The organism is Staphylococcus sp. GDY8P57P (assembly GCF_017892585.1).
GTDB lineage: Bacteria > Bacillota > Bacilli > Staphylococcales > Staphylococcaceae > Staphylococcus > Staphylococcus borealis.
This window is the reverse complement of sequence record NZ_JAESLK010000019.1, coordinates 115,344-173,014: the sequence shown is the minus strand read 5'-3', so window position 1 is coordinate 173,014 and position 57,671 is coordinate 115,344. Positions and strand designations below refer to the sequence as shown.

Annotated in this window: 54 protein-coding genes and 4 pseudogenes (1 of these 58 only partly in view); 20 read left to right on the top strand and 38 right to left on the bottom strand. The window is 34.7% G+C overall.

All coding sequences use genetic code 11. The features are described 5' to 3' along the window. Nucleotides 1–89 precede the first annotated feature (89 nt). Nucleotides 90–704 (top strand): undecaprenyl phosphate transporter UptA, encoded by a 615-nt coding sequence (gene uptA / locus KA878_RS07725; RefSeq protein ID WP_053028787.1) that lies wholly within the window; start codon nucleotides 90–92, stop codon nucleotides 702–704. Between the two features lie 184 nt (nucleotides 705–888). Beyond that, complete coding sequence (locus KA878_RS07720) at nucleotides 889–2,853, top strand: fructose-1,6-bisphosphatase (protein ID WP_075108143.1); 1,965 nt, start codon at nucleotides 889–891, stop codon at nucleotides 2,851–2,853. Nucleotides 2,854–2,962: 109 nt separating this feature from the next. Here the strand turns inward: KA878_RS07720 and KA878_RS07715 are convergent, their stop codons facing one another. Beyond that, nucleotides 2,963–4,744: a cation:proton antiporter gene (locus tag KA878_RS07715; protein WP_193838963.1), complete on the bottom strand. Its 1,782-nt coding sequence runs from the start codon at nucleotides 4,742–4,744 to the stop codon at nucleotides 2,963–2,965. A gap of 255 nt (nucleotides 4,745–4,999) precedes the next feature. Here KA878_RS07715 and KA878_RS07710 point away from each other — a divergent pair, with 255 nt between their 5' ends. Beyond that, nucleotides 5,000–6,034: a YkvI family membrane protein gene (locus KA878_RS07710; protein ID WP_228480673.1), complete on the top strand. Its 1,035-nt coding sequence runs from the start codon at nucleotides 5,000–5,002 to the stop codon at nucleotides 6,032–6,034. A gap of 60 nt (nucleotides 6,035–6,094) precedes the next feature. On the opposite strand, the gene mhqD is transcribed toward KA878_RS07710, so the two are convergent. From mhqD to mhqR, 4 genes and pseudogenes are all read right to left on the bottom strand, one after another. After that, nucleotides 6,095–6,688: a methylhydroquinone degradation carboxylesterase MhqD gene (gene mhqD, locus KA878_RS07705; RefSeq protein WP_193838961.1), complete on the bottom strand. Its 594-nt coding sequence runs from the start codon at nucleotides 6,686–6,688 to the stop codon at nucleotides 6,095–6,097. A 13-nt stretch (nucleotides 6,689–6,701) separates the two neighbouring features. Further along, nucleotides 6,702–7,610 (bottom strand): VOC family protein, encoded by a 909-nt coding sequence (locus tag KA878_RS07700; protein ID WP_193838960.1) that lies wholly within the window; start codon nucleotides 7,608–7,610, stop codon nucleotides 6,702–6,704. Between the two features lie 10 nt (nucleotides 7,611–7,620). Then, nucleotides 7,621–8,589, bottom strand: a pseudogene (gene mhqE / locus KA878_RS07695) (ring-cleaving dioxygenase MhqE). 63 nt (nucleotides 8,590–8,652) lie between these two features. After that, on the bottom strand, nucleotides 8,653–9,087 hold the full coding sequence (gene mhqR / locus KA878_RS07690; RefSeq protein ID WP_193838958.1) for a MarR family transcriptional regulator MhqR: 435 nt from the start codon (nucleotides 9,085–9,087) through the stop codon (nucleotides 8,653–8,655). Nucleotides 9,088–9,263: 176 nt separating this feature from the next. On the opposite strand from mhqR, the gene aldA reads away from it, so the two are divergent. After that, the gene (gene aldA, locus KA878_RS07685; protein ID WP_193838957.1) at nucleotides 9,264–10,691 is read left to right on the top strand and encodes an aldehyde dehydrogenase; all 1,428 of its coding nucleotides are present in this window, start codon (nucleotides 9,264–9,266) and stop codon (nucleotides 10,689–10,691) included. A gap of 45 nt (nucleotides 10,692–10,736) precedes the next feature. Here the strand turns inward: aldA and KA878_RS07680 are convergent, their stop codons facing one another. Beyond that, complete coding sequence (locus tag KA878_RS07680) at nucleotides 10,737–11,699, bottom strand: metal ABC transporter solute-binding protein, Zn/Mn family (RefSeq protein ID WP_193838956.1); 963 nt, start codon at nucleotides 11,697–11,699, stop codon at nucleotides 10,737–10,739. Between the two features lie 173 nt (nucleotides 11,700–11,872). Here KA878_RS07680 and KA878_RS07675 point away from each other — a divergent pair, with 173 nt between their 5' ends. Then, entirely contained in the window at nucleotides 11,873–12,154 is a 282-nt protein-coding gene (locus KA878_RS07675) for a GNAT family N-acetyltransferase (protein WP_193838955.1), read from the top strand. A 365-nt stretch (nucleotides 12,155–12,519) separates the two neighbouring features. Beyond that, on the top strand, nucleotides 12,520–13,326 hold the full coding sequence (locus KA878_RS07670) for a VOC family protein (RefSeq protein ID WP_193838954.1): 807 nt from the start codon (nucleotides 12,520–12,522) through the stop codon (nucleotides 13,324–13,326). 101 nt (nucleotides 13,327–13,427) lie between these two features. On the opposite strand, the gene KA878_RS07665 is transcribed toward KA878_RS07670, so the two are convergent. The 4 genes from KA878_RS07665 to KA878_RS07650 all read right to left on the bottom strand — a co-directional run bounded on the left by KA878_RS07665 (nucleotide 13,428) and on the right by KA878_RS07650 (nucleotide 17,285). After that, nucleotides 13,428–13,730 carry a TM2 domain-containing protein gene (locus tag KA878_RS07665; RefSeq protein ID WP_070854732.1) on the bottom strand — a complete coding sequence of 101 codons (303 nt, stop codon included), beginning with the start codon at nucleotides 13,728–13,730 and terminating at the stop codon, nucleotides 13,428–13,430. Nucleotides 13,731–13,846: 116 nt separating this feature from the next. Further along, nucleotides 13,847–14,755 (bottom strand): phosphate/phosphite/phosphonate ABC transporter substrate-binding protein, encoded by a 909-nt coding sequence (locus KA878_RS07660; protein WP_193838953.1) that lies wholly within the window; start codon nucleotides 14,753–14,755, stop codon nucleotides 13,847–13,849. 157 nt (nucleotides 14,756–14,912) lie between these two features. After that, nucleotides 14,913–16,406, bottom strand: coding sequence for an aldehyde dehydrogenase family protein (locus KA878_RS07655; protein ID WP_193838952.1), 1,494 nt, complete (start codon nucleotides 16,404–16,406; stop codon nucleotides 14,913–14,915). Nucleotides 16,407–16,628: 222 nt separating this feature from the next. Next, nucleotides 16,629–17,285 carry an NAD(P)H-dependent oxidoreductase gene (locus tag KA878_RS07650; RefSeq protein ID WP_107629114.1) on the bottom strand — a complete coding sequence of 219 codons (657 nt, stop codon included), beginning with the start codon at nucleotides 17,283–17,285 and terminating at the stop codon, nucleotides 16,629–16,631. A 318-nt stretch (nucleotides 17,286–17,603) separates the two neighbouring features. On the opposite strand from KA878_RS07650, the gene KA878_RS07645 reads away from it, so the two are divergent. After that, nucleotides 17,604–18,596 (top strand): D-lactate dehydrogenase, encoded by a 993-nt coding sequence (locus tag KA878_RS07645; RefSeq protein WP_075108156.1) that lies wholly within the window; start codon nucleotides 17,604–17,606, stop codon nucleotides 18,594–18,596. A 66-nt stretch (nucleotides 18,597–18,662) separates the two neighbouring features. Here the strand turns inward: KA878_RS07645 and KA878_RS07640 are convergent, their stop codons facing one another. Together KA878_RS07640 and srtA are read right to left on the bottom strand one after the other, a co-directional pair. Further along, nucleotides 18,663–19,460, bottom strand: coding sequence for a Cof-type HAD-IIB family hydrolase (locus tag KA878_RS07640; RefSeq protein WP_193838950.1), 798 nt, complete (start codon nucleotides 19,458–19,460; stop codon nucleotides 18,663–18,665). A 270-nt stretch (nucleotides 19,461–19,730) separates the two neighbouring features. Further along, nucleotides 19,731–20,333, bottom strand: a complete 603-nt coding sequence (srtA, locus tag KA878_RS07635) for a class A sortase SrtA (protein ID WP_193838949.1) — start codon at nucleotides 20,331–20,333, stop codon at nucleotides 19,731–19,733. 157 nt (nucleotides 20,334–20,490) lie between these two features. Here srtA and KA878_RS07630 point away from each other — a divergent pair, with 157 nt between their 5' ends. Then, nucleotides 20,491–20,985, top strand: a complete 495-nt coding sequence (locus KA878_RS07630; RefSeq protein ID WP_193838948.1) for a GNAT family N-acetyltransferase — start codon at nucleotides 20,491–20,493, stop codon at nucleotides 20,983–20,985. Between the two features lie 115 nt (nucleotides 20,986–21,100). Here KA878_RS07630 and KA878_RS14330 read toward each other — a convergent pair. From KA878_RS14330 to pgsB, 10 genes and pseudogenes are all read right to left on the bottom strand, one after another. Beyond that, a pseudogene (locus KA878_RS14330) lies at nucleotides 21,101–21,268 on the bottom strand (hypothetical protein); the annotation flags it as partial. A 180-nt stretch (nucleotides 21,269–21,448) separates the two neighbouring features. After that, nucleotides 21,449–22,345, bottom strand: a complete 897-nt coding sequence (gene sdaAA / locus KA878_RS07625) for an L-serine ammonia-lyase, iron-sulfur-dependent, subunit alpha (protein WP_053028816.1) — start codon at nucleotides 22,343–22,345, stop codon at nucleotides 21,449–21,451. Nucleotides 22,346–22,358: 13 nt separating this feature from the next. Then, the gene (locus KA878_RS07620) at nucleotides 22,359–23,045 is read right to left on the bottom strand and encodes a serine dehydratase beta chain (RefSeq protein ID WP_053028817.1); all 687 of its coding nucleotides are present in this window, start codon (nucleotides 23,043–23,045) and stop codon (nucleotides 22,359–22,361) included. Nucleotides 23,046–23,047: 2 nt separating this feature from the next. After that, a complete protein-coding gene (locus KA878_RS07615) occupies nucleotides 23,048–24,094 on the bottom strand; it encodes a PTS sugar transporter subunit IIC (RefSeq protein ID WP_075108161.1) in 1,047 nt (348 codons plus the stop codon). Between the two features lie 519 nt (nucleotides 24,095–24,613). Then, entirely contained in the window at nucleotides 24,614–26,107 is a 1,494-nt protein-coding gene (gene xylB / locus KA878_RS07610; RefSeq protein ID WP_193839950.1) for a xylulokinase, read from the bottom strand. A 362-nt stretch (nucleotides 26,108–26,469) separates the two neighbouring features. Continuing rightward, entirely contained in the window at nucleotides 26,470–28,065 is a 1,596-nt protein-coding gene (locus tag KA878_RS07605; RefSeq protein WP_193838947.1) for a gamma-glutamyltransferase, read from the bottom strand. Between the two features lies 1 nt (nucleotide 28,066). Further along, entirely contained in the window at nucleotides 28,067–28,228 is a 162-nt protein-coding gene (locus KA878_RS07600; RefSeq protein WP_174841346.1) for a hypothetical protein, read from the bottom strand. Further along, nucleotides 28,218–29,291, bottom strand: coding sequence for a CapA family protein (locus KA878_RS07595; protein WP_193838946.1), 1,074 nt, complete (start codon nucleotides 29,289–29,291; stop codon nucleotides 28,218–28,220). The genes KA878_RS07600 and KA878_RS07595 overlap by 11 nt, the downstream gene beginning before the upstream one ends. Before the next feature lie 23 nt (nucleotides 29,292–29,314). Continuing rightward, nucleotides 29,315–29,767, bottom strand: a complete 453-nt coding sequence (gene pgsC / locus KA878_RS07590) for a poly-gamma-glutamate biosynthesis protein PgsC (RefSeq protein ID WP_075108165.1) — start codon at nucleotides 29,765–29,767, stop codon at nucleotides 29,315–29,317. A 1-nt stretch (nucleotide 29,768) separates the two neighbouring features. Next, a complete protein-coding gene (gene pgsB, locus KA878_RS07585) occupies nucleotides 29,769–30,926 on the bottom strand; it encodes a poly-gamma-glutamate synthase PgsB (protein WP_053028827.1) in 1,158 nt (385 codons plus the stop codon). A gap of 427 nt (nucleotides 30,927–31,353) precedes the next feature. Between pgsB and KA878_RS07580 the strand changes: the two genes are divergently transcribed. Further along, a complete protein-coding gene (locus tag KA878_RS07580; RefSeq protein ID WP_070854740.1) occupies nucleotides 31,354–31,674 on the top strand; it encodes a hypothetical protein in 321 nt (106 codons plus the stop codon). 17 nt (nucleotides 31,675–31,691) lie between these two features. Here KA878_RS07580 and KA878_RS07575 read toward each other — a convergent pair whose 3' ends face one another. Continuing rightward, nucleotides 31,692–32,576: an AraC family transcriptional regulator gene (locus KA878_RS07575; RefSeq protein ID WP_228480675.1), complete on the bottom strand. Its 885-nt coding sequence runs from the start codon at nucleotides 32,574–32,576 to the stop codon at nucleotides 31,692–31,694. A 114-nt stretch (nucleotides 32,577–32,690) separates the two neighbouring features. Here KA878_RS07575 and KA878_RS07570 point away from each other — a divergent pair, with 114 nt between their 5' ends. Continuing rightward, nucleotides 32,691–33,605, top strand: coding sequence for an EamA family transporter (locus KA878_RS07570; protein ID WP_228480676.1), 915 nt, complete (start codon nucleotides 32,691–32,693; stop codon nucleotides 33,603–33,605). Between the two features lie 106 nt (nucleotides 33,606–33,711). Here the strand turns inward: KA878_RS07570 and KA878_RS07565 are convergent, their stop codons facing one another. Continuing rightward, complete coding sequence (locus KA878_RS07565; protein WP_193838944.1) at nucleotides 33,712–34,683, bottom strand: alpha/beta hydrolase fold domain-containing protein; 972 nt, start codon at nucleotides 34,681–34,683, stop codon at nucleotides 33,712–33,714. Between the two features lie 163 nt (nucleotides 34,684–34,846). Between KA878_RS07565 and KA878_RS07560 the strand changes: the two are divergent. Continuing rightward, nucleotides 34,847–35,808 (top strand): annotated as a pseudogene (locus KA878_RS07560) (L-lactate dehydrogenase). Nucleotides 35,809–35,836: 28 nt separating this feature from the next. Here the strand turns inward: KA878_RS07560 and KA878_RS07555 are convergent. Beyond that, complete coding sequence (locus KA878_RS07555) at nucleotides 35,837–36,193, bottom strand: thioredoxin family protein (protein WP_193838943.1); 357 nt, start codon at nucleotides 36,191–36,193, stop codon at nucleotides 35,837–35,839. A gap of 20 nt (nucleotides 36,194–36,213) precedes the next feature. Continuing rightward, nucleotides 36,214–36,618: an acyl-CoA thioesterase gene (locus KA878_RS07550; protein ID WP_193838942.1), complete on the bottom strand. Its 405-nt coding sequence runs from the start codon at nucleotides 36,616–36,618 to the stop codon at nucleotides 36,214–36,216. Nucleotides 36,619–36,821: 203 nt separating this feature from the next. On the opposite strand from KA878_RS07550, the gene KA878_RS07545 reads away from it, so the two are divergent. Next, nucleotides 36,822–37,874, top strand: a complete 1,053-nt coding sequence (locus KA878_RS07545; RefSeq protein ID WP_075108172.1) for a zinc-dependent alcohol dehydrogenase family protein — start codon at nucleotides 36,822–36,824, stop codon at nucleotides 37,872–37,874. A 205-nt stretch (nucleotides 37,875–38,079) separates the two neighbouring features. Continuing rightward, nucleotides 38,080–38,637 (top strand): LysE family translocator, encoded by a 558-nt coding sequence (locus KA878_RS07540; protein ID WP_228480677.1) that lies wholly within the window; start codon nucleotides 38,080–38,082, stop codon nucleotides 38,635–38,637. Nucleotides 38,638–38,699: 62 nt separating this feature from the next. Here KA878_RS07540 and ptsG read toward each other — a convergent pair whose 3' ends face one another. From ptsG to cidR, 5 genes are all read right to left on the bottom strand, one after another. Further along, the gene (ptsG, locus tag KA878_RS07535; protein WP_070854744.1) at nucleotides 38,700–40,766 is read right to left on the bottom strand and encodes a glucose-specific PTS transporter subunit IIBC; all 2,067 of its coding nucleotides are present in this window, start codon (nucleotides 40,764–40,766) and stop codon (nucleotides 38,700–38,702) included. 389 nt (nucleotides 40,767–41,155) lie between these two features. Beyond that, the gene (locus KA878_RS07530) at nucleotides 41,156–42,895 is read right to left on the bottom strand and encodes a pyruvate oxidase (protein ID WP_053028837.1); all 1,740 of its coding nucleotides are present in this window, start codon (nucleotides 42,893–42,895) and stop codon (nucleotides 41,156–41,158) included. Nucleotides 42,896–42,947: 52 nt separating this feature from the next. After that, nucleotides 42,948–43,634 (bottom strand): LrgB family protein, encoded by a 687-nt coding sequence (locus KA878_RS07525; protein ID WP_075108174.1) that lies wholly within the window; start codon nucleotides 43,632–43,634, stop codon nucleotides 42,948–42,950. Between the two features lies 1 nt (nucleotide 43,635). Beyond that, nucleotides 43,636–44,022, bottom strand: a complete 387-nt coding sequence (locus tag KA878_RS07520) for a CidA/LrgA family protein (RefSeq protein ID WP_053028839.1) — start codon at nucleotides 44,020–44,022, stop codon at nucleotides 43,636–43,638. A gap of 313 nt (nucleotides 44,023–44,335) precedes the next feature. After that, complete coding sequence (gene cidR, locus KA878_RS07515; protein ID WP_053028840.1) at nucleotides 44,336–45,220, bottom strand: cidABC operon transcriptional activator CidR; 885 nt, start codon at nucleotides 45,218–45,220, stop codon at nucleotides 44,336–44,338. Nucleotides 45,221–45,412: 192 nt separating this feature from the next. Between cidR and KA878_RS07510 the strand changes: the two genes are divergently transcribed. Continuing rightward, nucleotides 45,413–45,628 carry a sterile alpha motif-like domain-containing protein gene (locus KA878_RS07510; RefSeq protein ID WP_011274838.1) on the top strand — a complete coding sequence of 72 codons (216 nt, stop codon included), beginning with the start codon at nucleotides 45,413–45,415 and terminating at the stop codon, nucleotides 45,626–45,628. Between the two features lie 329 nt (nucleotides 45,629–45,957). After that, entirely contained in the window at nucleotides 45,958–46,392 is a 435-nt protein-coding gene (locus KA878_RS07505) for a CHAP domain-containing protein (protein ID WP_053028842.1), read from the top strand. A 100-nt stretch (nucleotides 46,393–46,492) separates the two neighbouring features. Here KA878_RS07505 and KA878_RS07500 read toward each other — a convergent pair whose 3' ends face one another. Both KA878_RS07500 and KA878_RS07495 read right to left on the bottom strand, forming a co-directional pair. Beyond that, nucleotides 46,493–47,767: a hydroxymethylglutaryl-CoA reductase, degradative gene (locus tag KA878_RS07500; protein ID WP_075108176.1), complete on the bottom strand. Its 1,275-nt coding sequence runs from the start codon at nucleotides 47,765–47,767 to the stop codon at nucleotides 46,493–46,495. 4 nt (nucleotides 47,768–47,771) lie between these two features. Continuing rightward, a complete protein-coding gene (locus KA878_RS07495) occupies nucleotides 47,772–48,923 on the bottom strand; it encodes a thiolase family protein (protein ID WP_193838941.1) in 1,152 nt (383 codons plus the stop codon). Nucleotides 48,924–49,218: 295 nt separating this feature from the next. Between KA878_RS07495 and KA878_RS07490 the strand changes: the two genes are divergently transcribed. Further along, nucleotides 49,219–50,385 carry a hydroxymethylglutaryl-CoA synthase gene (locus tag KA878_RS07490; protein WP_075108178.1) on the top strand — a complete coding sequence of 389 codons (1,167 nt, stop codon included), beginning with the start codon at nucleotides 49,219–49,221 and terminating at the stop codon, nucleotides 50,383–50,385. An 84-nt stretch (nucleotides 50,386–50,469) separates the two neighbouring features. On the opposite strand, the gene KA878_RS07485 is transcribed toward KA878_RS07490, so the two are convergent. After that, nucleotides 50,470–50,991: a methylated-DNA--[protein]-cysteine S-methyltransferase gene (locus KA878_RS07485; protein WP_107629128.1), complete on the bottom strand. Its 522-nt coding sequence runs from the start codon at nucleotides 50,989–50,991 to the stop codon at nucleotides 50,470–50,472. Nucleotides 50,992–51,083: 92 nt separating this feature from the next. On the opposite strand from KA878_RS07485, the gene KA878_RS07480 reads away from it, so the two are divergent. Beyond that, on the top strand, nucleotides 51,084–51,404 hold the full coding sequence (locus KA878_RS07480; protein ID WP_053028847.1) for a YrhK family protein: 321 nt from the start codon (nucleotides 51,084–51,086) through the stop codon (nucleotides 51,402–51,404). A 51-nt stretch (nucleotides 51,405–51,455) separates the two neighbouring features. Here KA878_RS07480 and KA878_RS07475 read toward each other — a convergent pair whose 3' ends face one another. Together KA878_RS07475 and KA878_RS07470 are read right to left on the bottom strand one after the other, a co-directional pair. Further along, the gene (locus tag KA878_RS07475) at nucleotides 51,456–52,406 is read right to left on the bottom strand and encodes a CorA family divalent cation transporter (RefSeq protein ID WP_193838940.1); all 951 of its coding nucleotides are present in this window, start codon (nucleotides 52,404–52,406) and stop codon (nucleotides 51,456–51,458) included. Nucleotides 52,407–52,567: 161 nt separating this feature from the next. After that, on the bottom strand, nucleotides 52,568–53,038 hold the full coding sequence (locus KA878_RS07470; protein ID WP_053028849.1) for a hypothetical protein: 471 nt from the start codon (nucleotides 53,036–53,038) through the stop codon (nucleotides 52,568–52,570). Between the two features lie 273 nt (nucleotides 53,039–53,311). On the opposite strand from KA878_RS07470, the pseudogene KA878_RS07465 reads away from it, so the two are divergent. Then, a pseudogene (locus KA878_RS07465) lies at nucleotides 53,312–53,862 on the top strand (TetR/AcrR family transcriptional regulator). A gap of 134 nt (nucleotides 53,863–53,996) precedes the next feature. Next, nucleotides 53,997–54,446: a VOC family protein gene (locus tag KA878_RS07460; RefSeq protein WP_193838939.1), complete on the top strand. Its 450-nt coding sequence runs from the start codon at nucleotides 53,997–53,999 to the stop codon at nucleotides 54,444–54,446. A 133-nt stretch (nucleotides 54,447–54,579) separates the two neighbouring features. On the opposite strand, the gene pruA is transcribed toward KA878_RS07460, so the two are convergent. Further along, nucleotides 54,580–56,124 (bottom strand): L-glutamate gamma-semialdehyde dehydrogenase, encoded by a 1,545-nt coding sequence (gene pruA, locus KA878_RS07455; RefSeq protein WP_053028852.1) that lies wholly within the window; start codon nucleotides 56,122–56,124, stop codon nucleotides 54,580–54,582. Nucleotides 56,125–56,403: 279 nt separating this feature from the next. On the opposite strand from pruA, the gene KA878_RS07450 reads away from it, so the two are divergent. Continuing rightward, on the top strand, nucleotides 56,404–57,354 hold the full coding sequence (locus KA878_RS07450) for an NAD-dependent epimerase/dehydratase family protein (protein WP_193838938.1): 951 nt from the start codon (nucleotides 56,404–56,406) through the stop codon (nucleotides 57,352–57,354). 249 nt (nucleotides 57,355–57,603) lie between these two features. On the opposite strand, the gene KA878_RS07445 is transcribed toward KA878_RS07450, so the two are convergent. Beyond that, nucleotides 57,604–57,671: the 3' portion of a glycosyltransferase gene (locus KA878_RS07445; RefSeq protein ID WP_193839947.1), read on the bottom strand. The gene runs 2,437 nt beyond the window's last position; only the last 68 of its 2,505 coding nucleotides appear in the window; the start codon falls outside the window, past its right edge — the gene reads right to left on this strand; it ends in the stop codon at nucleotides 57,604–57,606.

Below are 57,671 nucleotides of genomic sequence, written 5' to 3'. Positions count from 1 at the left end.
GATCGAGATGATTTCGACGCCGTAGATGGCTTTCGCAGTTATTGCGTTGTGTTGTCTCGAACGCTTCTAAAAGGAGTTCTTATATATAAATGGAACAATTAATTACTGATTTTATTAGTAAATGGGGTTATACAGCCATATTCATTCTTATCTTATTGGAGAATGTATTACCTGTAGTCCCTTCTGAAATTATACTTACGTTTGCTGGTTTGATGTCGGTTAAATCTGGTTTATCTATACCATTCCTATTCTTAATTTCAACAATCGCATCATTTATCGGGTTACTCATCTTGTATTATCTTTGCCGTTTAATTAATGAAGACAGTATTTATCGTTTTGTAGACAAACATGGTAAATGGTTTAAGCTGAAAGGTAAAGATGTTAAGCGCGCTAATGATTGGTTTAAACGTTATGGCGCATGGGCTGTACTGCTATGTCGCTTTATCCCAGTATTACGTGTACTCATCACAATCCCAGCTGGTATTAATAAAATGAATGTCGTTACGTTCGTCGTCTTATCATTATTAGGTACGACAATTTGGAACTTTGCCTTAATCTTACTCGGTCGTATGTTAAGTGGTAGTTTCGACGCTTTAATGGCCGGTTTACACACATACTCATACATTATGTACGTGATTATTATTCTTGCAGTTCTTTACGTGCTTTATAGAATATTCTTTAAAAATAGAAACCGCGTTAAGTAATATGTGAAAGCCTCAGAATCCATTGGTGACTGAGGCTTTTTTATTAAACAGTCGTATTTTAAGAATTAATTCTGACATTTTAAGCATCACCATTGAAAAAGTGATGCGTTTTAAAGATAATTAATGTAAGCGGTTTTATAAACTATCTACAATGAATATCAATTCCAAACAGGAGTGAAATACGATGACACAAACGACTGAAAGTGAATTACGAGAGAAGTATTTAGATTTATTATCACAACAATTTGATAGCCCTGAAAAGCTGGCAACAGAAATCGTCAATTTAGAGTCGATTTTAGAATTACCAAAAGGCACAGAACATTTCGTCAGTGACCTTCACGGTGAATATGAATCGTTCCAACATGTATTGCGTAATGGCTCTGGTAACGTTCGTTCTAAAATTAATGACCTTTATGCTAAAAAGTTATCTCAAAAAGAAATTGATGACTTGGCTGCGCTTGTCTATTATCCTGAAGAAAAATTAAAACTCGTTAAAAATAATTTCGACTCAAAAGGTAAATTAAATGTTTGGTATATCACTACAATTGAACAATTAATTGATTTGATTACCTATTGTTCATCAAAATATACACGTTCAAAATTACGTAAAGCATTGCCTAAAGAATATACATATATTGTTGAAGAACTACTTTATAAAAATAACGAATTTAACAATAAGAAATCCTACTATGAAACATTGGTAAATCAAATTATCGAGTTAGAGCAATCAGATGATTTAATTATTGGATTATCCTATAGTATTCAACGTCTTGTCGTTGACCATTTACATGTGGTTGGAGATATTTATGACCGTGGTCCGCAACCTGATAAGATTATGGACACGTTAATCAACTATCACTCTGTTGATATTCAATGGGGGAACCATGATGTTTTATGGATTGGTGCCTATGCAGGTTCTAAAGTCTGTTTAGCTAACCTACTTCGTATATGTGCACGCTATGACAATTTAGACATCATTGAAGATGCTTATGGCATTAATTTACGTCCGCTATTAACACTTGCAGAAGAACATTATAGCGGCAATAATCCATCATTCAAACCGAAGAAACGTCCTGATAAACCAGTTGGATTATCTAAACTTGAAGAGAGTCAAATCACTAAAATCCATCAAGCGATTGCGATGATTCAATTCAAACTAGAAATGCCAATCATTAAACGTCGTCCTAGCTTTGAAATGGAAGATCGACTAGTCTTGGAACAGATTAACTATGATACAAATGAAATCACCATTTATGGGAAAACATATCCTTTAAAAGATACATGTTTCAGTACCGTAGACCCAGAAGATCCTGGTAAATTATTACCTGAAGAAGAAGAAGTAATGAATAAATTGTTGCTTTCATTCCAACAATCTGAGAAATTAAAACGTCACATGTCCTTCTTGATGAAGAAAGGCAAACTTTACCTTCCATATAACGGTAATTTACTCATCCATGGCTGTATACCTGTTGATGAACATGGAGAAATGGAGTCGTTTGAAATTGAAGGTGAACAACATAAAGGACGTGACCTATTAGATGTCTTTGAAAGACATGTACGTTACGCCTACGATTACAAAGATATAACAGATGATTTATCTACTGATTTAGTATGGTATCTATGGACTGGTAAATATAGTTCTTTATTTGGTAAAAGGGCCATGACAACATTCGAACGTTACTTTATCGAAGACAAAGCTTCGCATAAAGAGCCTAAAAATCCATATTACTATTTACGAGAAGATGTGGATATGATTCGTAAAATGTTAAAAGACTTTGGCCTTAATCCAGATGAAGGTAGAATCATCAATGGTCATACACCTGTAAAAGAAATAGATGGTGAAGACCCTATTAAAGCAGATGGCAAAATGTTAGTGATCGACGGTGGTTTCTCGAAAGCATATCAAAAAACAACTGGTATTGCTGGCTATACATTACTGTACAATTCATTCGGCATGCAATTAGTCGCTCATCAACATTTCGATTCAAGAGATAAAGTATTATCAGATGGCGCAGATGAATTATCTGTTCGTCGAGTGGTTGATGAAGAATTACAACGCAAAAAAATTAGAGATACCAACGATGGTAAAGTACTCCAAGAACAAATCCGCATCTTAAAATTATTAATGCACGATAGATATTTGAACTAACATTTGACTAGACTGATATACAAAATTATGGGAGTGGGACAGAATTTGTTTTAAATTCATTGTCTCACTCCCTTTTAAGCATTATTTAAAAACTCATCATAATCCTTTTCTAATATACATCTCTTAAGATGCCGTATACCCCATGTTCATATTGCGGTATCGGTTTAGTACTCTTATTAAATGACACCACGCTACTATCATCAATATGATAAATAATCATATCATTATCAGTAATGTTATCGTATGCTTCCGCAGATACTTCAACAATATTTTTATTGGCAATCGTATTATCAAACCATCTTGGACTATGTGATTCATCAAATAAAATGTGATTGCGCAGCGGTCCATTTAAATTATTACGTGCTTGTTCGTCAGTAAAGGACACAGGCATCATACTCACATGATTCAAGCCGAACTCCGGTACCAACTCATTAAAAGCTAAACTATTAAAAATAAATGACTTGGTCATTAATAAACATTTATTGTAACGAATTAAATCTGCATATATTCGATCACTACTTGATAATAGATTCCCTTTAAACACCTCAAAGCCAAGTTCTTCCGCTTTATCTGATGTATTCTCAAATAGATTAAATACCATAACCGGTATATCATGTTCACGCAGTTTTGTACCTAAGTGGAATGAGAATTCACTTTCACCAACAATGATGACACCTGGTGGTTCAGTACTTGCTAGGCCAAACAACTTACTTAAAGGAATAAAGCTAAATCCATATATAACTACCGTAATAAAAACAAGGCCAAAGGTTACAGGCGTAATATAACTCGCCATTCTAGCATGGTTATCTAGAAATAACCCACTAAAGAATTGCGCAACAGTTAAAACGACAATCCCTCGTGGTGCCATTAAAGCAACAATCGCACGTTCTCTCTTCGTGATTTCTGTACCTATCGTTGATACTAAGACTGATATCGGACGTACCAAGACAATCATTGCAATCGCAAAGACTACTAATTGCCATGATAAAACATCCATTAATACCGATGATGTTAATGAAGATGTAATTAAAATAAAGACAGTCGATACAAGAATAGAGGATGCATTTTCAATGAAATGATCTGACTCCTTGTAAATTAAATCATGTCTCTTATAACGCGCCATCATTAAACCAAAAATTGTTACGGCTAATAGGCCAGATTCTTGTAATATTTGATCACAAATACTGAATACTAACAGAATAAACACTAACTGAATCGAAGGCATTAAATTCTGCGGGATGAAATCACGTTGGATTAGCCAATTGAAAATGAATGATGCGCCAAAGCCGATAATGGCTGTTGCTATAATTTTCAAAATGAAAATTAAAATGACTTGAACACCGAAGCCCTGTTCAAATATTTGATAAATATAAAACGCAGTTAATGCGAGTATAGGACCAATAGGATCTAAGATAATGCTTTCCCATCTTAAAATAGAATCTACGCTCTTACGCACTTTCGCTTGCTTTAGCAATGGCTGAATCACAGTTGGGCCAGTAATTAAAAATAACCCGCCCATTACAACCGCTACAGCAATTGGGAAATCTAAAATTTTATGTAATGCAAGCGCACCGAGTACCCAAGCGATAGCTGCGCCGATGGTAATAATTCGAATAACCGCTTTAGAAATGCCTTTTAATTCACGAAAATCCAAATTACTACTGCCTTCGAATAGGATTACCGCTACAGCTAATGACACGATAGGACTAAAGACCTCAGCCCCCAATGTTTCTTGAGGGTTTGCCAGTCCCAAGATTGGCCCAATGAGTAAGCCGACAATCGACATCACTACAATGGATGGCCACTTAATTTGCGTCGCTAACCATTGGCTAAATATACCTAACGCTAAAAATAGCACAATGATTAACATAACAGGTAAATCTAATGACATACCTACACCTTCCTCAATAAGAATCAACTTTTTTCAATACTGTGTCATACTATCAAACTTTGGTTACACCTGCATTACCAATTTATAAACAAGTTGTTAATGCCTTTGTCGGACACACAATGTTCACTTCGGGTAAACTTTCCTATTTATTTCTAACCTCATTTCGTCTAAAATAGATAATTGCGTTTAAACTATATGAATTAAGTAATGATTTGAAAGGAAATTTTAATTGTGCAACTTTTTAGAGAGACTATAATGGTAGCTTTCGCATTTGTGGGTGTTGTCGTTGGGGCTGGCTTTGCGACTGGTCAAGAAATATTTCAGTTCTTCACGAGTCATGGTAGCTATAGTATTACTGGTATTATCGTTACGGGGTTAATCATTACGTTAGCAGGCGTCTTCGTCTTAAACACTGGCTTTACGATTCAATCTCATAACCATTCTGAGTCTATTCAATATTATTTACATCCAATGATTGCACGTATTTTTGATATTATTTTAACTTTATTTTTGTTCTCTTTAGCGATGATTATGACTGCAGGTGGGGCCTCAACCATACATGAAAGTTTCGGATTACCTTATTGGTTAAGTTCATTGCTATTAGTATTATTTATTCTAATGACACTGTTTCTTAAATTTGAACGTTTGATTACCGTCTTAGGTATGGTGACCCCCTTCCTAGTCATTGTTGTTTCTATTATCGCCATCTATTATTTTATAACAGGAGATGTTAATTTTAGTGCAGCGAACCGCTTCAATGAACAACACGGTTTATCACTCGGTTGGTGGTTTGATGGATTAAATTATGCGAGTCTACAAATCGCAGCCGCATTTAGTTTTTTAAGTGTAATGGGCGGTCGCATGCAACATCGTCAGTCGGCGTTATGGGGTGGCATCTTAGGGGGTATCATCATTACATTATTGCTATTAATGATTAATCTAGGGCTCATTACAGAATTTGAACACATTCAATCTGTTGCATTGCCAACGCTACTACTGGCTAATCATATTTCACCGTTATTAGGTACAATGATGTCGATTATAATGATTTTAGTTATCTATAATACAATTGTTGGTCTTATGTATGCTTTTGCATCGCGTTTTACAGAGCCATTCTCCAAAGGGTACTTTGTACTCATCATTGCAATGGCTATCGTTACATTTATATGTACATTTATCGGCTTTATTTCTTTAATCGGAAAAGTCTTCCCCATCATGGGATTATTGGGTTTCATACTCCTTATCCCAATTTTGTATCAAGGATTTAAACACTTCGTACTATCTAAATAATTGAAAATACATTAAACAAGACTCAAAGACGTTAGCCATACATCTTTGAGTCTTATTTAATTATGAATTCAGGATTTCTTGTCCTTGCATTAATCCTGCTTGTGTAATTTCATGACTGTTCACCCAAACTTCAGTAACATGTGCGCCCTGTTGTTTAAATAAATTCATCACGTGCGCACTCTGATCCATTGAAACAATTGGATCATGTTTGCCCATAGATAATAATACTTCTACGTCACTCATATCTTTCGATGTGGTTACTTCAATGGGATACAGTGGCGCAAATAACAAGGCTTTTTTGAATGGTGCTGTGTCTCGTAACATTAAGTTAATCGCAATATTAGCGCCATTAGAGAACCCAACTAAGACTGTTGTAGTCAAATCAAAACGATAACGTTCAGCAGCGTCATATATAAAATCTAACAACCGTTGACCACGATAGTCTAAATCTTCTTCATCGTAGACACCTTCTGCAAGGCGTTTGAAATAACGATTCATACCATTTTCATTAATTTCTCCGCGAATACCTAATAGATTATAATCAGGATTTAAAGCTGTGCCGAGTGGAATCAGATCTGTTTCATCCCCACCAGTTCCGTGTAACAGTATTAATGTCGGTGCATTATCTTTACCTGGTCTATAAATATGTTCCATCAATCCACACTCCTTATTTTTCATTTAGTCTTAACGGTGTTAATTGAGATTCAATGTCGTATCGTCTGTCCTCGTAAAATGGTGGTAGCTGTAGTTGTTTACCTAACTCATCTACATCTTCATCGATCATAAAGCCAGGACCAGCAGTCGCAAATTCAAAGATTAATTTGCCAGGCTCTTTCATGTAAATCGCATGGAAATAAAATCGTTCTTTCACATCCGTCACATGCATCCCTTTATTTAGAAGATAGTCACGCCATTGTACATGTACCTCGTCATTTGGGACTGACCACGCAATATGATGGAAGGTGCCACCACCCCAACGTACAGGTTGTGGGTTTATAAATTTCTGAATAATAATTTGATGATGCACACTACCCACAGTTTGATACTGAACATTGTCATCTGTTTCTTGAATGTATTCTAGCCCCAAATCATCACGTAGTAATGCTTCTGTTGCTTGTGGGTCAGCTGATAACATCGTGACACCGTGAAATCCTATGATGTCATTGTTCGCATGTGTTTCATGACTTTCAACCATTGCTAATGTCAATCCATGACGATCTTCAAATTCCAATGTGGCTTGATTAAAAGAAAACGTTTGACGGGTTTGGATACCATTCGCATGTAATTTCATTTCCCAATGCGCCATACTATCTTTCGGTATGCTAAACGCTAATCGTCCAACTTGACCTGAACCAATACGCCCTCTATAACGATTTGGCCAATTAAAGAAAGTAAGCACCATATCTTGTTGTGCTTTATGATTTGAGAAATACAAATGATACGTTGACGTATCATCAAAATTTACTGTCTGTTTAATTAAAGATAAGTTTAATACATTCGTATAGAAATCGTATGTCTCTTGCGCATCGCCAACAATCGCCGAAATATGATGAATATGTGTAATAGGTTCCATCATTGAATCCTCCTTAGTTATCACTTTTACCGGTAGTATCAAAAGGTCGTACTTGAGATTCGATTGTCTCTCTTTGTTCTTCTAAAAATGGCGGTAATGATAATTTTTCACCTAGCGTCTCATATGGTTCATCTTCCATAAATCCAGGACCATCAGTAGAAATTTCCAACAAGATGTGGCCTAGACGTGCGTATAAGGCTTCAAAATAAAAGCGATCTACTAAACCAGAATGAGGTATACCTATGTCATTGTATTTGTGCAATCATTGTTCAATCGCTTGATGATCTTTAACCCTAAATGATACATGATGTACTTCACCATATCCTTGAACAGCAACTGGCCCATCTTCATCTCTTCTTAGAATCACTTGACCACCATTACCACCGTCACCAACTTCGAGCAATGCTACATTGTCTTCATCTATGATTGTTCGCATGCCATAAACACGTTCTAACAAACGCTTGAAATCATCAAAGTAGCTCACCGTAATTTCGATTGGTCCTAAACCATAAATCGCTTTATCCTCAGGAACCGGGCCGTTCTTCCAAGGTTTGCCAGGTGACACGCCGCTATCGCCCTCATCAGATACTAATTGATAATCTTGTCCATCTGCTTCTTGAAAAGGCAATACCTTCTTACCTAATACGTCTTGGATTCCTTCATGCTTCACACCAAACGCATCAAAACGTTGCATATAATAGGTTAGTGCCTCATCATTTGGTACACGGAATGATGGTTTCGTAATCGAATTTGTCCCCTTACGTCCTTGTGGTATACCAGGAAAGTCAAAGAATGTCATATCAGTACCTGCTGACCCTTCATCATCTGCAAAAAAGGTGTGATACGTTTGAATATCATCTTGGTTTACCGTCTTCTTAACAAGTCTCATACCAAGTACTTCTGTAAAAAATTTATAGTTACGTTCAGCATCATCTGTAATCGCCGTTACGTGATGAATACCTAACAAATTAGTGTCTATCATAAGTCACCCTCCATTTATTTCGATTTCGAGATAATTTAAGTTAAAAAATTAAAGTGCACAGGTTTACACTTCTGCTGTTTGTGCACTTAATTTTTTGAATGCTTGTTGAATCGTTATCAATTCTTCTTCTGATAGAACAGAAAACGCCTGTTCTAACGTAGCAGCATGTTGGGGGAAAATGTCTGCCATAAATTGTTGCCCTTTGTCGGTAAGTGTTGCATTATATACGCGCTTATCTGATGGGTCTTTGTCACGCGTAATCCAACCCTTCTCTTCTAATTGACTCACTACGTATGAAATACTACTACTTGCGATGAGCACCCTATCTCTAATACGTTGAATCGGTTGTGGGCCTTTACTATAAAGTAATTCTAATACTGCGAATTCTGTGACATTCAGTCCATAGTTTTTCACATCTTGCTGTACGATTTTTTCTAATCTATCTAATGCTCTATTAAGACCAATAAATGCTTTCAATGAATGTTCCGTGCGATCCATTAACGCACCACCTTTAATTTATTTCGATTTCGAGATAAATTGTACACGTATTTCAACTTATCGTCAATATGTTAGTTCTATTATAAATTTATGTGCGTTTGATTACTATCTTTTTTAAAAAGAAATAAGCATGGAAATGGTAGTTACAGGGAATACTAACGTTGGAGGTGTCTCAAATGACCAATCAATTATTTATTAACAATGAATTTGTAGAGAGTAAGTCTAATAACACAATGGACGTTATCAACCCTGCAACAGGTGAAACATTTGATACAATTACTTTCGCAACTGAGGACGAAGTTAACGAGGCAATCGAAAAATCTAAACATGCACAACTTGAATGGGAAAACGTGCCCGCACCTACACGTGCAGAGCATGTAAAATTATTAATTCCTTTATTAGAGCAGAACAAAGACGCGTTAGCCCAATTGTATGTTCAAGAACAAGGTAAAACGTTGGCACAAGCTGAAGGTGAAATTGATAAAGCGATACAATTTATCGACTATATGACAAGTTTAAGCATGCGTAATAAAGGCGAAGTCCTACAAAATAGCGTAGTGAATGAAACCATTCAATTAATAAAGAAACCAGTGGGCGTGACTGCCGGTATTATTCCATGGAACGCACCCATTATGGTCTTAATGCGTAAAGTTATTCCTGCACTTGTAACGGGGTGCTCAATCGTCATCAAACCAAGTGAAGAGACGACATTACTCACTTTACGTTTGGCTGAATTATTCCGTGCTTCAACAATACCAGCCGGCCTAATTCAAATCGTACCAGGTACTGGAGAAACAGTTGGTACGCAACTCGCCACACATCAAGATGTTCAACTTATATCGTTAACAGGAAGTATGCGTGCAGGTAAAGCCGTTTATCAACATGCAGCTAATACTGTTAAAAAAGTAAATCTAGAATTGGGCGGTAATGCACCTGTCTTAGTGACGCCGCATGCAAACTTAGACAAAGCAGTAGATTATATTGTAACTGCGCGAATTAATAATGCAGGTCAAGTATGTACGTGTCCAGAACGTATCTTCGTTCATGAAGATGTGCACACAGACTTTGTCAATAAAGCCAAACAACGTATGAGTGAATTACAAGTGGGCGATCCGTTAGATGCTAATACGGATTTTGGTGCCATTATTAATCAAACACAGTTAGATAGTATTGATCGCAAAGTACAAGACGCTATTCAAAATGGTGCTGACTTAGTCTTAGGTGGTCATAAATTAAATCGTGCTGGTTTCTTCTATGCGCCTACCATTTTAGACAATGTTAAAAAAGAAGACAGTGCCTTTAAAGAAGAAATCTTTGGTCCTGTCCTAGCTATTACAACTTATAATGACTTTGATGAAGCAATTGATGCCGCAAATGATACAAATGCAGGGTTATCTTCTTATATCTTCTCAGAGAATTTAAAAGAAGTCATGAAAGCGACAGAACGCTTGAAGTTCGGTGAAGTTTATGCGAATTGCGAAGCAGAAGAAGTCGTTAATGGCTACCACGCTGGCTGGAGAGAATCTGGCTTAGGTGGTGCAGATGGTATTCACGGTTTCGAAGAATACTACAATACAACTGTAAGCTATATTAGATATGAATAATGAGATATAAATCCCCTAATTCCTGTAAAAAGGATTAGGGGGTTTTTAATGATTTAATGCTTTATCTAATGCTTTAATGTTCTGCTTCATGATTGATTGGAAAGTTAAATCTTTATCATTAGCTTGTTCTTTGGATAATACAGACAAATTATTAAAACTTAATGGTTCTGCATTGGTCTCGTCACGAATAACATCCGTTATCTTAGAAGTAATATTCTGTTCATAAAGTATATAGGGTTGTTGCGTATGATTAATTTGTTTAATAAGTGCAAGAATATCCTTTTGGCTTGGTTCTTCATTATTCATACCACTTACCCCCTCTTGTTGGAAGTGGTAACGTTCTGCTAAATAACCTAATGAATCATGCGAAATAATAACTTTATGCCTTTTAGGATGTTCAGTAATTACTTTTAATTTTTGATCTAAATCTGTTAAGTCTTGATTTAATTTTTTAAAATTATGCTCATAATATGCTTTGTGTTGAGGGTCTCTTTTGACTAAATCATTCTTAATTTTTTCTGCAAAATGCTTATCTAGTACTGGGTCTAGCCAAACATGTGGATCATGACTGCTCGCTTCATGATTATGTTGATGCTCGTGTTCATCATGGTCATGGTCTTCTTCAAGTAATGTATGATGGTTTAAATCAGACGCAACGGCTAATTTCATATCATTATTCGTCATTGATTCTGTAATCGTCTTAGCAACTGGATCTAGGTCGTCACTTGAATAGATAAACACATCACTTTTCGCAATATTAATCATATCTCTTTGTGTTGGTTCATATGTATGCGTGTCTGCACCCGGAGGATAAATCGTATCAACATTGACGTATTTGCCACCAATTTGTTTAGTGAAACTTTCAAATGCAAATACGGTAGTATAAATATTTAATTTATTATCCGTTGAAATATCTTTCTTTTTGGCACTCGAATATTGTTCTGTGCTACAAGCCGTTACAGTCATACAGAGACACAAAACAATAAAGAAATAGATTATCCTCTTCACACAGACCCCTCCAAGACGTAGCAAATTCGTTTACAACTATATCTTTAATAATGTAATAATGCAATATTTATATTTATTATCTATTTTGTATTTTAATATTTAGTTCATGCATGTTTCGGATTGCTTCAAAAGTGATACATATAAGTATGACATTATTAAAGGAGTGACGTTATATGGCACAAGATATTAAAAAAGGTAACCAACAATTCTATGTTGGAGAAGATGAACACAATGCGCAAGCAGTCATTACGTTTAAACAAGTAGATAATAATGAAATTGATATTGATCACACTGGTGTTGCAGATGAACTAGGTGGACAAGGTTTAGGCAAACAATTAGTTGAAGCTGTTGTCAATTATGCAAGAGAAAACAACTTAAAAATTATCGCATCTTGTCCATTTGCGAAAAATGTATTAGAAAAAAATGAAGATTATCAAGATGTTTATCTTGGATAATCCACTTCAAATATAACGACGCGCACATAAGCGTTCACGCACATTAAATCGATACAGAGCTTTTAGGCTATAATCAGGCTTGTATAGTGAGCCTGGGACATAAATAATAAGATGATGCTATTTTGCAAATTCGCAGTAGCTGACTGAACTGAGAAGGCGCTTAATTTAAGCTTTTCTCAGTTCTAGTCATCCTTGCGGGGGTGGGACAACGAATTTTAAAAGAATTCTGTCCCTCTCCCTTTTTTCATGCATTTAAAATTTAGAAAACAACTTCCTTGCTTAATTTAATGATTAGTAGTATATTTATTATACTTAATATAAATAATAAATGAAGATGATCCATTCATCTTAGGAGGCACTACATTATGAATGCATTTCACACTACTGAAGCAACACAAGTTACGAATATTACATTGAACGTTGAAGACTTAACTAAAATGACTAACTTTTATAAAAACATTCTTGGATTTTCAATTAAAGAACAAGACGACCAACACGTTATTTTCAATGTTGGCGCAAATGGACATACATTAACATTACACTATCTTGAAGATGGACGTCGTCCAGGATTTAGAGAAGCTGGTTTGTTCCATATTGCTTACTTACTCCCTACACGTGCAGATTTAGCAAACTTTTTATTCCACGCTAGTCGTTTAAACGTACCTGTAGGTGGTGGCGATCACCTTGTTAGTGAAGCATTATACTTTAATGATCCGGAAGGTAACGGCATTGAAGTATATCAAGATCGTCCATCTGAAGAATGGCAATGGGATGGTCATTTCGTAAAAATGGATACACTTGCTGTAGATGCAGATGATTTAATTGCACAACGTACAGAAGACGGTTGGGCTGGTTGGCCAGCTGATGGCAAAATCGGGCACTTGCATCTTAAAACACACGATTTAGGACAGGCACGTGACTTTTATATTGAACAAATTGGATTAGAACATATTTCTAATTTCCCACAAGCATTATTTATGTCTACACAAAACTATCATCATAATATCGCCGCTAATGTTTGGCAATCAAATCAAGTTAGAACAGATAATGACAATACTTACGGCTTAGTTCACTTTGATATCTATAAACCCAATGCTAAAGAAGAAAATATAACGTCACCTGAAGGTTTCGATATTACAGTTCATAGTGATACAAGCGTAGTTCCTGGATAGAATGATTCGTTTAATCACTACTTGCCATCGTTTAATAAACACACCATTTAAAAAGGATTGAGAGAAGATAAATGACTTTGTCTTCTCTCAATCCTTATTTTTTATGATTTCATATTATTTACTTCTCGCATTGCAAATTGACGGACTCGATTTTCATCCTCTTTAACCCATCCAGGTATTAAAAATGCATCAATAATCACCCAGATTAATGTCGGGATACCAAAGGTAAACCATGCTGTTAATATGGTAAGTACTAATAAACCTACTGCAGAACCCGTTTTACCATGATAAAAACGATGTCCACCAAATCCACCTAGGAAGAACCATAATACATAAGAGATAAGCGCTGTTTTTGAACGATTCGCTACTTGTTGCTCAATATACGTTTTTTCTTCTAAATTCATCACATTGTCCCCATTCCTAAATATTAAATTAGTTAATGATTAAACTATCAATTTAATTCTAATTCAAATCATATTATATTTATCAGGATGGTCACATATTGTCCTTAGCTTATTTTTTATTCTTCAACAAGTTTTCGATACTTTCTTACTGTGTCAAAATCGCTATCTTTCGCTTTCTCATAGCCTTGATGTCCATAAATATCTGTCAGTATTGTTTTACCTTTCTTTGTTTTACTCATCTCTAAAAATGCGTTACTGATTTTTGTTTTCCATTGCTGATCCATATCACTACGCACTGAAATCGTATCATTAGGTATTTTTTCTGTTCTATAAATCACTTTAGTATCTTTATAGATATTTGGGTAATCACGTTTTAAATCTGCGCGTGCATCCTGGTATATTGCTACGGCATCGACATCACCATTTAACAATGCTATCAATGCTTGATCATGACCTTTGATTTGAGCAATTTTAATGTCATTTTGATGGATATGTACCTTTTTTAAGCTAGCCATAGGATAAATATATCCAGATGTAGATTCTGGATCTTGTAACCCTACCTTCTTACCTTTTAAATCTTCTAACGTCTGTAAATGACTATTTTGACGTACTACAATTTGTGAACGATAGTAGTCGACTAATTTCGAAGTTGGATGTCCTTTATCATCTACCAAATAACCTTTAGATTTTAATAGTACATCTGCAGCACCTTGGTCATGCGCGATTGTATAAGACACAGGTGAAATAAAGGCCACATCTACTTTTTTTGATTTTAATGCTTCTACCATCGTATTATAGTTAGTCGCTATATGTACCTTCACAGGAATGCCTAATTCTTTTGATAACAGTTGTTGTAATGGTTTAACTTTAGCATCTAATGTCTTTGCATTTTGTGAAGGTACAAATTCAACATTTAGCGTTTCTGGTTTATAATCGTCTGAACGTTTGTCCTCTTTTGGTGAGCAACCACTGAGTGCGACGACGAGCACGATAAAGCTCATGAATAATACAATTATTTTTTTCATCATTTTTCCTTTTGTAAAATATAAATTTTAAAGACTTAAATTGTATTATAACGTATTTCTATTATAAAGAAGTGTAAATGTATAAAAAAAGCTATCCACAAAGTCTTTGACTTTGCAGATAGCCCTGATTCAGTTTGTAACAGATATACGTATTAACTTAGTATAAGCCTTTAGTTTCATTACTTGTATCGATAAAGATGTTTTTAACTTGTTGATAGTTTTTGATTGCATCTTTATAAATTTCTCGACCGATACCTGATTTTTTGTAACCGCCGAATGGTGCTCCAGCTGGGAATTGATTATACGTATTAATCCAAATACGACCTGTTCTTATCGCTTTAGCCACGTTTAGTGCACGATTAATATTTGTCGTGAAGATACCACCTGCTAAACCATATTCAGAATCGTTTGCAATTTGGATTGCTTCTGCTTCATCTTCGAATTTCTCAACAACGACAACTGGTCCGAAAATTTCTTCTTGTGCCAATTGATGGCTATTGTCGTTAATTTCAATAATTGTTGGTTCGAAGAAATATCCTTTATCACGTCCATTGTCAGTTAAGCGATGACCGCCTGTTAAGATATTGGCATTGCTATCTTCTTTGGCAATTTTAACGTAACTTTCAATTTTTTCAAGTTGTTCTGGACCTGTTTGCGCACTCATTTTGACATCTTCATCGAATGGGTCGCCTACTTTAATATTTTCAAACGCATCTTTAAGTTTCGGCATTAATTTATCATAAATTGATGATTGGACTAATAAACGTGAGCCTGCACTACAAACCTCACCTTGGTTAAATAAGATACCTAATTGAACGCCTTCAATTACTAGATCTAAATTAGCATCATCAAAAATGATATTTGCACTTTTACCACCGAGTTCTAATGTTGTTGGTACAATGCGTTCAGCACCTGCTTTAGCAACACCATAACCTACATCCGTAGAACCTGTGAATGATAATTTATTAACGCCTTCATGATTGAAAATCGCGTCACCTGATTCAGAACCTTTACCTGTTAAGACGTTCACAACACCTTTAGGTAATACGTCTTGGAAAATTTTTGCAAGTTCAATTAATGATAAAGGTGTTGAAGACGATGGTTGGATTACAATCGTATTACCTGCAGCTAATGCTGGCGCTAGTTTCCAAGAAGCTAATAGAATTGGGAAGTTCCATGCAACGACAGCACCAACGACACCAACTGGTTCATTGATCACTAAACTCATTGTATTGTCATCAATTTCATTGACTGAACCTTCATCAGTTGTTAATACACTTGCGAAATATTTAAATTGATTGGCTGTTAATGGCACATCAATTGTTGATGTTTCTCGATAAGGCTTACCATTTTGAAGTGATTCAATTGTCGCGAAGTGTTCAACCTTTTCGTGAATTCGACGACTAATTTCTAATAAATAATCCGCACGTTCTTCTTTAGATGTTTTACTCCAACTGTCAAAAGCATCTTGTGCAGCTTTAACTGCTTTATCAACATCAGATTTACTTGCTTTGGCTACTTTAGCTAAATCTTCACCATTAGCGGGGTTAGTTACAGTTAATGTGTCTCCACTTTCACTTGCTTGAAATTCACCGTTGATAAATAAACCGTATTGTTCCTCTAAGAAATCTTTAACGTTTACTTTTGTCATTTTTCATCATCCCTTTATAAATATTTATGAAAAACCATATGTGCGTTGTGTTTACATCAAATGTAAGCGCTTGCTTAAAGCTAATGTTATTTTACCTTATTTAAATTTTTAAATACACTAACTTGCTTGTATTTCATTTCCATATTTATAAGTAGTTAAACATTAAGAACAGAGAGCGCCTGAGACATTGATTGATGTCCAAGACGCTCTCTTTACACTTCATTAAACCCATTCGATGACATCATCGGCTGGTTGACGTACTTTAGCTTTAGGATCATGTTTACGATAGCCAAACGCAACCATTACAGATGGCGCAAACTGTTCTGTATCTATAACTTGTTCTTCAGCTAAAATTTCAGTAACTTTATCCAAATCAAATCCTTCCATAGGACATGAATCAATACCTAATAATGCTGCAGATGTCATCATATTAGCTAAAGCAATATACGTTTGCTTACTTGCCCAATCTAACAATGTTCTCTCGTTATCATTAATATGGAAACTTGTTTGGAAGTCATTGTATTTGTCTTCTACTGCTGGAATCGTACTTTCTTCATATTTTTTGATACCTCGAACGATATGTTGTACATAGTCTGAGTCAGCAGTCACGTTTTTGCGTGCAAGAATAATAACAAAACGACTAGCAGTGCTGAGTTGTTTTTGTGCACCCCAACTATAAGGTTTTAATTTCTCTTTTAAATCTTCATCCTCTAGAACAATAAAACGCCAAGGTTCTAACCCTAATGAACTTGGTGATAAGCGCCCCGTTTCCAATATTGTATGAAAATCTGAATCGCTCACATGTTTCTCTGGATCAAATTCCTTCGTTGCATGTCTGAAATTAAACGCGTTTAGGATTGTATCTTGCATCGAACTCATAAAATATTTCCTCCTTAGATTATACTAATTTGATTATATAAGACGTTTCCTTTAGCCTAAAGTTATACGCTTACAATTGTCATCAATTAAAAATAAATGGAAATTTACTATTTTTATGTGAAATTTTTAACAATTGAAAAATAAATTTCAATTTCCCTATTGATTTGTGAATAAATTCACAATATAATATATTTGTAAGTTAAGTAATAGAGATGTTTCAAATCATTATTCCTATTAATAATTCACATTTCTATAGACAACTTAGGAAAACTTATTTATTAATTATAAATTCATACAAAATGAAGTGAGGTTATTAAAATGACAAAAATTATGTTTTATGGAACTCGTGACTACGAGAAAAATGACGCTTTAAACTGGGGTAAAGCGAACAATGTTGAAGTTGTTACAACTGAAGAAATCTTAAGTGAAGATACAGTTGATTTAGCTAAAGGTTTCGATGGTGTCACTACAATGCAATTTGGTAAATTAGCAGAATCTGTTTATCCAAAACTTGAAGAATATGGAATTAAACAAATCGCTCAACGTACTGCTGGTTTCGACATGTACGATTTAGAATTAGCTAAAAAACATGGCATCATCATTTCAAATGTACCTAGCTATTCACCAGAAACAATTGCTGAATATTCAGTGTCTATCGCTTTACAATTAGTACGTCGTTTCCCTGCAATTGAAAAACGTGTTCAAGAACATAATTTCAAATGGGCTGCTCCTATCATGTCTACACCTGTTAAAAATATGACAGTAGCGATTATCGGTACAGGACGTATCGGTGCTGCAACTGGTAAAATTTATGCTGGTTTCGGAGCTAAAGTAGTAGGTTACGATGCATACCCTAACAATTCTTTAGACTTCTTAGAATATAAAGATTCAGTTGAAGAAGCAATTGCTGATGCTGATATCATTTCATTACACGTACCAGCAAACAAAGAAAGTTTCCACTTATTCGATGCTGATATGTTCGCTAAAGTGAAAAAAGGTGCAGTATTAGTAAATGCGGCTCGTGGTGCTGTTATTGATACACCAGAATTAATTAAAGCAGTTAATGATGGTACATTATACGGTGCTGCGATTGATACTTATGAAAACGAAGCAGACTACTTCACTTATGACTGGACTGGTAAAGACATCAAAGATGAAACTTTATTAGAATTAATTGAACATGAAAATATTTTGGTCACTCCACATATCGCATTCTTCTCTGATGAAGCTGTGAGAAATTTAGTTGAAGGCGGATTAAACGCAGCATTATCAGTTATTAATACTGGTAAATGTGAAACTCAATTAAACTAAGATATGTGTTTAATAAATAAAAATCAGGAGAACGCTTAAAGTTGCGTATTCTCCTGATTTTTTTAGTTATTTCAATACTTCTTGTTCTATCACTTGTAAGACACCTTGTTCATCATTGCTAGGTGCGACTGCTTTTGCGATTTCAAATAATGTTTCATCATGACTATTAGCCATAACATAGCTGTGCTCAGCTAATTCAAGCATATCTTTATCATTGTTCGCATCTCCAAATGCCATCAAATCAGAAGCAGACATATCCCACGCTTTTAACAAGCGCTGAAGTGCTTGGCCTTTTGTCATGTTTGGCATAATAATGTCTATACTATCATGTCCACTAGATACGAGTTTAATGATGTCGCTAAATTTCGCTTCTAGATCCTCATCTAATGTCGAATGTGTGTCTCGATTAATATTTAATGCAATTTTGACATATTCATCTTCTGGCAAAGGCTGAAAAGAATCAATCTCCTCTAACTGGTGATAGTAGAAATGGGCATCTTTCTTAAAAGCTTCACTCGTGTCTTTTAATATATAGGCACTTTTCAATCCACAAATTATAAATTCTTTAATGTTTCGCTCAATATTTAAATAATCAACTACTGCTTTGTAATTCGATGTATTAAAGCTACGATAATTGTATAGCGTATTTCCTTTATAGATCACTGCACCATTTTCAGAAATAAAGAACATATCTCTTTCGCCAAATATAGATTTTAGTTTCGCAAATTGATTGCCACTTGCGGCTATGAATTCTATATTACGTTCTTTTAATGCTTTGAAGATCTTCTCAAAACGGTCTTTATCATAATGCTTATTTGAATCTAAAAACGTGCCATCCATGTCTACTGCTATTGCTTTAACCATGTGTACTCCCCCTAGTCCGTTGTATTCACATTTATTATATCTGTCATCTCTTTAAGGTTGAAGTTTACGCCTTCATGATGAAACTATATTCACATTCTGAAATTGTGTACAAACGCTAAAAATAGCGCCCTTCATTTTGATAGCTAAATTAAAAAGAGTGAAACAGCATTCTTAATGAATGTACTATTTCACTCCGATTAACTTACGTTTCTAAATTCAGGTAATGCTTAAATCCAAACACTTAAATGCTTTAGCTTTTAAGGTAATTCATTATTTCACTTGTTTCGCAACAAATATTTTACGCTTTTCCCAAACGCCAGTTTGTTCATTATAATCATCACAAGTGATTAATGTTAATTGATTCTTCTCGCCTTTATGTTCATTAAGGACTTCCACTTGGTCTGGATTAACATCACGGATACTTGTCATTTTATATTCTCGTGTTTCATTCCCTATTTTAAAGTAAACCTTACTCCCTTTTTTAGCTGCTTTTAAGTTAGTGAATTGGTAATGTGGTCGATCGGTAAATGTGTGACCAGCAATAGAAATATTCTGATCACTTAGTGACTCATCCTCTTCAGCAAAGCTTACACCGCGATTTAACTGTTCTGGTGTCGCAGGACCAGGGTAAACTGGTTCTTTAATTTCTGCATCTGGTACTGAAATATAACCAGCCATTTTAGATTTGTCTTTAGGAATTGTCGGCGTTTGCTTACTATTTGACTTATCGTTTTTATCATATTGTTCAATTTTGTTGTCGTTGTCTTTTTCATGTAAATAATTATCAATGTGTGGCTTAGCAAATAAATATATTGCTATTAAAATGAGGATGACCCCAATGATTGTCATCAATCGATTGATCCAATTCTTCATTATATGTTACTCCTTTAATGTACTTTCTTAGGTCATAGTATATCATTTTTACTTCATAAGTTTAATTTAATTCATCGTGTCATATTTAATGACATACAGTTGCAACAAAACAATTCTCGCTATAAACTGAAACAAACTTTGAAAAGTAGGTGCCATAATGATTAGAGAAGCAGTACTTGAAGATTTACCGGCAATCTTAGCTATTTATAATGACGCAATATTACATTCAACAGCCGTTTATACTTATGATGTCCAAACGCTAGATGAACGTAAAGCTTGGTTTGACGCAAAACATCAAGCACAAGAACCAATATTTGTATTTGAATGTGAAGGTAAAGCTGTGGGTTTTGCGACTTATGGTCAGTTTAGAAATTGGCCTGCCTATTTATATTCGATTGAACATTCAATCTATGTTGATCAATCGAATCGTGGCAAAGGCATTGCTTCCCAATTACTACAACATCTTATTAACGATGCGAGATCGAAGAATTATCGTACCATTGTAGCTGGTATCGATGCGTCGAATAACAGTAGTATCCAATTACATAAGAAGTTTAACTTTAAACATGCAGGCACCATTACGAATGTTGGCTACAAATTTAATCAATGGTTAGACCTAGCATTTTACCAATATGATTTACATGCAAAATAAAAGAAAAGTAAGTGAGCCCCTTTTACTCACTTACTTTTCTTTTATCGTCTTTTTCAAAAAGGTCTTCTTTCTCGTGAAAGATTTCTTTTTTAAATAACGTTTCTATTTGTTTCCTCTTTTTCTCCGCAATCACAAAACCCACATAATAAAATAGGAATACAATAATCATACTTAATGACATTGATTGTAGTAAGAGATTCTCCCATGTTCCCTCGACAGTCCATAATTGTGTGATAGTTGTGTTGGTCACGAATACAAAAAAGATGATACATAACCTTAGCATATCATCATCCCCTTTTGAGTTATTTTATCTGTATTGGTGAAATTTTGCAATAACTTTTTTTAATTTTCTGATAAATATATGCAATTTTAAATCATTTACATGACACACCTATGATTAAATAAAAAAGCCATCCTCAAATGCCTCACAGACATTCAAGAATGACTTATAACTATGGTGGGATTATGAGAAGCTATTCACTTCTGCTTCACCAAAGATTTTACGTTTGATTGCTTCACCAGTTGGTGTACCTGCTAAACCACCAAGTCCTGTTTCTCTTAATTCAGCTGGTAAGCCACGTCCTACTTTATCCATTGCTTCGATAACTTCATCCACTGGAATTCTACTTTCAACACCAGCTAATGCTAAGTCAGCAGAGATTAATGCGTTACCAGAACCAATTGCATTACGCATTACACATGGAATTTCAACTAAACCAGCTACTGGGTCACATACTAGACCAAGTAAGTTACTGATTGCTAGTGCCATTGCGTGACCAGATGCTTCAGGTTCACCACCGAAGATGGATACCGCAGCAGCTGCAGCCATTGCTGAAGCTGAACCAACTTCTGCTTGGCAGCCACCTGTAGCACCTGCAACACTTGCGTTATTAGCAACAACGCGGCCAAATAATGATGAAACGAATAAGAAATCTATCATTTGTTCTTCTGTAAGGTCATGTGTTTTTTCTAATTTAAATAATACGCCCGGAATCGTTCCGGAGGATCCAGCTGTTGGTGTTGCACAAATGATACCCATTGCTGCGTTTACTTCGTTAGTAGCAACTGCGCCTTTCACTGCTTCAACCATTTCATGGCCTGATAAAGCATGATTATTTTCATTATATTTAGCAAGTTTAATCGCATCTTGACCAGTATAACCTGTTACACTTTTAACGCCTTCGCCAGTTGATCCTTTAACTACAGCATCTCTCATGACGTCTAAGTTCTGTTTCATTGTTTCTCTAACTTCGTCACGTGTTTTACCTGAAAGTTCCATCTCTTCTTGGATCATAATATCTGCGAAAGACATTTTATTTTCGACTGCGTAGTCTATTGTTTCTCTAATTGAATCAAACATCTTTAATCCCCCTCTATTTAATATAGGATATATTTAAGTGACTATATTTTTCTTTAATTTGATCTAACGTTGATTCAGATAATGCTTTGTTTAGTGGTAATACTGCTAAACTGAAATTATCGCCCGTTTGTGTCATTTCTTCTTTTATGTCAGCACCAAGTTCACTTACATCATTGATAAAATGATTAACTTCTGATTTATTTGCCGCCCCATCCATTTCTAAGATAGGTAAACCATAGTTAAAATCAATGTCTAGACCTTCTACGCTAATGCGTTTTAATTTAATTGTACCGCCACCGATTGAATTCCCAATGACTTCAATGTGACGTCCATTACCTTCTGCAACAAGATACGCACAGTTAGGATGTTCACCAATACTGTCGCCTTCTTCTTCAATAATGTTCACTTCGATATTTTGGTCTTTAGCAATTGCTAATGAACTTTTAATACGACTATCAAAAGTGCTGTAACCCATTGCACCACCAACGATGGCTAAATCCGTACCGTGTCCTTGATGTGTTTGCGCAAAGGATTCGTAATAATGAATTGTGAGTTTATCTGGCTGTACGCCACCTAATACCGCATATGCAGCATTACCAATTTTAACTGCTCCTGCTGTATGAGAACTTGAAGGTCCCATCATGACAGGCCCAATAATATCAAATGCGCTTTGATAATCGTAGCTTTTTTTAGTAGCCATAATTAAACACTCTCCTTAGGTTGTTTCTGTTTACTAGGCAATTTAATACTCATGTCCATTAGGTTGAATTTTTTAATTAATGTACTGAAGATAAATGCTAAGATAACACTTACAACTGCAACTGTAATGATTGTGATAATTGATCTTGTAGCATCGTTAAATCCGAATAACACGATTGCACCTGCAATTGGTGTTGCCATACCTTTAACACCGATAACAAGTCCACTAAATGTTACGATACATGCGTTTACTACACCGATAATTGCATTTGTACCATACAGTTGTAGAGGGTATTTTGCAATTAAATCAATTTGTGTTAATGGTTCAACAAACACTGCGAATGCTTTTGATTTACTTCCGCCAATATTAAGTCTGCTGAATAATACATAGTTAACAAATGATGAACCTGTACATGTTAATGCACCGATAGCCATTGGTATACCAGTTAGTCCTAATAAGCTCGTTAATACCATTGAACTTAGTGGTGTCATACCCGTTACAGGAATAACTAATCCTAAAATAACTGCTAATGCGTATGGATTACTGTCTCCTACTGATGTAACTGCGCCACCGATTTGATGTAATACAGCCATAACTCCTGGGCTAATAGCTGTTGCTAAACCAAATACAACTGCTGGAGCAATTAAAATCACAGCAATTAAGTCCAAGCCTTCTGGTACTTTTTTCTCGATAAATTTAATACCGAATGAAATAAGGTACGCTGCGATAAATGCTGGTAATAATTTAAAGTCATGTAATACGAGACCAACAATGACTGCAAATACAGGTGAGATACCCATTTTCAAACACGTTAAGATACCAACTGCAACACCTGCAAGGCTTCCTGCTAAGTCTCCTATAGTTTGTAAAAATTCAATATGGAATACGCCACCAATAGCGTAACTTAGGAATGCTTGTGGTAAGAAAGTCGCACAAGCAGCTCCTGATAATGCTTGTAGTCCTTGTTTACCGTATGGCGCGAAGTTTAAGAATAGCGTCATAACGATAAGCACTAATACGAGTGTACCCACTCCTAAAATAATATTCATTCCCCAAAACCTCTTTCAATTTATTTAAGAACCATAGTCATACTACACCCTCTAGAAAACGATTTCAAGACTTATTCAGTGACAAAAATGTAAATTTGTGAAATAAATCACATTAAGAGACTTTTTGAGGATAAAATATTTTTAATTTGAAATCTTTTGAAAATATCTAAATAATTTTAGTTATTTTACACCACTAAAACTACCTTTGTAACCCTTTTCAAGGCAACACTAATATTTGTAATAATTAGTTAAATTGTACACATTTATTTTGTTATATATTCACTTTAACGTGTCAATTTATAGATACATAACAAACTGCTCACAAATGAAAAAATTGTAAAATTTAAATTATTAAGTTTTTAGCACAATAAACGGGCGTGGAGCAGAATTTGTTATGAATTCATTGTTCCACGCCCAACTTGCTTGGCTTGTAGTATTACTTCTTATCATCTTTTTATTGCGTTCTCTCCTAAAAGGCTAACGCTCATTTGATTCTAACCTAGTTGCCGATTTGAACGATTAATCTTCAATCTTTAATAAAGCTTCAGTTAATTGATGTGTGTGATGGTAAATGTCTTTGTATACTTTATAATATGCTTCGTATTGTGCGTGTCTTGTAGCGTCTGGTTCAAAGGTTTGAGCAACATCAATAAATTTCTCAACACATGCATCAAAGCTGTCAAACCAGTTCAATCCATAAGCTGCAATCATCGCCGCGCCCATACTTGGCCCTTCTTCATGTTTCAATTTTCTGATCGTCGCATTGAAAATATCTGCTTGCATTTGTAACCAAAATGAACTTTTGGCACCGCCACCGATTGAAGTGATATGCGTTATCGTCTTACCTGCTTCTCGCATTAATTGTATAGAGTCATATAATGAGAACGTAATACCTTCTAGCACTGCTCTCTCAAAATCCGCTTTCTTATGGCTACCATTAATACCAATAAAACTGCCACGTATAAATGCATCTCCATGTGGTGTACGTTCACCTGCTAAATATGGTGCAAATAGCAAATGGTTCGCGCCAATGGTTGACGTACTGGCTTGTTGAACAATATCATCAAAGCTATCCTGTTCAAAGAAGGTTTGTTTAAGCCAGTTTAAACTGTAACCCGCAGCTAACGTTACACCCATAGCATAAAATGTTTGAGGCACACTATGATCAAAGAAATGGATATTGTTAGTGTATTCAGTATAACCATCATTTTCTACATTAAGGACAACACCAGAAGTTCCGATACTACAAAGCGTATCATTACCATTGATGATACCCGCTCCAATTGCGCCACAGGCATTATCTCCCCCACCAGCATAAACTTTCACAGGCGATTTAAAACCAAGTGTTTCCACTAGTTCTGAGCGTACTTCGCCAACCGCTTCTGTCGAACGCACTAAAGGTGGGTAAATATCCCCAATACCTAAACGTTCACCAACATCTTTAGTCCAATCATGTGTTTCTGGACTTAATAATAGTGTACTCGCCGCATCTGAATATTCCATATGTATTTGGCCTGTTAAACAATAACGCACATAGTCCTTAGGCAATACAAAGACACTCACTTGTTCCCACAATGATGGCTCATGTTGTTTCATCCAAAGCATCTTAGGTAACGTAAACCCTTCAAGTATTGGATTGCCATTTAATCTTTCTCCGTATATGTCTTTGATTTGCATACATTGTTCGGAGTTGCGTGTGTCATTCCAAAGAATCGCGTGACGTACTGGTTGATAATTGCTATCTAGAGGCACTAAGCCATGCATTTGCCCTGAAAATGATAGTCCTTTAACACTATAATTTGCCATTTCAGGTGCTTGATTTATACGTTTAATCCCTTGTTTCACCGCTTCAAACCATTCATTTGGATCTTGTTCACTATAGCCAGCACGGCTTTGTATCAAGGTTAAAGGTTCACTTGTCGAAGCAATCACTTCACCCTGTCGATTAACCGCAATGATTTTAACTGCACTGGTACCCAAGTCAATTCCTAATACTACGTCTTCCACAACCATTCCACCTTTATCAATCAATTGTAAGCGTATATTCCCTTACATATTAAGTAAGCAATTCAATATCTTTTTATTTTATATAAATTTTAAATTAAATTCAAAACCTTTATATTTATCATATCGATTCTGATGATATTTTCAATAGTAAACTAAGATTTCAAATCTTTTTCAATAAAAAATAAAGCAAGGGTGGAACAGAATCCACTTTGAATTCATTGTTCCACCCCCATAAGAATGACTAAATATCGATTATGTTGATATAGATATACATTGCTTCTCAGTTTAGCCAACACATGCACATTGATACTAAACTATCAAACGTTTTGATACCAATTGCTTACGATGCTATTTCTAATTGATCACTATTATCTATTACCCACATCTTGGCCAATTTCAACCGTTTGATCATTTTTATTATAAATGGCGCCTTGAACACTACCAAAGTTAGCGTCATTACGTTTTTCTTGAACTCCGTAGCCCATACTCTTGAAGATATTAATATCTTCATCGCTCGTTGCATTTTCATAATAAATCGTACCACCATCATTATAGAAACGTGGTTTATCAATAGATTCTTGTAACGTACCATTTCCTCTAAGGTAGTCGATAAGTACTTCATTTAAAATCGTAGGAATTTTGTTTCCGCCTGGTGTACCAATACCCATATAGAAATCTGGTCCGACAACAATCGATGGTGATGTATATGAACGTGGTGCTTTATGTTTATCACCATAGTTTGGACTATTCGGATCACTTGAGAAGTTTGTTAACGAGTTGTTCATATAGAAACCTTGCTTCATAAATTTACCTGCGCCAAAGAAACTAGATAATGTATTCGTTGTACTAGCGACTTTACCTTTCTTATCAATTACTACGAAATGCGTTGTACTCGTAGTATCAAGTGATGTATCAAAGTCACTGTTCGTTTCATTGCCACCACTGTTCACATTATTTAAGTTATCTAATAAATAGTCTTCTGATAAATGTGAATCACTATTTGCTTCTTGACCATTAACGATATCCCTATTTCGATACATTACATCACGTGATTTAACAATACCATTAATGTAATCTGCTCTATCATTGCTCGAATTGGCGCTTTCATCAATTTTCAATCCTTGTAACATTAATGCACCACCTAAAGGGTTTGAAGCAGAGTAGATTGTGTTATTGAAATATTTGGTTGATACAGGTCGTTTTTCTTCAGTTTTAAATGTTGAAAAGTCTTTTTCAGTTAATTCACTATCGACTTGTTTAGATATACTTTTGGCGATGTCTTTATAAAAATAGTCAGGCCCTTTATCTCTAATACCTTTAATTGTTTTAGCTAATGCAGGTTGTTTCACCACATCACCTTCACGTACCGTACGTTTTCCTTTAAAGAATGGAGAGTTACGGTCGATATCTGATCCATATATTTTTAAACTACGTTCCAATTCTGAATCCACTTCGAAACCATCTTCGGCTAATGGCACAATATAACTGAATATTTTCTTCTCGTCCATTTTACCTTCACGTTGATGCATATCATGCATACCCCTAACAAATCCTGGCGTACCAATTTCATCGCCTTTCTTATAATTATAAGAAGACAATGTTTTATATTCATACATCTTAGGTTCTTCACCATCATTACCATTGTATGTAAGTGTGGCACCACCGCCACCTAATCCTGATGAGTGTGGTTCTGTTACTGCTAATGCATAGGAAACACCTACAGCCGCATCTACTGCATTACCACCATCTTCAATAATTTTATTTCCGACACGTGTGGCAATAGGGTTATTTGATGCTACACCATATTTTTTACTACTGCCAGAGGATTTATGATCTGCAATTTTATTTTCGAATAGTGTATCTTTATCAGGATTGTCTTCTTTATTGAAATAGTAAAAGACAAAGGATATCAAAATGGTGATAACTAAAATGACTGATAATGTCACTTTACTATAAATATTCATACTAACTGGCCCCTTTAGATAAATATTGCTCCGTTGCATCTTTTAATTCATTTTTCTCAAAATTATCAAGGCCTTCGTTCGCTTTGGCAAACGTTACCATTAACAGAATTGCAATTATAATGAGTGTTGTTACAATACCTAACCAATGCTTTTTAATATTCAAAGGTATATCCTCCATTCTCCTTTTTAAGGTGAATTGATTTGTCGTTAATATTATTGTAATAACGTTGTGCCTCTACCTTGTTCATGTGGTCTTTTGTTATCTTGCCATCTGCACCACGTACTGGCGTAATGCTGAATTTATGATGTTGTCCATTCCAATCGTGTTGAACGACCATCCCTTTTTGATTTTTAGATAGGAATGAATCTGACGTTAAATTACCTAAACTATAAAAGATACTCGCATTTTTATATTTTTCAACTTTTTGAACGACCGAATTATGGCCGATGATGACATCTGCGCCAGATTGCACTAAAGCATGCGCATACTCTTTTTGACGATCCGTTACACTACGTTCATTCGTAATACCCCAATCCACGTTAACAACAACTAAATCATTATTTTCCTTTAAATTTTTGATCAGCGGAACAAAGATTTTAGGATCTAAACTAATAGATGTTGTATTTTTAAGTGGATCTTCATAATTCGAACCTACATCCGTAAATGACACATTGGCTATTTTTTTACCTTTTACCGTTTGTTGTACCGTTTTACTGTTAATTGGATTCGAACCGTTGCCAGTCATAAAGTTATAATCGGTTTGCGCTTCCACTTGTTTACTCAAATCTTGGGCTTGCACATTATCAATCGTGTTATTGATTAAATTGACACTTTTAATATTTTGCTTTTTCAAGAACATAATATTCTCAATATTCTTCTTAATATTCGTTTTCGGATCATTTGAGAAGTGGCTTACTAAGAGTGACGCCGTTGAGAAGTCACTGTGTTGAAGCGGTTGTTTCAAGCCATTAAACACATCGTTAAGATCCATTTGTCTAAAATGTTTATTCAATGTGATATTACCTAAATATGTACTACGAATATAATCATTACCTGAGCTTGGCATAGCCTCAACTGGCTCAACTTTCACAGCTCTAATAGCGAATACCAGAAGTACAAGTGCAACAATTAAAACGATAAGTGTATAAATGAAGTTAAGGCGTTTGTGTCGTTTAGATTGCTTAAGTAACCATTCGCTCGCTGATAACCGTTTTTTCTTTTTCATTACTCTGCGCTCCTTGCTCGCGATTAATTAATAAAGCTATATAAGAATAAGATGATATATGTGATACAAGTAAGTAACATCGTTGTTGACAACGTAATCACGACACCTTGTTTTTGAATTGTATTCGCAATGATTCCTGGAATAACGACACCAATACCAGACACTTGAACCATTTCAAATGGCGTCAATGGATAAATCAAGTCGAATAGGAATTTAAGAACCATCCCAGTTAAAATCATCGCCGCAAATTTTCTTCTTCCGTACAAAATAACCCATCTACTAATACCATATGTAACGATGAAAAATGTTAAACAACTAATGACTAACACAGATAACAACATGATGGGCTGATCGAATATAAGTGCTAAATAGCCTGGTACAACGAGCCCTGCTGGATTAATCCCAAATTTCTCGGCAAATATTAAACTTAATACGATACCGACAAATAGGGAGAAGTATAATTCTGAACCTATCATTTTATTCTATCCCTTCTATAAATTCTGCTATTCTACCACCTGGACCATGAATATTACCTACACAGAAAATGAGTGCATTGTGTGATTCTTGCATGATGGCTTTTTCAATTTCTGGGAACTCACGGTTTTCAAAATTAAGATATTTTTTGTCAGGTAAGTGTTGCATTAAGTCTGTCACCATTTGCGTACTTTTACCGGTACAAATCAGTGTGTCAAAGTCTACATCGTCAATAAAGTTCTCAACAAATTGACGTGTTCTATCTACCCTGTCTGAACGACAATTTAAAATAACTACTTTTTTTGTATATGGATAGTTGTAAGATTCAACTTTGTTCAAAATCGCTTTAGTCGATTGTGGTTCATTGGCAGCAAATGCATTAACAAATACATTTCGTGTGCGATTTGCATTAAAATATTTAATTTCTACTGCGCCAGGATCTGGTGGTGCATTTAACATACCTCTTAATGCAGTATCCTTATCTATCCCAACAGCTTGCGCAACGCCTAATGCGATCGCAACGTTATCTGGAAAGACAAGATAAGGGAACTTTCTTAAATAAGATTCAGGAATTTTATCTTTATCGACAACGATTAACTTCGTTTTTCGTTTTTTAGCTTCTTTTGCGAAAAATTTAGTATAATCGTCTTTCATCACAACTAATGTCCCTTTGTATGGAATTGTTGCAGTAAACGCTTGTGCAACATCTTGAAGCGTAGGTCCAAGCACATCCATGTGGTCTTCCATAACATTGACGATAACGCCAATATTGGCTTTGACTAAATCCTGTTGAAAGGTAATCTGATAATCTGGATTAACTGCCATACATTCGTTCACTAGCGCCTCGGCTCTTTGTTTAACCACTTTGCGCACGATGTCACGTTGTTCCCCAATATTAGCACCTTGGGGTTTCCTAATGACTGGATATTCTTTGTCAGTAAACCAATATAACATTCGGGCATCTGTTCCTGTCGTTTTGCCTATCACATGATAATGATCCTCTCTTAGAATGCTATAAATCATTCTAGTGATAGTTGATTTACCTCGAATACCGTTAATGTTGATTCTAATCGGAATCTTATTAAGTCGATTTGTATGACGCTTTTTCTCTTTAATACCGAGCCATAAAATCAATGCGATACAAATTATAATGAGAATCACAGTATAGTCCCTCTCTTTGATTGTTTTTAATATTAAGTTGTCTAAATACGTATTGCGTTAATATGTATATCAAAAGTGATGTTTCAACACTTTCTATAGAAGTTGTTAATTAATAAAACGTCTTTTTTATCATGAACATTTTAAACGAATTATTACTTCTAATAAGGGTATGCTATCATTTACGTATTTAGTCAGTTTTAATATTGTAAATCTAATGTAAAATTATATTAACAAAGATTAATTTTTTTAGAAATATTCAATATTTTAAAATTACAAATAAAGACTAATTTTAAAAATATTTTTCTGAATTTAATATTTAATATGTATTATTTGATAAATCATTAAATATTTACGCCATATTTACATTAAATTAAAATTCTGATGTTACTTTAAAGGTAAATAAAGATACAACTTTAGGAGGATACTGATGGGTAAACCTTTGACTAAACCTGTGAAAATAGCAATTGGCATCTATTTAGCAATGGTATTATTCGTTTGTTCAAGCTATTTAGTATTTATTCTTGTAGGTAGCTTACAAGGAAATGATATGAGTAATTCAGTTTTAGACACAGACCATCAACACATTAATAGCGTTACTAAAGATTCTAACGAAGGCATTGATGATACAAAGTTAAACAAAGCATCTGCAACGCGTGATGATGTTGCGAAAGAAGAAATGACTTTAAATTCAAATGATACGATTTTAAATACAGATACCGAAAAAGTAGGCGCACATTCATCTGATTGATGAACATTGCACCTACTTTATTTTAAATGTTTCGCATATTTGATTTGGAATTGCTTCGGTGTAAGCGAATATTTATGTTTAAAACTTTGTATAAAATAACTTGTTGTTGAAAAACCACAATCCATCGCTACTTCAGTCACATTTCGATGATGATACATCAGCTGCTTTGCACTTTGCTCTAGGCGATAGTTTTGTAAAAAGTTCAATGGTGTGTCCCCTGCAAATCGTTTAAATAACTTGATTGTTTCCGCCTCACTCATATGAACCATACGACTTAATTCGCTAAGTTTAACTTTTTTATAATAATGACTTTGTAAGTATTGAATACATTGCTTCACTCTTGGATCAAAGAAATATTGAGTGACTTGTTGATACTGATCAAAGATATTTAACAGGTGATTTAAACATTGATAAAATTCACTAAGAATTTGTAGTTGAAAATAACCTTTTTGAGCTATATAAATTTGCCCTACTTTCTCAACCCGTTTCAATAAATGGATGCTCTCTTCATCATTTGGACTTAATTTAATAAACGGAATAGACTGCGCTTGATCTACAATATGACTAACATACGTAAAGTTAATATATTCTGTAACATTAGGTAATCCAATATTCCAGCAATAAAAACGTGCCCCTTCATCTACATCATGAATTTCATGTACAACATTGGAGTTAATAAATAATCCTTCACCCTCATGAATCACTAGTGTATTTTCTGCTAACTTCACCTGAATTATCCCATCTGTCACATACATAAATTGTAATGCATAATGCCAATGTAGCGGTATATAGCCGAGTAATGTCTTATTTAGCGTCGTATGTAAAATAACATGTGGCCAACGACGATCAGGATAATTAATCTTTTCTTCCAAATTTGCATTAACAGTCATTTCAGACGTCATCTGTAATCACCTCAATATTTTGATATTTTTACTCATTATTTGAGTATTATCCATTTCATAAACATTATATTATGAGATTTATAATAAAACAAAATACAGATGGAGGTGCATTGTATGACTCACACACAACACAGACTAAAAGGTGTGTTATTTGCAATTATAGGTGCTACTTTGTGGGGATTAGGCGGAACGGTTTCGGATTTACTGTTCAACCAACGCGGTTTAGATGTTGATTGGTATGTCACTGCACGCCTATTAATCAGCGGCGTCTTCTTACTAAGTCTTTATAAAATACGACGCCCTAAACAATCTATTTTTATTGTTTTTCGAAATCCTAGAACAATCGTTAGTTTGCTTATTTATAGTTTAATCGGTATGCTATTTGTTCAATACGCTTATATGGCATCGATCGCAACTGGTAATGTTGCTGTAGCTACCCTTTTACAATACATTGCACCTGTGTATATCATCATTTGGTTCGTTATACGTGGTCTCGATGTATTCCGTCCATTTGATATTTTAGCCATTGCAATGACATTAATTGGAACATTTTTACTTTTAACAAATGGATCGATTTCTCATTTAGTTGTATCTCCTACAAGTTTATTCTGGGGCATTATCGCAGGTTTAGCACTTGCGTTTTACACGATCTATGCCACAGGTTTGCTTGACAAGTTCCCATCTATTTTAATCGTTGGATGGGCAATGATCATTTCTGGTTGTGCCATGAACTTTAAACAACCTATTTGGGATGTTAGCTTTAATACTATGAGTGCATCTACAATCGTTTATTTGATATTTGGTATTATTGCTGGGACTGCTTTAGCATTCTATTTATTTATCGATAGTCTCAAATACCTATCGCCTAAAGAGACAACATTATTAGGTACCATCGAACCAGTCATTGCAGTTGTAACAAGTGCCTTATGGCTTGATGTTACGTTTCAATCGATACAAGTGGTTGGCATTGTATTAATTCTGATCTTAATTTTAATGTTATCACTTAAGAAACAACCTGAAGAGATATAACCAATAAAGCGCCTAAGACGTTTACCATGATTAACGCAAGTGGAATAGCATTTACGATGCATTGATTTGTCCACGCAGTGAATCATTTCGTCCTAGGCGCTTTCTTTTATAGAATAATAGATTTAAGTTGTGTAAAGAATTTCTGTCTTTCTGGTAATGGGAAAATCGGATAAATGTGGAATAAATTATATCCTGGTATAAAATCATGTTCAATGCCTTTCGCATTCAACATTTTAGATAATTTTAAGGCATCTGGATATAATGTTTCTTTGGTACCGATAAAGATGGATAATCGTCCTAATCCTTCTAAATCACCATTAATCGGAGAAATTCTATAATCTTCAATTGGTAATTGACCTGCCCATAATTTGATGAAGTATTGACTACCTTCTATCCCCAACATAGGATCGATGCGTTCATATGTTTTAGCATCTGGATTGCTCATCGTACCATCTAACACTGGTGATAGCATTACGATATGACCCGGTTGAGGCAACGTCGTTTCTGCTTTTAAATATTCTGCAAATGATAATGCGATTTGTCCACCTGCTGAGTCTCCCATAATAATGAGTTGATCTGTATGTTCAACTTTGGCAACCTGCTTATCATAAATGAGCTTTAATAATTCAAATGTCGTGCGGTAATCACGATGAGGCACTTTAGGATAAATTGGCATAATGACCTTCGCATCAAGTTGTCCTGCAAGTTCATCGATAAAATCAAAATGGTTCTCTAACGGATCTTGGAACCACGCACCACCATGAATATATAACACCACTTTTTGTTGATGGTTACATTGATCATTCACAATATATGTCACACAGCCATTCCAACTTTTTGTTCGAACATCATGTTTAAATTCATAACTTGTGCCACTATATTTACCCGCCGTAATAGCTTTAGTTTCTTCTAATGCTTTTTTAGCATCTGCCTCATTCTCAAATGTTTTTTTCATACCAGACATTCGTATATACTTTTCAGTTATATAACTCTTATAACTACGTTTTTCTTTTACTTTAATAAATGCTAATGTACCTAATATCGCAGATGTTGCTACTGTTAATACACTTTTTTTCATCGTCTTGATGACCTCCTATACATTTATATATTATAAACCTTAAATTCCAAATCATTTAGTAATTAACACTAAGAATATCAAACAATATTTTCAATTTAAGTCAAACGTGCTATCCTTATATCAATTATCTGAATTTTCAATTTAAAAGAGGAGGCAAGCATTGATGTCACGTCATAAAATCGTTCTTATAGGTAGTGGTTATGTAGGTTCTGCGTTTGCCCACGCAGTTGTAGCTAAAGGATTAGTCGACGAATTGGCAATTATTGATATTGACGAGGATAAAGCTAAAGCGGATGTATGGGATTTGAATCATGCTACGCCATTTGGTGATCACTTCGTTAATGTACATGTAGGACAGTACGAGGATTGTAAAGATGCAGATATTGTGGTGATCTGTGCAAGTGCGAAACTTGCTAAAGGAGAAACACGACTTAAATTATTAGAAGATAATGTCGATATCTTTGTTCCAATGGTTCAACGTATTGTCGATAGTGGCTTTGATGGTTATTTTGTATTACCTACTAATCCTGTAGATATTATGAGCTATGTCGTTAAACACGTCTCAAATTTCCCTAAAAATAAAATCATTGGGTCAGGTACTTCTTTAGATACAGCTCGTTTTCAATTCTTCTTAAGTCGCGCGTTTAATGTTGCACCAAATCAAGTATATGCGCGCCCATTATTGGCGAACATGGAGATTCGCAAGTCGCAGTATGGTCACATGCTCAAATTGCAGGTGAATCCATCCTAGATTTATTGCCATCTGATACAAATATTGAAGCGTTTAAAGCATCCATAGCAGAACAGACAACGCAGGTCGGTTATGATATTTATGTTCGAAAAGGCACGACCAATTTCGGCATATCGCTTAGTTTAGTTCGAATTGTAGAGGCGATTCTATTCAATAAACATATCATCATGAATGTATCAAGCTATTTAGAAGGCGAGTATGGACTTACCGATGTCTATATAGGTGTGCCAACAATCATTAATGGTAACGGAGCAGATAAAGTCTTTGAATTCGCTTTATCCGAAGATGAACACGCACAATTACATCAATCAGCCCAAGTGATAGCAACCTATCAACAACGTGCCGATGATATCATTCAACGTATGAGTAAATAAGAACGGACACATGGGATAGGGACAGAATTCAATTTGAATTCAAAGTTCCATCCCCTGTTCCAAAACAGCTATCATACATTAAATCCAATTGGTGTTCGAAACGTTGCATATCTATAAAACGTGCTTGACGATGCATTTCTTTACCATCCATAAAAATTAAATCTACAGGCACAGTAAATATAGATAACTCACCTGCAATTGCTTCGATATCTGATTGGTTTATAATGGCAAGTTCTGCATGAGGATAAGTAGCTACAATATCCTCAATTTGAGGTAACACCGCATGGCATACCGAACAATGATTTCGCATTACATGAACAACTACTAGTTGATAATCTTTAATAAATTGATGAAAAGCTTCAATAGTACTCAAATGCTTCGTCATTTTCTCACCTGCACTTTCACTTATTTTAATAAATCTTGAAATACTTTTGGCATCTTAGTTATTCTTTGACGTTCTAAATCAAAGAAACCGCCCGTTTGATATCCAATACAATGCACTTTATCTCCGGAAGAAATTTCAAATTTAAATACCCATTTCATTCTTCCACCTTGAACAAACCAGCATCGTCCTACTGGCTTATCATGTATCGTTATCGGAACTTTATATTCTATTTCTGTTTTCATTAATATTGGCGATATATGTTGCTTCATCATTTCTGAGAAGGTCATGTAGTTATTAATGAATATCGTACGTAAATCTTCAAACCAGCGAATATATACAATATTACTCACGATACCCATCGCATCAATGTCGTAATTGTTTACTTCAATCTCTTTTTCAGCTACTAATAATCCTTCATTTTCCATAAATATAGTCTCCTTTAAATCATCTTTCAATTATATTTTACGACGATTAAATGCATTTTTCATCTACTTTGACTATACATCTCATGATGGCACATTTATATATATGTCAATTTTATTATATATTATTTTTATTAAATACATAACCAAATTAACATGCTATAATTATTGTGAAATAATTCACAATTAACAGGAGGATGATTCATTTGAAAGCTTATATTTATGAAAAGCCAGGTGTCGCAAAACTCATTGACAAAGAGAAGCCAGTTGTAACTGAAAGTACAGATGCTATTATCAGAATGGTCAAAACGACGATTTGTGGTACAGATTTACATATTATTAAAGGTGATACACCTGAAGTACCTGCAAATACAACATTAGGTCATGAAGGTATTGGTATTGTTGAATCTGTTGGTTCAAGTGTCAACAATTTTAAAGTTGGCGACAAAGTTATCGTGTCTTGTATTTCTTCATGTGGCAAATGTTATTACTGTAAAAAAGGCATCTATGCGCATTGTGAAAATGATGGTGGTTGGATTTTAGGTCATTTAATTGACGGTACACAAGCCGAATATGTTAAAGTTCCTTTCGCAGATAACTCTTTATACCATGCACCAGACGCTTTACCTGACGAAGCATTAGTCATGTTATCAGACATATTACCTACTGGATATGAAATTGGTGTATTAAAAGGGAAAGTGAAACCGGGTAGTACGGTTGCAATTGTGGGAGCTGGACCAGTCGGATTAGCTGCATTATTAACTGCACAATTTTACTCCCCTTCTAAAATCATTATGATTGATTTGGATGATAATCGTTTACAAACTGCGAAAGAATTAGGTGCAACGCATACTGTTAATTCTAGCAATGTGGAAGAAGCTATTGCGCAAGTCAAATCACTGAATCATCGTGGTGTAGACGTAGCAATAGAAGCAGTCGGTATTCCGCAAACATTCGATTTATGCCAAAAATTAATTGGCGTCGATGGCACAATTGCTAACGTAGGTGTCCACGGTTTACCGGTTCAATTCGATATCGATAAATTATGGATTAAGAATATTAACGTAACAACAGGACTTGTGTCTGCAAATACAACTGAAGAACTGTTAGAAGCTTTGAAAAGTAAAATTATCCAACCTGAACAATTGGTTACACATTATAGTAAGTTAAGTGATATTGCACATGCCTATGATTTGTTTAGAAATGCTACAGATCATAAAGCGATTAAATTACTTATCGAGAATGATATAACACAATAATCCTTAATCATCACTTTATATTATTAATTTCTATAAGACCTTTAACCATTCTAAGCATTGATTTCAAAATGTATAGTCATTGGTTAAAGGTCTTTTTTACATAGAATCCAATCACAAATATCAGAATTATCTAAATTTAATCTCATTTTTTATTTCAATTGGTGTTAAAATGGATTTATTCAACTTTTCGAGGGAGAGATGGTCGTTGTTCTCTTACTTACTGTTTATTACTACCATGTCATTCACACCTGGGCCTAATACCATCATGGCGATGTCCGAAGGTCAACGTAAAGGCTTCATAAGCGCTTTACCTTTTAATTTAGGTGTTTTCATAGGTATTTTATTTACACTAGCAATTGCTTTATTATTTTCAGAGCCACTAAAACATAACCATAGCTTTATTATCATTATGAAGATTATCGGTACGCTTTATTTATTATATCTTGCGTATCATGTATTGATTTCAAAGCCAGATAGCGCAAAAGAGGCTTTAGATCGCCCTGTACTCAAAGGTATACTCATTCAAGCTACGAATGTTAAAGCGATGTTATATTTTTTAACTGGTTTAACAACATTCACATTACCTGATGCTTGGAATTCTACTTTTGTACGTTCAATTTTACTTATTGTCATCGGTATTGCTGGTGCAATCGTTTGGAGTCTATTAGGCCAAATGATGAATCGAATCTATCAACAACATTATAAAATCATTAATGTCGTTATCACAGTTTTATTACTTTATAGTACTGTAGAACTTTGGTAGTTCATTTTCCCGATTAAAATAAACCTCCTGTCATTATTTCTGACAAGAGGTTTATTTCAATATTATTTAATTTTCATAATTGCTTTACCTGGGTCTACTGATTCAACATCTTCTACTGTTAATGTTTTATCTCCCAAGTTTGTAATAATGATTGGTGTGACTGTACTTGGTGCATGTTCTTTTAAGTATGCTAAGTTGATTTTCATTAAAGGTTGACCTTGTGTAACTGATTCGTCAGCATTTACAAGACTTTCGAAACCTTCACCGTTTAATTTCACTGTATCAATACCAATATGAATAAGTACTTCTACACCAGATTCAGATTCTAATCCGATTGCGTGTTTCGTTGGGAAGATAGTTTTAACTGTACCATCAAATGGTGCTACGATTTCTCCTTTTTCAGGTACAAATCCAACGCCGTCACCCATCATTTTTTCTGAGAATACTTTATCAGGTACTTCTGATAATGGAATAATGTGTCCAGTTCCTGGTGCATAGATTTCTGTCTCTTTAATTTCTTCCACGTTTATAGGTTCATCTGATGTTTCTTCAGTAACCGTTGTTTCACTTGGTTTAGTGATTTCACCTTTCATGATAAGTGACATATCATGTTTAATTTGATCTGATTTCGGACCGAAGATTGCTTGCATATTATTACCTACTTCAAGCACACCTGAAGCACCTAACGCTTTCAAACCTTGTACATCGACTTTAGATTTATCATTTACTTCAACACGAAGACGTGTGATACAAGCATCTAAATGTTTGATATTTTCTTTACCGCCCATTGCGTCTAATACATCAAATGGTAATCTTGCTACACTTGAGTTACGAATTTCTTGTTCTTCATCTTCACGGCCAGGCGTTTTAAGATTGAATTTCTTAATTGCAAAGCTAAATAAGAAGTAGTAAACAACTGCATAGACTAAACCAACTGGAATAACTAATAACGCATGCGTACGATCCCAGTTTAATAAACCATAAAGAATATAGTCGATAAATCCACCAGAGAAAGTCATACCAATCTTAACATCAAGTAAGTGCATGATTAAGAATGATGATCCTGCTAAAAATACATGAATAACATATAATAATGGTGCTACGAATAAGAATGAGAATTCTAATGGTTCTGTAATACCAGTTAAGAATGATGTTAAAGCAGCTGATAACATTAAACCACCAACTACTTTTTTACGTTCAGGGCGTGCATTTTTATAGATTGCTAATGCAGCAGCTGGTAAACCGAACATCATAAATGGATATTTACCAGTAGTAAATGCACCTGCTGTGAATGGTACGCCATCTTTCAATTGAGCCATCCAAATACGTTGGTCACCGCGAACGAGTTCACCTGCATGGTTTGTATATTGTCCGAACTCGAACCAGAACGGCGCATAGAAAATATGATGTAATCCGAATGGAATTAATGAACGCTCAATAATACCAAAGATAAATGTTGTTAATGTTAAGTTCTTATTCAATAAGAAGTTTGATAAGCTATTTAACCCTTCTTGGATTGGTGGCCAAACGAAACATAATGCAATACCTGTGATGATTGCAACTACTGATGTCACGATTGGCACGAAACGTTTACCTGCAAAGAATCCCAAGAATGGTGGTAATGTAATATTGTAGTATTTGTTATAACACCAAGCAGCAAGTGCCCCCATAATGATACCGCCGAACACACCCGTTTGAAGTGTTGGAACACCTAAAATTAAGGCATATGCTGGTAATTTATCAGCTTGACTTAGTTCTTTAGCACCATTAGCGTAACTATAAATATCATCAATTGTGATATGCATAATTTGTCCCATAGTGGCATTCATAATTAAGTAACCTACTAAAGCTGCTAAAGCGGCAACACCGTCTCCACCAGCTAATCCAAGTGCTGTACCAACTGCAAATAGCAATGGCAAGTTATCAAATATAATTTGTCCAGCCGCTTCCATAACAGATGAAATCATCACGAAGACGTCCATTTTTAGCCACGGTGCAATACTAACAAGTTGTTCGTTGTGCATCGCATTACCGAACGCTAATAAAATCCCGGCAGCTGGTAAAATTGCAACTGGTAACATTAAGGCTTTACCGATACGTTGCAATTGACCGAAAAATTTCTTAAACATAATCCTTATTCCCTTCTACCTAAATTTGAACACGATAACATAAAAAAAGACATAAGCAATACTAAGAAAAGTAAGTTTGAGAAATGCATAGCGATACAGTGATTTAAAATCATGTATACTCGTCCCTTTAATTTCTCTTCTACTTTCAAAAACACATCTCTAAGTAACGCAAATTATGAAATGTATTTTTACTAAGGCTATTCTTTGCCCTAGTCTTATTGATTGCTTATGCCTAATTTAATAGTAACACGCAGTTCTTTTTTTCAATTAATTTATATTATATACCTATGGTAAAACGGTTTCAATACTTTTTTAAATAGAAATTGCCGACAAAACCAAAGTTTTGTCGGCAATTTTGTCTCAAGCGTTATGAGAACGCTGAATATTTATTATAAGAAACGTTTAGCAGCAACTGAAATTGGTGGAATTTCGTCGAAGTCTAATTTTTTATCTTCAGTAATTGATCTATAAGCCCATTTACCATAATTAATTGCTTCTTCGTTCACAATTTTACCTGGTAATGGTGCAGCATTTGGATCAACATGTACGTCAACAATAGTTGGTACATTTTCATTTAACGCTGCTTCTACTACTTCATCAATACGGCTTGGGTCTTTTAAGACATAACCTTTACCACCAGCAGCTTCTGCGAATTTAGCGTGATCCATATCAGAGAAGTCAATGGCATATTCTAATTCACCAGCAGCTTGTTGTTCATATTTAATGAATGATAATTGTTTGTTATTCATAACAAAAATTGTCACTGGTAGGTCATATTGAACAGCAGTTGCGAAGTCTTGCATTACCATTTGGAATGCACCGTCACCACTAATAGAAATTGCTTGGCGTTTAGGGAATGCAATTTTAGAAGCAATTGCGCCTGGTAGACCGCAACCCATTGTACCTAACCAAGAAGAAATAATAAATTTATTATTAACTGATAAGTTTAGGTAACGTGTTGACCAAACTGTAGACGTACCTACATCAATTGAGAATACCGCATCGTCATCACTATATTTGCTAATAGCTTTCATTAAGCGTTCTGGACGGATTGGTGTACTTTCTTGATTCATGTCTTGTTCCATCCATTTATCCCAAACAGCTTTACGTTCTAATGTTTTTTCTAAGAATGGACGTTGTGGTACGTGTTTAATGCTATCAGTTAATTGGTGGAAAGCAAGTTTAGCGTCACCAACGATACCCACATTGACACTGAAACGATGGCCAATGACATCTGGGTTTGTGTCGATTTGAATAGCTTTAATATTTTTCTTAGGTAGGTAATCAACGTATGGGTAGTTTGTACCTGCCATGATTAATAAATCGGCATCTTGAATTGTTTGATAAGATGTTTTTGTACCGATTTTACCTAAGTTACCAATGCTATATGGGTGATCATCAGGAATGATTGTTTTGGCTGGTAATGTATGAATAACTGGAATTTTAGCTGCTTCAACAAATTCACGTAATTCATCTTTAGCATTTTGTGCACCTACACCAACGATCATAACTGGTTTTTTACTTTTATCGATTAATTTTGCAGCTTTTTTAATGCTACGTAGTGTTGGCGTTGGTGCTTTAGGTTTAGTAGTATCTATAGCACGATTTGTAGTGTCTTTAATTTTTTGAGTTAATAAGTCGTTAGGACATACAACTACTGCGACACCACGTTTTTCGTATGCAGTACGAATTGCTTCGTTTACAATTTCAAATACGTTGTCACCTTTTTTAATTTGGTGGTTGTATACAGAAACATCTGAAACCATATCTGTAATGTTTGTTTCTTGGAATGCTTTTGTACCTAATAATGTACTGTTTGTTTGACCTGCTAAGATTAATTGAGGCACACGATCCATTTTTGCATCGTACATACCATTTAATAAGTGAACGATACCAGGACCACCGATACTTAATGCTACCCCAATTTTTCCTGTCATTTTAGTGTATGAAGCTGCAGCTAAACTTGCTACTTCTTCATGACGCACATGATAGAATTTAAATGAATCTCTAACTGTACGTAAACTATCTACTACTGCGTCAATTGAATCACCAGGAATGCCGTATAAGTGGTCAATATCCCATGCTTCTAACGCTTTTACTAATGCTTCGTTTGCTTTTATCTTCGCCATTATTACAATAGCCCCTTTCTCTTTTTCAACGAGTACTAAGTACATATTCCCTTTAGTAGAACAAAATAATCATGATTGGAATAAGTATTGAACTTATGACAGCAGTCAATATCATTCCAATTGAACTGAATGCACCGGATTCAATATCGTGTTCTAATGCTTTTGCGGTACCGAACGCGTGTGATGCATTCCCATATGTTAAACCTCTCGCTATAGAGGTCTTAAAATTACCTACTTTCAATAACATTGATCCCATCATACTACCGATTAGTCCAGTAGTGATGATGAATAAGACTGTTATCGTATCCGTACCACCTAATTCTTGTGAGACTTCAATACCAACAGCAGCTGTTATTGAACGTGGTAATATTGTTACGATGGTTTCCTCGTCATAACCCAATAAGTTCAACGAGGTAAACACTAACACAAAATTAAGTATTACGCCAACCATCACGCTCGTAAAGATAATACTTAAATTTTCAATAATTTTATGTCGATTCTTATATAGTGGGTAAGCTAAACATACAACAGTGGCATTTAATAGATGGTTAATCCACTTACCACCTGTCATGTAATCATGATAGTTTTGATGTGTTAACAATAATACGATAATGACACCAACTGAACCAACTAATGCTGGATTCAAAAATGGATTATCGTATTTTTGTTGTAGTTTTTTTGCAGCAAAATACATAACGACGGTCAACAATATCATTAAGATTGCTTGAATAAATGTCATACTATTGATGACCTCTCTTAACGTTAGGTTGTTTAACCATCTTTTCAGCAATGTAACCAGAAGCAAGTGCAACGCAACTTGTACCTACAATAATTAATAAGAAGAAAATGATATAACTCTTCGTGATATCAGACACAATATCCATAATACCTACAACGGAAGGTATAAAGAAAAACACCATTGTAGCTAATAGGAATTCTGCACCTTCAGATATCCAATTCATGCGTATCACTTTCAACTCAAGTAAAATGTACAACAATATCATGCCTACGATACTTCCAGCTAGTGGTATATGCAATAATGTTTGCAGCAAACTACCTAAGTAACTAATGACTATGATAATGGCAATTTGTATGATAACTTTTGAAATAAATAATAATTTTTTCAAGATGACTGACCTCCCACTAAAATATGTCGAAATTGTTACAGTGAATTTTGAACCTATATTCATCATTCTAATTCAACGTTCAAAAATAGAAAAATATCCATTTTAAATACGACCTATAGCTTTTTTCTATGTAATCGCTTTAACGATTATCATTGGTAGTTTCAAATAATGTGTTTATATTGTGAAAAATGTATTCAAGCCTTCATTTTGATTACATAAAAAAGTTGGAATGCGAATACACATTCCAACCCTTAAATAAAACATATGATATAAGACGTTATTTTAGTTTATATAATTGTATAGACCTATGATTTTAATCATATTTCAATCGCTCACTCATAAAACCTATCCATTTAGATGTTGCATGACTTAATAGTTTATCTTTTTTCCAAATGGCACCTAATTCCCAGCTCATACCTGTATCTTCAATTTTAATACTTTTAATATTATCTTTAAGCATATTTGCAATATGTTCTGGTAAGATACTTACACCTAAGTGTGCTAGCAATAAGTACTCAATAAAGTTCCACTGCGAAACATTCGAAACTGTATTTGGAAGAAAACCTGCATTTTTAGCTGCAGCAATAATTTTATCATTGAGGTAAAAATCTTCGTTAAATAGTATAAAATCTTCATTCTTCAACTCAGCCATTGTCACTGAATCACGTGTAGCAAGTTCATGCTCTTTACTTACAACCAACCTTAAATCTTCACTGTATAAAGGTAAATAATCAAAGACATTTTCATCAATCGGAATAGTTGTAATCCCAATATCAATTTGGTCATTGATCAGACGTGTTTCTATCGATTTACCGCCACTCTCATTTAAATTGTATGTCACGTTAGGATACAGTTTATGGAACTCACCAAGAATATAAATAAATTGTTGCATATCCATTACTGCTGACATTCCAATGTTGATATGGCCTGTTTCCAATCCCAATAGTCCATTAATTTCAAAAGGAATATTATCATATAAGGCAATAATTTCTTCACATTTTTTGTAGAATATTTTACCTGCATCCGTAAGTACGAGATAGCGTTTTTGACGATCAAATAATGTCATCTTTAATTCATTTTCAATATCTTTAATCGCTTTACTAATCGTTGGCTGAGCAATATATAAAGATTTTGAAGCATTTGTCATACCACCTTGATTTACCACTTCCATAAAATATTTCATATGTTTGATATCCAAATGCTCACCCTCTTTGTTCATTATTATAATTTCATTATACACGAAATATTTTTGAGAAAATAAAAATATTTAAAGTAAAACTATATGTCTCCATGCACTATGATATTAAAATTTCAATGTTTGACCCTATATGTTTCTTTTTCAAAAAATGTTATAATCACATAGGCTCAATTTGATTAAAGAGGTGAGGCATTGAGCTTTTACGAATTTATGCAAAATTTTGTTGGTGATGACACACCATTAGGTGAATTGGTAAATTGGATTAATCAAGATAGCAATTTCCCTAGAGACGTGAAGAGCCAAGTAGAAGTATTGTCATATTTTCGAAATAATCCATGTCCAGAAAACATACCCGTGACGATCGTTAAAAGAGCATTGGCTGTTTTTAACCAATTCACAAATGTATGATTTCTAACTTGTTATTATACATCATGGACGTATCATCTCACCAAGCGCCTTTATGGCGCTTTTTTTGGGAGTGGGACAGAATTCTTTTTGAATTCGTCGTCCCTCTCCCCGTATTTGAAATTAAAAGTCTTTCGAACTTTAAAACATTACTATGATACTGTGCGAAATGGTGCAAATTTACTTTAATGTAAAATAAGTTACAAATTACACTGTTATATTTCATATATATTACAGTTATTTGTATAATTCGTTTCTTATATTGTATTAGACCTTTTTAACGAATATGATTAATACAGTTTTTAATTCTTTTATATTTTGAGGAGAACACAATGAAATTTAAAAAATTATTTTCACGTCTTTTACTCGCTACTGGAATCATGTTCGCAGGAACTTTTACATATCAAACTATTGAACACACTCACGTATCTGAAGCCGCTTCTTATAATTACTATACGAAAGGTCAATGTACTTGGTGGGCATATCAACGTCGTGCTCAACTAGGTAAACCTGTATCAAATCGTTGGGGAAATGCTAAGAATTGGTATTACAACGCACAACGCTCTGGCTATAGAACTGGTCATACACCTAAACGCTACGCAGTAATGCAATCTACTGCAGGTTATTATGGTCATGTTGCTGTTGTCGAAGCCGTATATAAAAATGGAAGTATTAAAGTTTCTGAATATAACTATAATAGACCAAATGGTTACGGTACTCGTTACTTAAGTAAATGGTCAGCGCGTAATTATAATTACATCTACTAAATGAAATCATGACATTAAATGAATCAATAAAAGCCACTACCATGAGTAAGGTACTTCAATATAGTCCTTAAGTCATACGTAGTGGCTTTTCTATATATCATTATTGTCGTAAATCTTCTAAAATTTGTTGCGCTGTCGCAGTGTTTGCTTTAGGCGCTTGTTTTAATGCTTCGGCAACACGCGCGATTTCATCACCTTTAGCACCTACAACAATAGCTAAAGATTTGTATTGTAAGCTCATATGGCCTTTTTGGATACCTTCAGAAACTAACGCTCGACACGCTGAAAAGTTCTGTGCTAATCCTACAGCAGCAACAACTTGACCTAGTTCTTGTGCTGATTGAACATTTAATAATTCGAGTGAAGCTTTCGCAATTGGCAACACTTTTGTACCGCCACCAACAATAGCTAATGTCATTGGTACTTCTATCGTTCCAATTAAACGTCCACGTTCTTTATCATATTTCCAGGTTGCGATACCTCTATATTGCCCATCACGACTTGCATATGCATGTGCGCTCGCTTCAGCACCACGCGTATCATTCCCCGTTGCTAGGACAACTGCATGGATACCATTCATTACCCCTTTATTATGCGTTGCTGCGCGGTGGATATCAACTTGTGCTAATACTGAAGCACGTTCCATGCGGTGTGCAACTTCTTCTCCAGAACGATCACCTTTATTTAAATCATTGATATCAATTTCACCTTGTACACGTACGACTGAAGCTGTCGCATGGTTAGATAAAATACTCATGAGCACATCACGATTTGGAAATTCATTCTTTAAATGTGCTGTAATAGCTTCTAAAATCGTATTAAGCATATTGGCACCCATTGCATCTTTAGTATCAACAAAAACCTTCAATGACAATAGTTGGTGTTCTGGAAACGTATCGATTTCAATACGTCTATATCCACCGCCACGTTCTATAATTGATGGATATGCTTCAGCTGCAATTTGCTTAATTTGTGGTTCTAATGCTTGAATGTCTTGAGCTAATGCCTCTGTATCGTTGACATCATCAAAGACGATTTGACCAATCATTAAGCGTTCACTTTTAACCGTCTTAAAACCACCTGTATTGTTGACTAATTTGGCACCATAACTTGCTGCAGCTACAACAGAAGGTTCTTCAACCATCATTGGTACAACATATGCTTTGTCATCAACAATAATTTTAGGTAATAAACCTACAGGCAACGTCCCTTGGCCTATCACATTTTCGATTAAACTATTCGCAACCTCTTCATTAATTAATGGATTATTTAATAATACATGATAGTTGTCATCTGTTAGCCAACCATAATCAACGAGTTGTTTTAATTTATCTTCACGAGATAAATGTCGAAACGACTTATCTAATTGCTTCATACTATTATTCCCCTTTATCGATCATTAAAGCGATGCCTAGTCCGCCACCGATACATGCCGTTGCAATACCAGAGCGTTTATTCTCTTGTTCAAGTGCATTCACTAATGTTGTGACAAGTCTGGCACCACTTGCACCAATTGGGTGTCCTAATGCAATCGCACCACCATAAATGTTTAACTTGTCATCTGGAATATGCAAATTATCTTTAACTGGTATACTTTGTGCCGCAAATGCTTCAGTCATTTCTACAATATCGACATCATCGATTTTACTATCTGTTTTATTCAGTAACTTCTCAACAGCATAGAATGGTGCATAGCCCATATATTGAGGATCACAACCTACTTCAGCATAATCTCCAACAATACCAAGAATGTCATACCCGTTTGCTTTCGCATACGATGCTTCCATCAGGATAAGTGCAGATGAGCCATCGTTAATACTTGAAGCATTACCACCTGTGACTGTGCCATCTTCTTTAAATATTGTCTTTAATGTTGCAAGTTTCTCAACACTACTATTTGGACGCACACCTTCATCTGAAGTCATTTCTTCACCTTCAGCGTCTGTCATGCTAATAATTTCATTATTGAATTTACCTTCTTGCGTCGCTTTAGCTGCTTTTGCTTGTGAATGATTTGCAAATTCATCTTGCATTTCACGTGTGATGTCATATTTTTCAGCGATATTCTCAGCTGTTACGCCCATTGGTACATAATGAAACGCATCTGTTAACCCATCGTGCATAAAGCTTTCAACAGGTTCTTGTCCCTCTTTCAAAATTAATTGAGGGGCATTGGTCATACTTTCAACCCCACCGACTGCAACAACATCCGCTTCGCCTAATTGAATTAACTGTTTCCCTAATATGATCGCTTTAAGCCCAGAACCACATACTTCGTTAATTGTCATAGCTGGGGTTGTATCAGGTACACCGGCTTTGATTGCAATTTGGCGTGCTGGGTTTTGTCCTACGCCACTTTGTAATACGTTACCAAAAATAACTTGTTGTATGATGTTAGGATCAATGTTCGCAGCTTCGATGGCACCTTTCAAAGCTGTCGTTCCTAATTCAACTGCAGAATAATTTCTTAATTTCCCTTTATATCTACCGATTGGTGTTCTTTTAGCACTGACTATAGCAATTTTTTTCATTCTTTATCTCCTTATATGTAGTTTATATATAAATTGTAATTTAGTTATTTAATTTGGTAAAATAACTATTAATATGATTATTAATAATAGCCGATAGAAGTTTTCTCAAACTCAATGTTATACCATGCAGTTTCACGTATTTTATTATATTACGCTATTAAACGACATGCGTTATTACATTTAACTATTAGAATGAAAACGCTTTCTATTAGTGAGCATTTTAAATGAAATTGTCACAAAAAGCTACTATTAATATGAATTATAAAAATTAGAATAATGAAAGGATGTAGTGCCCGTGAGTATAGGAATCGATAAAATTAACTTTTACGTCCCTAAATACTATGTAGACATGGCTAAGCTTGCAGAAGCTCGCCAAGTTGATCCAAATAAATTTTTAATTGGGATTGGTCAAACCCAAATGGCAGTCAGTCCAGTATCACAAGATATTGTATCTATGGGGGCTAATGCTGCTAAAGATATTATAACAGATGATGATAAAAAACATATTGGAATGGTCATTGTAGCGACTGAATCTGCAATTGATAATGCCAAAGCTGCGGCAGTTCAAATACACAATTTATTAGGTATTCAGCCATTTGCACGCTGCTTCGAAATGAAAGAAGCTTGCTATGCTGCAACACCTGCCATCCAATTAGCTAAAGACTACATTGAGAAACGTCCTGAAGAAAAAGTCCTTGTCATAGCAAGTGATACAGCACGTTATGGTATTCAATCTGGTGGTGAACCAACACAAGGTGCTGGCGCAGTGGCTATGTTAATTTCTCATAATCCTAGTATTTTAGCCTTAAATGATGACGCTGTTGCATATACAGAGGATGTTTATGATTTCTGGAGACCAACTGGACATCAATATCCATTAGTTGCAGGTGCTTTATCTAAAGATGCATATATTAAATCGTTCCAAGAAAGTTGGAATGAATATGCGCGTCGTGAAGGTAAATCACTATCTGACTTCGAATCATTATGTTTCCACGTACCATTCACTAAAATGGGTAAAAAAGCATTGGATTCTATTATTAATGATGCCGATGAAACAACACAAGAACGTTTAACTTCTAGTTATGAAGATGCAGTATACTACAATCGTTATGTAGGTAACATTTATACAGGTTCATTATATTTAAGCTTAATCTCATTATTAGAGAATCGATCACTTAAAGGTGGTCAAACAATTGGATTATTTAGCTATGGCTCAGGTTCAGTTGGAGAGTTCTTTAGTGCCACTCTAGTTGAGGGTTACGATAAACAATTAGATATTGATGGACATAAGGCATTATTGAATGATCGTCATGAAGTCTCAGTTGAAGACTACGAAAGTTTCTTTAAACGTTTCGATAATTTAGAATTCGATCATGATACGGAACAATCAAATGACGACACTTCTATTTACTATTTAGAACGTATACAAGATGATATTCGTCAATATCACCGTCCTGAATAACATCATTTATAGTAAAAAGGCGTAAGAGACATGCACTTTTAGCAAGGTGTCTCTTACGCCTCTTTTTATTCATATTCACTATGATCACGGTTTGGTTGAATGTTTAGGTCGATACAGGTGAGTCATGTCTACCTGTTCAAGTTCGAGTAGTTTGATTTTATGATTAATTGTGCCACCATACCCTGTTAAGCTACCATCTTTTCCAACTACACGGTGACATGGGATAATAATTGAAATAGGGTTACTACCTACTGCGCCACCCACTGCTTGTGCCGACATATTGGGTTTACCGCGTTCTTCTCCTACAAGATGTGCAATCTCTCCATACGTTTTTAATTGACCATATTCTATGTGTTGTAATTTCTGCCAAACGCTTTTTTGAAATGCAGTACCTTCTGGTTTAAGCGAAAAATCAATAGTCGGACGCTGTCCATCAAAATATTGATTTAACCATTTAACCGCTTTTTTGAAGACATCTAGCTCCGGATTAGTAGGATGTGTCACTGTCGTGTCCTGATATTTATAAAGTAGATGTGTGAGTGACTTGCCATCACTAATGAGCTCTAAATTTTGCACGGGTGATTCGTAAAGCATTGAATACGCCATCAAACCCCTCCTTTCTGACCATTATGACGAAGTTTGATGCCAATGTACAACGGGAAGTATGAAACAATACTTAAATAATGGGAGGTGTACCTGTGGCTGGTTTAAATAAAGATGATGTTGATTTGCATTTCAATACGAACCGATTTAATGAAGATGATCATGCTAAACAAATTTCATTCTTCTACAAAGCCCTATATCAAATCAATGATATTGTATTAGGCATTATATTCTTGATAGGAAGCTTTTTATTCTTTAGTGATCAAACAATGATTGCTGGCACAATATTATTTGTGATTGGTAGTCTTCAAATGACTGCAAGACCTGTGATTTCTTTTGTTCATGATATGAAACTATCAAGATATTACAAACGAAAGTATAGTCAACACGTTACCGAAGAGACACACAATCATTAATAAAGTGGGGCAGAATCCGAATTGTATTCATTGCCCCACGCTTAATTTGTGTTAGAACCAATCTTTCTTTTTAAAAAGTGTAATGAGTGATACAACAACTATGATCGAAATAGCGATAAAGACAAAGTAGCTATAATGCCAATCGAGTTCAGGCATATAGGAGAAATTCATGCCATACCATCCCGTTAAAAATGATAGTGGAAAGAATATGGATGAAATAATCGTTAACACATTCATCACGCCATTAATTCTATTAGAACGATAAGACTCATTATTATCTTTAATATCATCTGTAATATGTTCACATGCCATTAACGTATCGTTCTGTCTTAATAACCTACTATGAATATGCTTAATCAATAACTGATACTCGTGTGATACGTTTAATGATGTTTCATCTATCATTTCATTTAGTAATTGTTCCATTGGCATCAATACACGCTTGAGTTTAATAATTTCAGAGCGAATGTGATAGACATCATCCATTAATTTACGGTTATTAACTTTATCTACATTCTGATTTTCAAAAGAAAAGACAATGTCCTCCACATGATTGACATAATTAAAATATTCATCTGTGATTCTATCAATCATGACGGCTACCAGTTCAGTTACAGTTATGTCTTTCGGCAACGTATTGAATGACGAAATGATGTCTGATAAAACCTTCATGGGATACTTATGTACGGTAATCATCCAATTATGCTTTACAGTTATACTTAGTGGTTCTGCTGAAAAATCATTGTGACTTATCGCATGGAGTATGAGATATAAATGTTGTTTATGCGGATGGGTACTTATTTTGGGTCTTGTTACTGTAAATACAGACGCTTCTAAGTGGTGTTTAGCAATATTGAACCGTTGCGTCAGTATTGCTTGATCATTTTGAGTTGGATTTTCGAAATCAACCCATACAAGTCTTGCATCTTCAGGTATAGCTGAAAATGTACATGCAGTATGAAAACGATGTGCTTGGTCTTGATAGTGGACACGGATTGCCATAGTATCTCCTACTTTTTATATCTTTTATTCTTCCATACCACTTTTCAGAAAATAAAAACAAAAGGCTAAGACACACGGAAAGTCGCATTAAATTCATTGCTTAAATCCGTTAATGTCTTAACCTTAATTCCCAACCATATTACAGGTGTAAAATAATCACATTAGTTTTGATTAAAATTATATAATTCATAACCTTTGTCTTTAGCATATTCAATGGCTAAAATTTCTAAAACGTTAATGAATGCTGGTTCATTTTTAACATTGACATATTGGAATTTCAAATTGTAATCTTCAGCTGTAATTGATTTTATATCGTCTACATTAACCCCTTTTTGTTGTGCTAAGCCTTTTTTAAATTTAGTCGTCCCTACACCTGATTTTAAATTATATTGACCTAATTTATTAAATAAATCCTTAGTAATTAGTTGATAACCTGTAGAGTAACCACCAGTTTGTCCAACGAAAATAGGCGTTTTCTTATCAAAAATAACATAAACGCCAAATTTATCTTGAACCTTTTCACGGTCTTCTTTACTAAATGTTAGCGCGCTATCTTTATCATATTTAAATAATTTCTTAAGTTGCTTCTTATTATCCTCTTTAATTTGATCTAATTGTTTACTGCCCTTCATAATTGAAATCCTCCCATACAGAACTCGTTTAATATCATTCGTTAAACAATGTTTCTATTTGCATAACATATACCCTTTCACAATGCTTTGAAACGCATCGTCTAAATCATCGTACACGATATTTCAGAATTTTCATATCAGTTTAATTTTTATACGTTATTTACATCTTTAATGTAAATACATGTTTATTTATGTATTTATATAATCTATAATTAGATATTATGTTTCTATAAAATGATTAGATTCTTCTATAGATGTTAGGGGAGAACAATTTTGAATGATAAAGACTTACGGGTAATTAAGACCAAAAAAGCATTAACAGATAGTCTATATATTCGTTGCTAGAAGAAGAAGCATTTTCAACTATAACGGTAAATATGATTTGCAAAAATGCTGGTGTGCATCGCACGACGTTTTACAAACACTTTTATGATAAATTCGAATTATTAAATCAGCTATTGAAACTAACACATGATGATTATTTTGCGACTGATATTAAAGAACGTTTGAATAATCCTTTTCAAACACTAGCCAATACATTTAATAAAGAAGAAATATCTAGAATTGAACATAAACAATTCAATGATAAAGCATTTGATGAAGCGCGCAATAACTATTTGATTGAAATCATGCAGAACGACTTCAAAGCAAACATGCATCGCATTACTGTTGACGGTGTCGTTCCTAAGAGTTTAGTATTCTATGTCTTCGGTTCCGTGCTAAATGCATTTATGGATTGGAAAAAGGATGAAAATGTAGAAATCAAACCTAAGCAAATGGACCAAATTTTTCATAAACTTATCAATGTCAAAGCACACGATTAAATAAACATGAGGAAGTAGGCATCAAAGCTACTTCTTCATGTTTTTTTGATAGTCGTCAATAGGTATTAATCGCTATTTAGTATAAATCAATATATAATGGCCTTGGTTATAAACTAATAAAAAGGGGTTAAATCATGACTGAAGTATTTCCATATTTAGCATTCGAAAAAGCAAAAGAAGCAATATCTTATTACGAGGACATCTTTGGCGCTACAAACGTTAAAAGATTAGACATTAGCGAAGCACAAGCAGAACAATTTGGCATGACGAAAGAACAAGCTGCAGACGCTACTATGCACGCAGAATTCGAAGTATTAGGCGTCAAAATCTTATGTTCCGATTCATTTGGACGCGTAGAGAATATTAATAATGGTATTTCACTGCTTATCGATTTCGATGTTAATGATCATAACGATTCAGATAAAGTTCAACAATTTTACGATAAAATTAAAAATCACGACTCTGTAAACATCGAAATGCCGCTTAAAGAACAATTCTGGGGTGGAAAAATGGGTGCCTTCACTGATAAATATGGCGTACGTTGGATGTTACACGGGCAAGATTACACACAACTTAATTCATAATCCACATCAGGCTCTGTTTTATTTCATTAACAATGTGCTGTAACAGAATCTATAATATAAGGGAGTGAGACTGAATTCTTTTTAAATTCATTGTCCCACTCCCAGCTTTATATTTATAAAATGTTTTTTGATCTTAGAACATTTCTGAAACGACTTTTTGTTCTAAGAAGTTTAATAAGTAGTCTGGACTACCTGTTTTAGCATCTGTACCAGACATTTTGAAGCCACCAAATGGATGGTAACCTACAACTGCTGCAGTACATCCACGGTTAAGGTATAAGTTACCTACATCGAATTCATTCACTGCTTTAATCCAGTTCTCACGATTATTCGTAATCACTGCACCTGTTAAACCATAGTCTGTATCATTCGCAATTTCAATTGCTTCTTCGAAATTATCAAATTTAGTAAAGCCAACCACTGGACCAAAGATTTCTTCTTGCATTACTTGGTCAGATGATTTTAATCCTGAAATAATTGTTGGTTTAATGAAGTAACCTGTTGAATCATCAGCTTCGCCACCAATTTCAATTTTGCCTTCTTTACCACCAATTTCGATATATTTTTTAATTTTGTCGAATTGTTTTTTATTAATTACAGGACCCATAAATGTATTATCTACAGTATTACCAACGGTTAATTCTTTTGTTAATGCTACTGCTTTTTCTAAGACTTCATCATAAACTGAACTGTGTACGATAGCACGTGAACATGCTGAACATTTTTGGCCAGAGAAGCCAAATGCTGACGTTACGATTGACTCTGCAGCTAAATCCGTATCAATATTTTCATCAACGACAATCGCATCTTTACCGCCCATTTCTGCAATAACACGTTTTAAGAATGTTTGGCCTTCTTGAACCACTGCACTACGTTCATAAATACGTGTACCAGTTGCACGAGAACCTGTGAACGTAACAAAGTGTGTATGCACAGAATCAACTAAATAGTCACCAATTTCTTTAGGATCACCAGGTACAAAGTTAACAACACCTTTAGGAAGACCTGCTTCTTCTAAAATTTCAATTAATTTATACGCAGTTAATACTGTATCTTCAGCAGGTTTCAATAGAACTGTATTACCAGCTACTACTGGTGCTAATGTTGTACCAGCCATGATAGCAAATGGGAAGTTCCAAGGTGGAATCGTTACACCTGTACCAATTGATTTATAGAAGTACTTGTTATGTTCCCCTTCACGGTCTAATACCGGTTTACCATCTGCTAATTCCATCATTGAACGTGCATAGTATTCGATAAAGTCGATACCTTCAGCCGCATCGCCTACTGCTTCATCCCATGGCTTACCTGCTTCGTATACCATAACCGCAGAAATTTCTTCTTTACGACGACGAATAATTGCTGCTACACGTAATAATAATTCTGCACGATCTTTATGTGACCATTGACGCCACGCTTTATAAGCTTTATTTGAAGATTCAAATGCTTTATCAACATCTTCCTTAGTTGCTTTAGATACTTTAGCAATTAATTCCGATGTATTAGCTGGATTAATTGAATCAAATGTATCATCTTTAGTAATGTGCTCACCGTCAATCACAATTGGAAGTGTTTGACCAAATTCACTTTTAACTTGTTCTAACGTTTTTTGAAATCTTTCTACATTTTCTTGTACTGAAAAATCAATCCCAGGTTCATTTTTGAAAGGTACTACCATTCTTAATTACCCCCTATGTATTTGTAAGAATTATAAAAATCAGTAAAACATTGACTTACTTAAAATGATAATTTGTATCATTAATTTCATTCTACTATGCTTCGGGTTATTTTTGCAATCGCTTACATACATATTATCTGAAAAGTTTTAATTATTAGTCAGATGCAGTGGTTCAGTTAAAACACATACAAACTATATTATTATAATTTTATATTTTTATAAAAATAAAGTATAATAAATTTACACAAATTAACGACATCAAGAAAAGGAAGTACACAAATGAAAGCATTAATTACAGGTGGAGCAGGATTTATTGGCTCACATGTAGCCGAACATTTTGTTAAGCAAAATATCGAGGTACATGTTATCGATAATTTAAGTTCCGGATACTTACATAATATTCCCTTTGTTAATAAAGAACATATTTACGTCAAGGACATCACCGATTTTGAGTTTGTAACGCAATTAATACGTCAAGAGCAATTTGATTATGTTATTCATTTAGCAGCCATGGTGAGTGTTGTTGAAACAATTGAGAAACCATCTTTATCTAATCAAATTAATATTGATGCCACAGTTCATCTTCTAGAAACCATTCGAACGTACAATAAGCAAATTAAAAAATTCATATTTGCCTCATCGGCAGCCATTTACGGTGATTTACCAAGTTTACCTAAATCCGTTTCTCACTCTAAACCATCGCCATTATCTCCATATGCAATACAGAAATACGCTGGAGAGCAGTATGCTAAGATTTACTATCATTTATATGATATCCCTTGCGCTTGTCTCAGATTCTTCAATGTTTATGGTCCAAGACAAAATCCTAACTCGGATTATTCAGGTGTCATCTCAATAATGAATCATAGATTTACGCATCAGACTGAATTTACCTTCTATGGTGATGGTGAACAAACTCGTGATTTTGTTTACATTGATGATTTAATTGCCGCTATGTGGCTTGTGCTAAATACCCCAGCAACAAGTGGTTCAATATTCAATGTAGGTACGGGCATACAAACAAATCTGAAAGCAGTTTTCAAAGCGTTTGAAAAGGGCTTCAATTACAGTATTCCATATCAATTTAAAGCACCAAGACTTGGAGATATTAAGCATTCTTGTGCTGACATTACACCACTTGAATCATTGGGTTATCATCCTCAATATGATATAGCTAAAGGCATTCAATCTTATTTGGCCTATAACAAAGAATATAAAGTAAAATTATAAAAGCATCGACTCAGATAAATTAAAAGCAGCTTGTTGCAAATGCCCTTTTAATTTAGTCAACTACTGTCAATATATATTTGTAGGGAGTGGGACAGAATTCTTTTGAATTCGTCGCCCCACTCCCGCTTTTTTTATCATTCTATTAAACTCATGAAATGATTACTTACTTTATCCCAATCATGATTGATACACATTCAAATGCTTTTAGGATTAGGATTTTTTAAGTTCAATAGATATTGTATTTACTGATTATTTTAGAAGGTTATAGAACTCTTCTATCGCTAATTGATTGTATTCTTGAGCGTTAAACGTCTCAT

What these genes read in the sequence shown, in the direction of transcription:
- KA878_RS07485 (WP_107629128.1), bottom strand. Translation starts at nt 50,991, where the DNA reads ATGGCGTATTCAATGCTTTACGAATCACCCGTGCAAAATTTAGAGCTC.
- pruA (WP_053028852.1), bottom strand. Translation starts at nt 56,124, where the DNA reads ATGGTAGTACCTTTCAAAAATGAACCTGGGATTGATTTTTCAGTACAA.
- KA878_RS07475 (WP_193838940.1), bottom strand. Translation starts at nt 52,406, where the DNA reads ATGGCAATCCGTGTCCACTATCAAGACCAAGCACATCGTTTTCATACT.
- mhqD (WP_193838961.1), bottom strand. Translation starts at nt 6,688, where the DNA reads ATGGAACATATTTATAGACCAGGTAAAGATAATGCACCGACATTAATA.
- KA878_RS07550 (WP_193838942.1), bottom strand. Translation starts at nt 36,618, where the DNA reads ATGGAAAATGAAGGATTATTAGTAGCTGAAAAAGAGATTGAAGTAAAC.
- KA878_RS07575 (WP_228480675.1), bottom strand. Translation starts at nt 32,576, where the DNA reads ATGACGTCTGAAATGACTGTTAATGCAAATTTGGAAGAAAAGATTAAT.
- KA878_RS07495 (WP_193838941.1), bottom strand. Translation starts at nt 48,923, where the DNA reads ATGAAAAAAATTGCTATAGTCAGTGCTAAAAGAACACCAATCGGTAGA.
- aldA (WP_193838957.1), top strand. Translation starts at nt 9,264, where the DNA reads ATGACCAATCAATTATTTATTAACAATGAATTTGTAGAGAGTAAGTCT.
- KA878_RS07500 (WP_075108176.1), bottom strand. Translation starts at nt 47,767, where the DNA reads ATGAAGCAATTAGATAAGTCGTTTCGACATTTATCTCGTGAAGATAAA.
- KA878_RS07675 (WP_193838955.1), top strand. Translation starts at nt 11,873, where the DNA reads ATGGCACAAGATATTAAAAAAGGTAACCAACAATTCTATGTTGGAGAA.
- mhqR (WP_193838958.1), bottom strand. Translation starts at nt 9,087, where the DNA reads ATGGATCGCACGGAACATTCATTGAAAGCATTTATTGGTCTTAATAGA.
- KA878_RS07470 (WP_053028849.1), bottom strand. Translation starts at nt 53,038, where the DNA reads ATGAAGGGCAGTAAACAATTAGATCAAATTAAAGAGGATAATAAGAAG.
- KA878_RS07570 (WP_228480676.1), top strand. Translation starts at nt 32,691, where the DNA reads ATGACTCACACACAACACAGACTAAAAGGTGTGTTATTTGCAATTATA.
- KA878_RS07620 (WP_053028817.1), bottom strand. Translation starts at nt 23,045, where the DNA reads ATGGCTACTAAAAAAAGCTACGATTATCAAAGCGCATTTGATATTATT.
- KA878_RS07665 (WP_070854732.1), bottom strand. Translation starts at nt 13,730, where the DNA reads ATGAATTTAGAAGAAAAAACGTATATTGAGCAACAAGTAGCGAATCGT.
- KA878_RS07660 (WP_193838953.1), bottom strand. Translation starts at nt 14,755, where the DNA reads ATGAAAAAAATAATTGTATTATTCATGAGCTTTATCGTGCTCGTCGTC.
- KA878_RS07700 (WP_193838960.1), bottom strand. Translation starts at nt 7,610, where the DNA reads ATGATGGAACCTATTACACATATTCATCATATTTCGGCGATTGTTGGC.
- KA878_RS07650 (WP_107629114.1), bottom strand. Translation starts at nt 17,285, where the DNA reads ATGAGTTCGATGCAAGATACAATCCTAAACGCGTTTAATTTCAGACAT.
- KA878_RS07525 (WP_075108174.1), bottom strand. Translation starts at nt 43,634, where the DNA reads ATGACATTTATTCAAGCAATCTTAATGATATTGTTGACCGTCGTTATG.
- KA878_RS07505 (WP_053028842.1), top strand. Translation starts at nt 45,958, where the DNA reads ATGAAATTTAAAAAATTATTTTCACGTCTTTTACTCGCTACTGGAATC.
- KA878_RS07565 (WP_193838944.1), bottom strand. Translation starts at nt 34,683, where the DNA reads ATGAAAAAAAGTGTATTAACAGTAGCAACATCTGCGATATTAGGTACA.
- KA878_RS07580 (WP_070854740.1), top strand. Translation starts at nt 31,354, where the DNA reads ATGGGTAAACCTTTGACTAAACCTGTGAAAATAGCAATTGGCATCTAT.
- KA878_RS07530 (WP_053028837.1), bottom strand. Translation starts at nt 42,895, where the DNA reads ATGGCGAAGATAAAAGCAAACGAAGCATTAGTAAAAGCGTTAGAAGCA.
- KA878_RS07670 (WP_193838954.1), top strand. Translation starts at nt 12,520, where the DNA reads ATGAATGCATTTCACACTACTGAAGCAACACAAGTTACGAATATTACA.
- KA878_RS07645 (WP_075108156.1), top strand. Translation starts at nt 17,604, where the DNA reads ATGACAAAAATTATGTTTTATGGAACTCGTGACTACGAGAAAAATGAC.
- sdaAA (WP_053028816.1), bottom strand. Translation starts at nt 22,345, where the DNA reads ATGTTTGATTCAATTAGAGAAACAATAGACTACGCAGTCGAAAATAAA.
- KA878_RS07720 (WP_075108143.1), top strand. Translation starts at nt 889, where the DNA reads ATGACACAAACGACTGAAAGTGAATTACGAGAGAAGTATTTAGATTTA.
- uptA (WP_053028787.1), top strand. Translation starts at nt 90, where the DNA reads ATGGAACAATTAATTACTGATTTTATTAGTAAATGGGGTTATACAGCC.
- KA878_RS07460 (WP_193838939.1), top strand. Translation starts at nt 53,997, where the DNA reads ATGACTGAAGTATTTCCATATTTAGCATTCGAAAAAGCAAAAGAAGCA.
- KA878_RS07715 (WP_193838963.1), bottom strand. Translation starts at nt 4,744, where the DNA reads ATGTCATTAGATTTACCTGTTATGTTAATCATTGTGCTATTTTTAGCG.
- KA878_RS07640 (WP_193838950.1), bottom strand. Translation starts at nt 19,460, where the DNA reads ATGGTTAAAGCAATAGCAGTAGACATGGATGGCACGTTTTTAGATTCA.
- ptsG (WP_070854744.1), bottom strand. Translation starts at nt 40,766, where the DNA reads ATGTTTAAGAAATTTTTCGGTCAATTGCAACGTATCGGTAAAGCCTTA.
- KA878_RS07605 (WP_193838947.1), bottom strand. Translation starts at nt 28,065, where the DNA reads ATGAATATTTATAGTAAAGTGACATTATCAGTCATTTTAGTTATCACC.
- KA878_RS07595 (WP_193838946.1), bottom strand. Translation starts at nt 29,291, where the DNA reads ATGAAAAAGAAAAAACGGTTATCAGCGAGCGAATGGTTACTTAAGCAA.
- KA878_RS07655 (WP_193838952.1), bottom strand. Translation starts at nt 16,406, where the DNA reads ATGACAAAAGTAAACGTTAAAGATTTCTTAGAGGAACAATACGGTTTA.
- KA878_RS07450 (WP_193838938.1), top strand. Translation starts at nt 56,404, where the DNA reads ATGAAAGCATTAATTACAGGTGGAGCAGGATTTATTGGCTCACATGTA.
- srtA (WP_193838949.1), bottom strand. Translation starts at nt 20,333, where the DNA reads ATGAAGAATTGGATCAATCGATTGATGACAATCATTGGGGTCATCCTC.
- KA878_RS07630 (WP_193838948.1), top strand. Translation starts at nt 20,491, where the DNA reads ATGATTAGAGAAGCAGTACTTGAAGATTTACCGGCAATCTTAGCTATT.
- xylB (WP_193839950.1), bottom strand. Translation starts at nt 26,107, where the DNA reads ATGGTTGTGGAAGACGTAGTATTAGGAATTGACTTGGGTACCAGTGCA.
- pgsC (WP_075108165.1), bottom strand. Translation starts at nt 29,767, where the DNA reads ATGATAGGTTCAGAATTATACTTCTCCCTATTTGTCGGTATCGTATTA.
- KA878_RS07710 (WP_228480673.1), top strand. Translation starts at nt 5,000, where the DNA reads ATGGTAGCTTTCGCATTTGTGGGTGTTGTCGTTGGGGCTGGCTTTGCG.
- KA878_RS07615 (WP_075108161.1), bottom strand. Translation starts at nt 24,094, where the DNA reads ATGAATATTATTTTAGGAGTGGGTACACTCGTATTAGTGCTTATCGTT.
- KA878_RS07555 (WP_193838943.1), bottom strand. Translation starts at nt 36,193, where the DNA reads ATGACGAAGCATTTGAGTACTATTGAAGCTTTTCATCAATTTATTAAA.